At 72.7% G+C, this 56,988-nt stretch carries 50 protein-coding genes and 2 pseudogenes (2 of these 52 running past the window's edge); 22 read left to right on the top strand and 30 right to left on the bottom strand.

Going from position 1 to position 56,988, the window contains the following annotated elements; genetic code table 11:
* Positions 1-1,466: the 3' portion of an ABC transporter permease gene (locus ACNTMW_RS23820; protein WP_426635991.1), read on the top strand. Its footprint begins 121 nt before the window's first position; 1,466 of the gene's 1,587 nt are visible here — the last part of the coding sequence; its start codon lies off the left edge, out of view; it ends in the stop codon at positions 1,464-1,466.
* 64 nt (positions 1,467-1,530) lie between these two features.
* On the opposite strand, the gene ACNTMW_RS23815 is transcribed toward ACNTMW_RS23820, so the two are convergent.
* Positions 1,531-1,959, bottom strand: coding sequence for a GNAT family N-acetyltransferase (locus tag ACNTMW_RS23815; RefSeq protein ID WP_426635990.1), 429 nt, complete (start codon positions 1,957-1,959; stop codon positions 1,531-1,533).
* 175 nt (positions 1,960-2,134) lie between these two features.
* Here ACNTMW_RS23815 and ACNTMW_RS23810 point away from each other — a divergent pair, with 175 nt between their 5' ends.
* Entirely contained in the window at positions 2,135-2,272 is a 138-nt protein-coding gene (locus ACNTMW_RS23810; protein WP_426635989.1) for a hypothetical protein, read from the top strand.
* Between the two features lie 57 nt (positions 2,273-2,329).
* On the opposite strand, the gene ACNTMW_RS23805 is transcribed toward ACNTMW_RS23810, so the two are convergent.
* Together ACNTMW_RS23805 and ACNTMW_RS23800 are read right to left on the bottom strand one after the other, a co-directional pair.
* A complete protein-coding gene (locus tag ACNTMW_RS23805) occupies positions 2,330-2,935 on the bottom strand; it encodes a DUF4142 domain-containing protein (RefSeq protein WP_426635988.1) in 606 nt (201 codons plus the stop codon).
* Between the two features lie 50 nt (positions 2,936-2,985).
* A complete protein-coding gene (locus ACNTMW_RS23800; protein ID WP_426635987.1) occupies positions 2,986-3,414 on the bottom strand; it encodes a tetratricopeptide repeat protein in 429 nt (142 codons plus the stop codon).
* A 106-nt stretch (positions 3,415-3,520) separates the two neighbouring features.
* Between ACNTMW_RS23800 and ACNTMW_RS23795 the strand changes: the two genes are divergently transcribed.
* The 3 genes from ACNTMW_RS23795 (at position 3,521) to ACNTMW_RS23785 (ending at position 9,330) form a co-directional block, all read left to right on the top strand.
* The gene (locus tag ACNTMW_RS23795) at positions 3,521-4,843 is read left to right on the top strand and encodes a class I adenylate-forming enzyme family protein (RefSeq protein ID WP_426635986.1); all 1,323 of its coding nucleotides are present in this window, start codon (positions 3,521-3,523) and stop codon (positions 4,841-4,843) included.
* 87 nt (positions 4,844-4,930) lie between these two features.
* Complete coding sequence (locus tag ACNTMW_RS23790) at positions 4,931-6,256, top strand: flagellin N-terminal helical domain-containing protein (RefSeq protein ID WP_426635985.1); 1,326 nt, start codon at positions 4,931-4,933, stop codon at positions 6,254-6,256.
* A 137-nt stretch (positions 6,257-6,393) separates the two neighbouring features.
* Positions 6,394-9,330: a S8 family serine peptidase gene (locus ACNTMW_RS23785; RefSeq protein ID WP_426635984.1), complete on the top strand. Its 2,937-nt coding sequence runs from the start codon at positions 6,394-6,396 to the stop codon at positions 9,328-9,330.
* A gap of 58 nt (positions 9,331-9,388) precedes the next feature.
* Here ACNTMW_RS23785 and ACNTMW_RS23780 read toward each other — a convergent pair whose 3' ends face one another.
* A complete protein-coding gene (locus tag ACNTMW_RS23780; RefSeq protein ID WP_426635983.1) occupies positions 9,389-10,171 on the bottom strand; it encodes an IclR family transcriptional regulator in 783 nt (260 codons plus the stop codon).
* Between the two features lie 79 nt (positions 10,172-10,250).
* Here ACNTMW_RS23780 and ACNTMW_RS23775 point away from each other — a divergent pair, with 79 nt between their 5' ends.
* The 6 genes from ACNTMW_RS23775 (at position 10,251) to ACNTMW_RS23750 (ending at position 17,016) form a co-directional block, all read left to right on the top strand.
* On the top strand, positions 10,251-11,654 hold the full coding sequence (locus tag ACNTMW_RS23775) for a sugar ABC transporter substrate-binding protein (RefSeq protein ID WP_426635982.1): 1,404 nt from the start codon (positions 10,251-10,253) through the stop codon (positions 11,652-11,654).
* On the top strand, positions 11,654-12,577 hold the full coding sequence (locus ACNTMW_RS23770; protein WP_426635981.1) for a carbohydrate ABC transporter permease: 924 nt from the start codon (positions 11,654-11,656) through the stop codon (positions 12,575-12,577). The genes ACNTMW_RS23775 and ACNTMW_RS23770 overlap by 1 nt, the downstream gene beginning before the upstream one ends.
* Entirely contained in the window at positions 12,574-13,437 is an 864-nt protein-coding gene (locus ACNTMW_RS23765; protein WP_426635980.1) for a carbohydrate ABC transporter permease, read from the top strand. Before ACNTMW_RS23770 ends, ACNTMW_RS23765 begins: the two co-directional genes overlap by 4 nt.
* Before the next feature lie 133 nt (positions 13,438-13,570).
* The gene (locus ACNTMW_RS23760; RefSeq protein WP_426635979.1) at positions 13,571-14,482 is read left to right on the top strand and encodes a 5-dehydro-4-deoxyglucarate dehydratase; all 912 of its coding nucleotides are present in this window, start codon (positions 13,571-13,573) and stop codon (positions 14,480-14,482) included.
* A complete protein-coding gene (locus tag ACNTMW_RS23755) occupies positions 14,479-15,744 on the top strand; it encodes a glucarate dehydratase family protein (RefSeq protein ID WP_426635978.1) in 1,266 nt (421 codons plus the stop codon). Before ACNTMW_RS23760 ends, ACNTMW_RS23755 begins: the two co-directional genes overlap by 4 nt.
* Positions 15,745-15,849: 105 nt before the next feature.
* Positions 15,850-17,016: an alpha-amylase family protein gene (locus ACNTMW_RS23750; RefSeq protein ID WP_426635977.1), complete on the top strand. Its 1,167-nt coding sequence runs from the start codon at positions 15,850-15,852 to the stop codon at positions 17,014-17,016.
* Between the two features lie 26 nt (positions 17,017-17,042).
* Here ACNTMW_RS23750 and ACNTMW_RS23745 read toward each other — a convergent pair whose 3' ends face one another.
* From ACNTMW_RS23745 to ACNTMW_RS23735, 3 genes are all read right to left on the bottom strand, one after another.
* Positions 17,043-18,623 (bottom strand): serine/threonine-protein kinase, encoded by a 1,581-nt coding sequence (locus ACNTMW_RS23745; protein WP_426635976.1) that lies wholly within the window; start codon positions 18,621-18,623, stop codon positions 17,043-17,045.
* Positions 18,624-18,931: 308 nt separating this feature from the next.
* The gene (locus tag ACNTMW_RS23740; protein WP_426635975.1) at positions 18,932-20,536 is read right to left on the bottom strand and encodes a GGDEF domain-containing protein; all 1,605 of its coding nucleotides are present in this window, start codon (positions 20,534-20,536) and stop codon (positions 18,932-18,934) included.
* A 513-nt stretch (positions 20,537-21,049) separates the two neighbouring features.
* Positions 21,050-22,348, bottom strand: a complete 1,299-nt coding sequence (locus ACNTMW_RS23735; protein WP_426635974.1) for a DUF1479 domain-containing protein — start codon at positions 22,346-22,348, stop codon at positions 21,050-21,052.
* Positions 22,349-22,441: 93 nt separating this feature from the next.
* On the opposite strand from ACNTMW_RS23735, the gene ACNTMW_RS23730 reads away from it, so the two are divergent.
* Together ACNTMW_RS23730 and ACNTMW_RS23725 are read left to right on the top strand one after the other, a co-directional pair.
* Complete coding sequence (locus ACNTMW_RS23730) at positions 22,442-23,614, top strand: ROK family transcriptional regulator (protein ID WP_426635973.1); 1,173 nt, start codon at positions 22,442-22,444, stop codon at positions 23,612-23,614.
* A 53-nt stretch (positions 23,615-23,667) separates the two neighbouring features.
* On the top strand, positions 23,668-24,915 hold the full coding sequence (locus ACNTMW_RS23725; protein ID WP_426635972.1) for a sugar efflux transporter: 1,248 nt from the start codon (positions 23,668-23,670) through the stop codon (positions 24,913-24,915).
* A 227-nt stretch (positions 24,916-25,142) separates the two neighbouring features.
* Here ACNTMW_RS23725 and ACNTMW_RS23720 read toward each other — a convergent pair.
* From ACNTMW_RS23720 to ACNTMW_RS23710, 3 genes and pseudogenes are all read right to left on the bottom strand, one after another.
* Positions 25,143-25,451, bottom strand: a pseudogene (locus tag ACNTMW_RS23720) (helix-turn-helix transcriptional regulator); the annotation flags it as partial.
* 185 nt (positions 25,452-25,636) lie between these two features.
* Complete coding sequence (locus ACNTMW_RS23715; RefSeq protein WP_426635971.1) at positions 25,637-25,966, bottom strand: PCC domain-containing protein; 330 nt, start codon at positions 25,964-25,966, stop codon at positions 25,637-25,639.
* An 8-nt stretch (positions 25,967-25,974) separates the two neighbouring features.
* Positions 25,975-26,712 (bottom strand): helix-turn-helix domain-containing protein, encoded by a 738-nt coding sequence (locus tag ACNTMW_RS23710; protein ID WP_426635970.1) that lies wholly within the window; start codon positions 26,710-26,712, stop codon positions 25,975-25,977.
* A gap of 1,154 nt (positions 26,713-27,866) precedes the next feature.
* Between ACNTMW_RS23710 and ACNTMW_RS23705 the strand changes: the two genes are divergently transcribed.
* Together ACNTMW_RS23705 and helR are read left to right on the top strand one after the other, a co-directional pair.
* Positions 27,867-29,096 carry a glycosyltransferase gene (locus ACNTMW_RS23705; protein WP_426635969.1) on the top strand — a complete coding sequence of 410 codons (1,230 nt, stop codon included), beginning with the start codon at positions 27,867-27,869 and terminating at the stop codon, positions 29,094-29,096.
* 40 nt (positions 29,097-29,136) lie between these two features.
* Positions 29,137-31,281: an RNA polymerase recycling motor ATPase HelR gene (gene helR, locus ACNTMW_RS23700; protein ID WP_426636025.1), complete on the top strand. Its 2,145-nt coding sequence runs from the start codon at positions 29,137-29,139 to the stop codon at positions 31,279-31,281.
* A gap of 138 nt (positions 31,282-31,419) precedes the next feature.
* Here helR and ACNTMW_RS23695 read toward each other — a convergent pair whose 3' ends face one another.
* A complete protein-coding gene (locus tag ACNTMW_RS23695; RefSeq protein ID WP_426635968.1) occupies positions 31,420-31,626 on the bottom strand; it encodes a DUF3072 domain-containing protein in 207 nt (68 codons plus the stop codon).
* An 89-nt stretch (positions 31,627-31,715) separates the two neighbouring features.
* On the opposite strand from ACNTMW_RS23695, the gene ACNTMW_RS23690 reads away from it, so the two are divergent.
* Positions 31,716-31,910, top strand: a complete 195-nt coding sequence (locus tag ACNTMW_RS23690; RefSeq protein WP_426635967.1) for a DUF2795 domain-containing protein — start codon at positions 31,716-31,718, stop codon at positions 31,908-31,910.
* Between the two features lie 66 nt (positions 31,911-31,976).
* On the opposite strand, the gene ACNTMW_RS23685 is transcribed toward ACNTMW_RS23690, so the two are convergent.
* Together ACNTMW_RS23685 and ACNTMW_RS23680 are read right to left on the bottom strand one after the other, a co-directional pair.
* Positions 31,977-32,135, bottom strand: a complete 159-nt coding sequence (locus tag ACNTMW_RS23685; RefSeq protein WP_426635966.1) for a hypothetical protein — start codon at positions 32,133-32,135, stop codon at positions 31,977-31,979.
* Between the two features lie 66 nt (positions 32,136-32,201).
* Complete coding sequence (locus ACNTMW_RS23680) at positions 32,202-33,536, bottom strand: phenylacetate--CoA ligase family protein (protein WP_426635965.1); 1,335 nt, start codon at positions 33,534-33,536, stop codon at positions 32,202-32,204.
* An 81-nt stretch (positions 33,537-33,617) separates the two neighbouring features.
* Between ACNTMW_RS23680 and ACNTMW_RS23675 the strand changes: the two genes are divergently transcribed.
* Complete coding sequence (locus ACNTMW_RS23675) at positions 33,618-34,733, top strand: site-2 protease family protein (protein ID WP_426635964.1); 1,116 nt, start codon at positions 33,618-33,620, stop codon at positions 34,731-34,733.
* A 230-nt stretch (positions 34,734-34,963) separates the two neighbouring features.
* Here ACNTMW_RS23675 and ACNTMW_RS23670 read toward each other — a convergent pair whose 3' ends face one another.
* Both ACNTMW_RS23670 and ACNTMW_RS23665 read right to left on the bottom strand, forming a co-directional pair.
* On the bottom strand, positions 34,964-36,349 hold the full coding sequence (locus ACNTMW_RS23670) for a HAMP domain-containing sensor histidine kinase (protein WP_426636024.1): 1,386 nt from the start codon (positions 36,347-36,349) through the stop codon (positions 34,964-34,966).
* Positions 36,350-36,387: 38 nt separating this feature from the next.
* On the bottom strand, positions 36,388-37,074 hold the full coding sequence (locus ACNTMW_RS23665) for a response regulator transcription factor (RefSeq protein ID WP_426635963.1): 687 nt from the start codon (positions 37,072-37,074) through the stop codon (positions 36,388-36,390).
* 36 nt (positions 37,075-37,110) lie between these two features.
* Here ACNTMW_RS23665 and ACNTMW_RS23660 point away from each other — a divergent pair, with 36 nt between their 5' ends.
* On the top strand, positions 37,111-37,617 hold the full coding sequence (locus ACNTMW_RS23660; RefSeq protein WP_426635962.1) for a hypothetical protein: 507 nt from the start codon (positions 37,111-37,113) through the stop codon (positions 37,615-37,617).
* 77 nt (positions 37,618-37,694) lie between these two features.
* Entirely contained in the window at positions 37,695-38,513 is an 819-nt protein-coding gene (locus ACNTMW_RS23655) for a DUF1206 domain-containing protein (protein WP_426635961.1), read from the top strand.
* A gap of 165 nt (positions 38,514-38,678) precedes the next feature.
* On the opposite strand, the gene ACNTMW_RS23650 is transcribed toward ACNTMW_RS23655, so the two are convergent.
* Entirely contained in the window at positions 38,679-40,190 is a 1,512-nt protein-coding gene (locus ACNTMW_RS23650) for a chitinase (RefSeq protein ID WP_426635960.1), read from the bottom strand.
* Positions 40,191-40,424: 234 nt separating this feature from the next.
* On the opposite strand from ACNTMW_RS23650, the gene ACNTMW_RS23645 reads away from it, so the two are divergent.
* On the top strand, positions 40,425-41,924 hold the full coding sequence (locus ACNTMW_RS23645) for a carbohydrate binding domain-containing protein (RefSeq protein WP_426635959.1): 1,500 nt from the start codon (positions 40,425-40,427) through the stop codon (positions 41,922-41,924).
* 296 nt (positions 41,925-42,220) lie between these two features.
* Here the strand turns inward: ACNTMW_RS23645 and ACNTMW_RS23640 are convergent, their stop codons facing one another.
* Positions 42,221-42,904 (bottom strand): hypothetical protein, encoded by a 684-nt coding sequence (locus ACNTMW_RS23640; protein ID WP_426636023.1) that lies wholly within the window; start codon positions 42,902-42,904, stop codon positions 42,221-42,223.
* A gap of 191 nt (positions 42,905-43,095) precedes the next feature.
* Between ACNTMW_RS23640 and ACNTMW_RS23635 the strand changes: the two genes are divergently transcribed.
* The gene (locus tag ACNTMW_RS23635) at positions 43,096-43,614 is read left to right on the top strand and encodes a SigE family RNA polymerase sigma factor (protein ID WP_426635958.1); all 519 of its coding nucleotides are present in this window, start codon (positions 43,096-43,098) and stop codon (positions 43,612-43,614) included.
* Positions 43,611-44,342: a hypothetical protein gene (locus ACNTMW_RS23630; protein ID WP_426635957.1), complete on the top strand. Its 732-nt coding sequence runs from the start codon at positions 43,611-43,613 to the stop codon at positions 44,340-44,342. Before ACNTMW_RS23635 ends, ACNTMW_RS23630 begins: the two co-directional genes overlap by 4 nt.
* A gap of 102 nt (positions 44,343-44,444) precedes the next feature.
* On the opposite strand, the gene ACNTMW_RS23625 is transcribed toward ACNTMW_RS23630, so the two are convergent.
* The 13 genes and pseudogenes from ACNTMW_RS23625 to ACNTMW_RS23565 all read right to left on the bottom strand — a co-directional run.
* Positions 44,445-46,871, bottom strand: a complete 2,427-nt coding sequence (locus ACNTMW_RS23625) for a glycoside hydrolase family 9 protein (protein ID WP_426635956.1) — start codon at positions 46,869-46,871, stop codon at positions 44,445-44,447.
* Between the two features lie 161 nt (positions 46,872-47,032).
* Positions 47,033-47,428: a superantigen-like protein SSL4 gene (locus ACNTMW_RS23620; RefSeq protein WP_426635955.1), complete on the bottom strand. Its 396-nt coding sequence runs from the start codon at positions 47,426-47,428 to the stop codon at positions 47,033-47,035.
* A gap of 109 nt (positions 47,429-47,537) precedes the next feature.
* The gene (locus tag ACNTMW_RS23615; RefSeq protein WP_426635954.1) at positions 47,538-48,161 is read right to left on the bottom strand and encodes a maleylpyruvate isomerase N-terminal domain-containing protein; all 624 of its coding nucleotides are present in this window, start codon (positions 48,159-48,161) and stop codon (positions 47,538-47,540) included.
* A 52-nt stretch (positions 48,162-48,213) separates the two neighbouring features.
* Entirely contained in the window at positions 48,214-49,083 is an 870-nt protein-coding gene (locus ACNTMW_RS23610; RefSeq protein WP_426635953.1) for a sirohydrochlorin chelatase, read from the bottom strand.
* Complete coding sequence (locus ACNTMW_RS23605) at positions 49,080-49,682, bottom strand: precorrin-8X methylmutase (RefSeq protein WP_426636022.1); 603 nt, start codon at positions 49,680-49,682, stop codon at positions 49,080-49,082. The genes ACNTMW_RS23610 and ACNTMW_RS23605 overlap by 4 nt, the downstream gene beginning before the upstream one ends.
* Before the next feature lie 8 nt (positions 49,683-49,690).
* A complete protein-coding gene (locus ACNTMW_RS23600; protein WP_426635952.1) occupies positions 49,691-50,749 on the bottom strand; it encodes a HoxN/HupN/NixA family nickel/cobalt transporter in 1,059 nt (352 codons plus the stop codon).
* Positions 50,750-50,769: 20 nt separating this feature from the next.
* Positions 50,770-50,928 (bottom strand): annotated as a pseudogene (locus tag ACNTMW_RS23595) (4Fe-4S binding protein); the annotation flags it as partial.
* Complete coding sequence (gene cobJ, locus ACNTMW_RS23590; RefSeq protein WP_426635951.1) at positions 50,916-52,631, bottom strand: precorrin-3B C(17)-methyltransferase; 1,716 nt, start codon at positions 52,629-52,631, stop codon at positions 50,916-50,918. The pseudogene ACNTMW_RS23595 and the gene cobJ, both read right to left, overlap by 13 nt.
* Positions 52,628-53,815 carry a precorrin-6y C5,15-methyltransferase (decarboxylating) subunit CbiE gene (cbiE, locus tag ACNTMW_RS23585; protein WP_426635950.1) on the bottom strand — a complete coding sequence of 396 codons (1,188 nt, stop codon included), beginning with the start codon at positions 53,813-53,815 and terminating at the stop codon, positions 52,628-52,630. Before cbiE ends, cobJ begins: the two co-directional genes overlap by 4 nt.
* Positions 53,812-54,933 carry a cobalt-precorrin-5B (C(1))-methyltransferase gene (locus ACNTMW_RS23580; RefSeq protein WP_426636021.1) on the bottom strand — a complete coding sequence of 374 codons (1,122 nt, stop codon included), beginning with the start codon at positions 54,931-54,933 and terminating at the stop codon, positions 53,812-53,814. Before ACNTMW_RS23580 ends, cbiE begins: the two co-directional genes overlap by 4 nt.
* Before the next feature lie 34 nt (positions 54,934-54,967).
* Positions 54,968-55,768, bottom strand: coding sequence for a precorrin-4 C(11)-methyltransferase (cobM, locus tag ACNTMW_RS23575; protein WP_426635949.1), 801 nt, complete (start codon positions 55,766-55,768; stop codon positions 54,968-54,970).
* Positions 55,765-56,481 carry a precorrin-2 C(20)-methyltransferase gene (gene cobI / locus ACNTMW_RS23570; protein WP_426635948.1) on the bottom strand — a complete coding sequence of 239 codons (717 nt, stop codon included), beginning with the start codon at positions 56,479-56,481 and terminating at the stop codon, positions 55,765-55,767. The genes cobM and cobI overlap by 4 nt, the downstream gene beginning before the upstream one ends.
* A protein-coding gene (locus ACNTMW_RS23565; RefSeq protein WP_426635947.1) for a cobyrinic acid a,c-diamide synthase CobB crosses the window boundary here: on the bottom strand, positions 56,472-56,988 show its 3' end. The gene runs 821 nt beyond the window's last position; 517 of the gene's 1,338 nt are visible here — the last part of the coding sequence; the start codon falls outside the window, past its right edge; it ends in the stop codon at positions 56,472-56,474. Before ACNTMW_RS23565 ends, cobI begins: the two co-directional genes overlap by 10 nt.

Below are 56,988 nucleotides of genomic sequence, written 5' to 3'. Positions count from 1 at the left end.
ACCAGAAGCTCTACCCCGACGAACACACCATCCAGCAGGTCGGCGGGGCCGTCTCCAACCCGTCGCTGGTCGCCCTGAACGGGCCGCTGTTCCGGGCCTCCCTGGGCGGCCTCACCGCCTGGAAGATCGGCGTGACCGAGCTGGTCCTGGTCGCGCTGATGAACCTCCTCATGGTCGTGCGGCACACCCGCACCGAGGAGGAGACCGGCCGGTCGGAGCTGATCGGGGCCGGCGTGGTCGGCCGGTACGCCCCGCTCACCGCGGCACTGCTGGAGATCGGCCTCGCCGACCTGGCCATCGTCGTGCTGACCGCGCTCGGCCTGGTGGGTACCGGGCTGCCGGTCGCCGGAGCGGTGGCCATGGGCGTCGCGATCGGCGTCACGGGTCTGGTGTTCGCGGCGGTCGCGGCCGCGGCGGCCCAGCTCACCGAGAGCGCCCGGTCCGCCACCGCCCTCGCCGCCGCCGTCCTGGGCGCGTCGTACCTGCTGCGCGCCGTCGGCGACACCGGTCCGACGTGGCTGACCTGGCTGTCGCCGGTCGGATGGGCGCTGCGCGTGCGGCCCTTCGCCGGGGAGCGGTGGTGGGCGCTGGGGCTGGCCGTGGCCCTGGCGGCGGTGGCCACCGCGGCGGCGTACACCCTGGCCGGCCGCCGCGACCTGGGCGCCGGGCTGCTGCCGCAGCGGCCCGGCCCGGCGCAGGCCGCCCCCGGACTGCGCAGCACGTTGGCGCTGGCCTGGCGGCTGCACCGCGGCATCCTGATCGGCTGGGTGGTCGGCATGGCGCTGGTCGGGGCGGTCCTCGGCGGCGCCGCCGGCGGGATCGGCGACGCGGTCGGCACCAACCAGCAGATCACCGACCTGATGGCCCGGATGGGCGGACACAAGGGGCTCGTCGATGCGTACCTGGCGACGGCGTTCGGTCTCACCGGCCTGGTCGCGGCGGTCTACACGGTGCAGGCCACCCTGCGGTTACGCGCCGAGGAGACCGGTGGGCGGGTGGAGCCACTGCTCGCCACCCGGGTCGGCAGGATCCCGTGGGCGGCGAGTCACCTGGTGTTCGCGTTCGCGGGTACGGCCGTGCTGCTCGCCGTGGCGGGCGTCGGCGGTGGCCTGGCGTACGGGATCCAGAGCCACGACGTCGGCGGTCAGGTGTCGCGGCTGCTCGCCGCCGCGCTGGTGCAGTTGCCGGCGGCCTGGGTACTCGCCGGCGTCGGCGTGGCCCTGTTCGGCCTCGCACCCCGACTGGCGGCGCTGGCCTGGGCGGCCCTCGTCGCCTGCCTGCTGCTGCTGGAACTCGGTGCGCTGCTGAAGCTCGACCAGTGGCTGGTGGACGTCTCGCCGTTCGCGCACGTACCGAAGCTGCCCGGCAGCGCGTTCACGGCCACGCCGCTGCTCTGGCTGGCCGCGGTCGCCGCGACGCTGACCGCGGCCGGGCTGGTCGGCCTGCGCCGGCGCGACGTCGGCTGAGCACCGTCGTCGTGCCGGAAGGCGCCCCGCTACCGGAGATGACCGGTTGAGCGGGGCGCCCCGCTCAGCGGAGCGGGTACCGGTACAGGTTGGACTCGCGGCGCTGGAAACCGAGCCGCTGGTACAGCCGGTTGGCGGCGACCCGGGAGGCGCGGGAGGTCAGCTCCACCGACGACGCACCGGCGGACCGGGCGAGGTCGAGGGCGCGCTCCGTCAGCGCGGCGCCGACCCCCTGCCCGCGCGCACACGCGTCGACGACCACGTCCTCGATCCGGGCCCGCAGCCCCGTCACGGTCGGGACGGTGACCAGGGTGAGCGTGCCGACGATCGCACCGGCGGACCGTGCGATCAGGACGGTGTTGGCCTCGGCGGCGACCACCCGGTCCATTGTGGCCCGATCGACGGCGCCGGCCGACTCGGACAGCTGCGGGAGCAGCCGCGCGAACGCCGCGACGACGTCGTCGGTGACCTCCCGGAGGATCTCTATCCGCACCCCGGCACTCTAACGCCGATGGTGTGATCAACCTCCCGAGTCCGTTCACCGGTTCGTCGTGTCACGGCCACGACGGCCGGGTAACCCGACCCGTAGGCCGAGAGTCCGGCGGGCACCGCGACGCCGTGCCCGCCGGCCACGGACCGTACCGCACGGCAGGACCTGGAGGGGCGCCATGACCACGCTCGAGACCACGCTCGAGATCGACAGCACCGATCGGACCAGCACCGTCACCGCCGACAGCCTGACCCTGGTGATGGTGTGCCTGGTCGCGCTCCTCGGACTCGCCGGCATCATCACGATGACGGTCTGAACGACGACCGTCTGGACGACGACCGGCCGAGCGACGACGGCCCGTGGCCGGGTGGGGTCACGACGACGTGGCCGAGGGCGTCCGCGGCGGCGCCGCGCAGTTCAGGCCGCTGAGGTTCCTGTCGGCCAGTTGCAGGTGCTGGCGCAGCATCGGCAGCTGGGACTGGGCGAAGGCGCGGACCGCCGGGTTGCCGGTGTGCCCGGCCGCCATCATGAACGCAGTCACGTCGCTCTGGTGGTCGGCGAACATCACCGGGGCGTAGGAGCAGTCGAACGGCCCGCCGCGCACGCCCGACCAGATCGCGAGGATCTTCTGCTGCTCGGGGGCGACACCGGCCGGCGGGGCCACACCCAGGCGACGATCGAGGTTCTGCAGTTCCTGGTACTCCCGGCTGTGATCGCGGACCATCCGCTCACCGAACGCCCTGATCCGCTGGTCGGCGCCCCGGTCGGCGGCGAGCCGACCGCCGGCCACCTCGAACCGGGCGCCCTGGGCTGCCTCGGTGAGGAAGGTCCGGTCCTGGGCGGTGAGCGCGCCGGTGGGGGCCGGCCCGCTCGGCCCTGGGGCGGGAGTCTGGCTGATCGGCGCCGCCACCGCCGCGGTGGGTACCGCCAGGGCCGCGCAGCCGGCGGCCACGATGCCGGCGACGAGTGGTGCTCGCATGACAACCTCCGGTATGAGGTACGTGCCTACCGAAGGTGTCCGCTACCCACTCACGTCCGGGTACCACCCGGACCGGGTGAGGTTCCCGGTGGCGGGCGCCGGCCGCCGGCCGCCCCGCCGGCGCCCGCCCGGGCCTCCACCCGCCGCAGCGCGTCCGCGTAGTCGTCCAGCGGCCGCATCGCGACCGCCATCCGCAGGTGCGGCAGCGCCTGCCCGTGCTTGCCGAGCCGCTCCAGCGTGCGACCGAGGACGAAGTGCGCGTAGTGGTCGGTCGGGTCCCGGTCGACCAGCCAGCGCAACTGCTCCTCGGCCCGGCGTAGCTGCGCGGAGTGGTAGTACGCCCGCGCCAGCAGGAGCCGTACCGACGTGTTCTCCGGCTCGGCGGCCACGATCGGCCCGAGCGCGTTGGCCGCGCCGATCGGGTCGCCCGCGCCGAAGATCCTGACGGCCCGCTCGTACTCCTCGTAAAGGTCAACCACGCGCCCGCCCCCTTGCCGATCATGTGACGTGTCCCGGGTCAACACCCCACCTGTCCGTTCTGTTCCCCATCAGCCCGCCGGGTACCGTTCGACGGTGGTGGCGATCGTGACAGGGTCCGACAGCGAGGCGCAGCAGCGACGGGTGGCCGGGGCGCTGGTCGCGGCCGGGCTCTCCCCCGGTGACCGGGTGGCCCTGCTGCTCGCCCCGTCACCCGGCCTGCTCGCGACCGTCCTCGGCGCGCTGCGGTGCGGGATCGTCCCGGTGGTCGCCGATCCGGCGATGCCGGCCGACGAGCGCGCGCACGTCCTCGCCGACTGCCGGCCGGCGTTGGTGGTGGACGACGCGGCCGGGCTGGACCGGCTGCTGGCGGGGCCGCCGGCCGACCTCGCCCCGGTCCCGCTGGGCCGGCCGATGCACTACACCTCGGGTACCACCGGGCGGCGCAAGGGCGTCTGGTCAGGTGTCCTCGGCGAGGCGGATGCCCGAGCCCTGCTCGACGAGGAGGTCGCGCTCTGGGGGTTCGCCGAAGGCGACCGGCATCTGGTGCTCTCGCCGCTGTACCACTCGGCGCCGCTGCGCTTCGCCATGGGCACGCTGCTGCGCGGCGGCACGGTGATCCTGCCCGGCCGCTTCGACCCGACCCGGATGCTCGACGTCATCGCGCGGTACCGGCCGACGACGGCGTTCTGCGTACCGACGCAGCTGCGCCGGCTGCTGGCCGCCGCCGATGCCGGGCCCGGCCGGCCCGACCTGTCGTCGTTCCGGCTGCTGGCGCACGCCGGGGAGCCCTGCCCGTACCCGCTGAAACGACGGGTCGTCGAGGCGTTCCCGCCCGGTTCGGTGTACGAGTTCTACGGCTCCACCGAGGGCCAGTTCACCACCTGTTCGACGGCCGAGTGGACGGCCCGGCCGGACAGTGTGGGCCGGGCCCGGCCGGGCCGGTCGCTGCGGGTGGACGCCGACGGCGTGATCTGGTGCCGGGTACCGGGGTACGCCCGCTTCAGCTACTGGGGCGACGCGGCCAAGACGGCCGCCGCGTGGCACGGCGACGAGTTCACCGTCGGCGACGTCGGCCGGCTGGACGCCGATGGGTACCTGTACCTCGACGGGCGCCGCGACGACCTGGTCATCACCGGCGGCGTCAACGTGTACCCGCGCGAGGTCGAACTGGTCCTGGCCGAGCACCCCGGCGTGGCCGAGGTCGCCGTGTTCGGGGTGGCCGACGACCGCTGGGGGCAGCGGCTGGCCGCGGCCGTCGTCGGGTCCGTCGACGTCGCCGCCCTGGACCGGTACGCGCGGCAGCGGCTCGCCCCGGCCCGCCGTCCGAAGGAGTACCACCTCGTGCCGGACCTGCCCCGGACCAGCACCGGCAAGATCCGCCGCCTGGACCTGCCCGGCTTCCTGGGGCTGACCCCGCCCGTGGCCTGACCCGGCCGCCCGGCCGGCCCGATTCCTCTCAACTCACCCGCCTCGACGCCGATGGTCCGAACAGCCGGAGAGTGCCGAGGGGACAGCGTGATCGGGATCGTGATGAGCGGCGGCTCGGGCGCGGTCAACGCGCTCGGGCGATCGGCTGCCGCCGTCCGGGCCGTGCAGGCCGGCCTGGCCTCGGGACGGCGGATCAACTCCGCCGCGGACGACGCCGCCGGCCTGAGCGTCTCCACCGACCTGACCACGCGGGCGCGGGGGCTGACGGTCGCGGCGAAGGGCGTGCGGGAGGTCGTCGACTCCCTCACCGCCATCGACGGGGCGTTCGGCACGGTCACCGGCATCCTGCAGCGGCTGCGTGAGCTCGGCGTACAGGCCGGCAACGGGGCCCTCGGCCCGGACGGGCGGGCCGCCCTCGACGTCGAGGCGCGGCAGGGCCTGGCAAGCATCGACGCCGTACTGGCGTTGCGCGTCTCCGGCCGCCCGGTGTTCACCGGGCAGCCCGGAACCGCCGTGCCCTACCAGCCCGCCGTGGTGCCGGTCCCTCCGGTGCCGGCGCGGGCCGCGGTCCTGACCGGGTCGCCGTTCGGCGCGTTCGCGGTCGGCGCCCCGGGCGGTGGCACCGCTCCCCCGGCCGCAGCCGGGGACGACCTGACCGTGTCCACCGCCGGCAGCACCCTCACGCTGCACCTCGCACCGGACACGTACGCCACCGCGCAGGACGCGCTGTCCGGGGTACGGACGGCGTGGACGGCCGCGCTCGCCGGCGCCGACGCGACGACCGCCGCCGCGCTGGCCGGGGTGGCCTTCGCCCTGACCGGCAGCGGTGCGCTGACCGTGACCGCGGGGGACACCGGCGCGGCGAGCAGCGTGACCGTCACGGGCGGGGCCACGGCCTCGCTCGGCCTGGACAATCCGACGACCACCGGCGGGGCCGACGCCGTACCGGGCGTTCCCGGCCGGCCCGAGGTCCCCGCCCAGCGGGAGAAGCCGGTCCGGCTGTACGTCCAACAGGGAGCGGACGCCGGCGACGGGTTCGACGCGGTGATCCCGCTGCTCGACACGCGGGCGCTGGGGCTGGCCGGCTGGACACCCGGTCAGGCGGGCGTCGACGCCATCGACAGCGCGCTGGCACAGGTGATGTCGACGCGCACCACGCTCGGCGCGCAGGCGACCGCGCTGACCCGGTCGGCGCAGGTCGCGGACGTCACCGCGGACGGCCTGACCGCGGCGGCGGCCCGGATGAGCGACACCGACCTGGGCACCGCCACGGTGCAGCTGGCCCTCGCGCAGAACCGGTTCTCCACGGGAATCGCGGTGCTGTCCACCGCGCGCGCCGTTCACGCTGACCTGATCGAGCGGCTGGTGGGCGGTCCCGGCCGGCGCGGGTCCCTCCTCGACCTCGCGGTCTGACCGGCTGAAGGCGGTCGCGGTCTGACCGGCCGCGGGCGGACCCGCAACCGGCCCGCACCCGTCGTTCACCCGACCGGCTACGGCGATCGGCTGTCCTTGAGAGTCCATGGATGGTGCGTGACCGGGGAGGACCGCGGGTGAGGACCGACAGGCTTCGAAGCAGGATCGTGGTCGGTGGCCTTGCCGCCGTCCTGGCCGGCACGGCGACCGCCGCCGTGGCGATGTCCGGCCCGGACGTGTTGCCGCTGCGCCCCCTGCAGCAGGCGCAACCCCCTACCGACTCGTACCAGCACGTGCTGGTGGACCTACCGGCGGACACGCCGATCGTGGCGGCGGGCGACGCCACACCGTCGGGCGCCGGTGTCGACCTGGCCGTGCTGGCCCGGTACCAGGGCCGGGTGGACCGCCTCGAACGGGGCGAGAACGGCCGGGTGCTGGCCATCCTGACCGACGGCGGCAGCGTCGACGTGACGGCCGGCGCCGCCCAGGCGGCGAGCGCGACCAGGGACGTACCCGCACCGCTGCGCGCCCTGGCGTCCAACCCGGACGTGGTGGACCTCGAGCCGGTGAGCCCGACCACCTGGAAGGTGACCGGCAACCTGCCGGCCGACCGGGTGTCCGCGCTGTCCGGTCTGCCCGCCCGCTCCGACGTGCTGATGCAGGCCACCGCGGACGACACGTACCGCTCGTCGCTGTGGGCGCTGGAGAACCTCGGTGGCACGGTCGGCGGCTACCCCGCCGTGTTCGACGCGGACGTCGACGGGGTGGAGGCCAACCGTCGCGGCACGGGTACCGGCGTCGTCGTCGCCGTGGTCGACACCGGCGTCCAGAACAACCACCCGGACCTGCCGCCGCTGTGGCACAACCCGAACGAGATCTGCGGCAACGGCATCGACGACGACCACAACGGCTACGTCGACGACTGCGAGGGCTGGGACTTCGTCCACAACGACAACACCGTCTACGACCCGGCCGACAGCAACGACCACGGCACCCACGTGGCCGGCACGATCGCGGCCATCCCGAACAACGGCCAGGGCACCGCCGGCCTGGCACCGGGCGCCACGATCATGTCGGTGAAGGTCAGCGCCAACGGGTCGATGTGGATGTCCGACGTCGCGCGGGGCATCCGGTACGCCGCCGACAACGGCGCGAAGGTCGTCAACGCCAGCCTGGGCACCACCCCCGGTGCCGTCCCGCGGTCGGGCGTGCGCGACCTGGAGGACGCGATCGTGTACGCGGGTAGCAAGGGTGTCATCGTCGTGGCCGCGGCCGGCAACGACGCCACCAACACCGACACGGCCCCGCAGTGGCCGGCCGACCTGCCGCTGGACAACATCGTCTCGGTGGGCGCGTCGACCGCCGCCGACCAGGTCGCCGGCTTCTCCAACTACGGCGCGACCTCGGTCGATCTGTTCGCACCGGGCCACTACATCATCTCCACCGTCCCCGGCGGGTACGCCGCGATGCAGGGCACCTCGATGGCGTCGCCGCACGTGGCCGCCGCCGCGGCGCTGGTGATGTCGGCGGATCCGGGCCTGGCGCCGGCCGCGGTACGCCAGCGGCTGATGGACACGGCCGACCCGGTCCCCGCGTACCAGGGCAAGTCGATCACCGGTGCCCGGCTCAACGCCGACCGCGCGCTCGCCGCGAGCGGGATCACCGTCGACGCCGCCGCGTTCAACGACTTCACCGCGGATACGCCGCACACCGGCACGGTGACGGTGAAGGCGGCGCCGGGCGCGGTACCGGCGGGCACCGCCGTGACGCCGCGGGCCACCCTGCTCACCAACATCGGCGGCACCACGTACGCCGTGCTCGACCAGCCGGTGACGGTCAACGGCGCCGAGATCACCACCGATTCAGGCGGCCAGTTCCTGCTCGGTCCCGAGTCCGGCGTGGCCGGGGCGGATCCGACCCTGACCGGCGTCGGGATCCGGGCGTCCGTGGGCGCGACGCTGCCCGCTGGCGACTACGCCCTCGTCGTGGACCTCGTGGCGGTCGCCGACTCCGGGTACGCGTACGGCACGTCGAACGCGGTCGTCTTCACCGTCGGCGGGGCGACCGCCGCCCCGACACCCGCCGCCCCGACACCCGCGCCGGCGACCACCGCGCCGGGCGGCGGAACGCCCCGGCCGGGTACGACCACTCCGGTGACCACCTCGCCCCGGCCGGGTACGCCGACGCCGACGGCGCCCCGTACCACCCCGGGTCCGGGCGTGACGCCGGGGCCCGGCACGCAGCCGACGAGCGGTCCCCGGCCGACCACCGGCCCGACGCCGGCGCCCGGTACGAGCCCGCAGCCGGGAACCGGCACCAGCCCGCAGCCCGGTACGGGTACCAGCCCGCAGCCGGGAACGGGTACCAGCCCGCAGCCGGGTACCGGGCCGTCGCCGTCGACCGGTACCGTTCCGGCTCCGGGTACCACCCCGAAGCCGACCGCCGCGCCCCAGCCCGGGGCGACTCCGACGGCCCGGCCGACGGTCCCCGGTCCCGTGCCCACGGCGCCCGGCCCGACGCAGACCGCGGCACCGGCACCGGCACCGGCACCGTCGCCGGTCACCGGCAACGGCATCACCATCACGTCGGTGACGCCGGCCAATGGCCCGGCCGGTGGGGGCACCACGGTCATGATCATCGGATCCGGCTTCCCCGCCTCCCCGGTGGTCAAGATCGGCGGGGTGGGCGCGTACGTGTCGAGCCGCGGCACGTCGAGCCTGACCGTGATCACCCCCTCCGGTACGGCCGGCTCGGTCGTCGACGTGACGGTCGGCGACCCGTCCGGGCGGTCGGTCACGATGGCGCGGGCGTTCCGCTACGACGCCGCGCCCGGCGCGACCCCGGCGCCCGGTACGACCCCGACGCCCGGCGCCTCCACCCCCGCGGCCACCCCGACGGGCACGGCCGCGCCGACACCGACCGCCCCGACCGGGGCCAGCCGGCGTGACCCGCTCCGGCTCGGCTCACCGACCAGCCGCAACGGGCTGAAGGTGGCACCGGTGCTCAACCCGCCGGCGGGGCTGTGGACGGCCGCCCGCTGCCAGACGGTGCAGTGCCGGGGAGTGCAGATCTGATCGAACCCGATCGCGGCGGGGGCATCGTGGCGCCACGGTGCCCCCGCCGCATGTCCGGTCAGCGGATCCCGGCCCGCCGCAGCGCCTGCGCCAGCCGCCGGGTGTGCGTGACGACCGCGTCGGCAACCCGTTCGATCTCGGAGTCGGTGGCCGCCTCGACCGGCATCGAGCAACTGATCGCGTCGGTCGCGGGAATCCGGTAGTCGACGGCGGCGGCCACGCAGGACACCCCGATCGTGCCCTGTCCGCACTCGGCGGCCCAGCCACGTCCGCGGACCTCGTCGAGCGCCTGGTGCAGCGCGGCGCGGTCGGTGATGGTCCGCTCGGTGTACGCGACCAGCTCGGCGGGCAGCAGCGCGTCGACCTCGTCCGTGGTGAGCTGGGCCAGCAGCGCCTGGCCGAGTGCGGTCAGGTGCGCCGGCAGTCGGCGCCCGACCCGCGGGATGACCCGGACCGCGTCCCGCGACTCCCGGGAGGCGAGGTACAGCACGTGCGCGTCGTCGCGGCGGGCGTAGTGGATGGTGTAGCCGACCTCCTGGCGCAGGTCCTCCAGGGCCGCGTGGGCGTACGGCAACGCCGGGTCGCGGTCCAGGTAGGCGGTGCCCGCGAGCAGGGCGTGCGGGCCGATGCCGATCGCCGAGCCGCTGTCGTCCGCCTCCACCCACCGCAGGTCGCGCAGGGTGCGTACCAGCGCGTGCAGGCTCGAACGCGGATATCCCACCCGCGCCTGCAGTTGCGACAGCGTGAGTTTCTGCGGTGACGCGGCCAGTGCCTCCAGGATGCGCACGGTGCGCTCCGCGGACTTGACCAGATGACCGCGGTCGTCACCGGGCGATGTCATCCCCCACCCCGACTTTCAAATATTTCTATCTGTTGACCGGCATGATACCGGCCGCTACCTTGTCCGCTACAAGTCCTCCATGTTGAAGGAAGCCATCCACATATATGGACAGGAGGCACCCGTGTCGGTGACCAAGCTGGCCGGACGCGCGACGCGCCACCGGGCCGCGGTGGGGTGCGCGGCCCTGCTGATGGTGTTAGGCACCGCCGCCTGCGGCGGCGGGTCATCTCCCCGGGCGGTGCACCAGGATCCCAAGGCGCAGTTGGAGATCTGGGTGCGCAAGCCCGCCGGGAGCCCGACGGAGAAGGTGTTCAAGGACCTCGCGGCGACGTTCACCGCGAAGACCGGCATCCCGACGAACGTGACCGCGCTCTTCGACGACTTCGAAACCAAGCTCCAGCAGGCGGCGGCGACGAAGAAGCTGCCCGACCTCGTCATCAACGACACCGACCAGGTCGGCACGATGGTCAAGCAGGGCATCGTGCGGCCGGTCGACAAGTCCACGATCGCCGGTGGCGGCAACCTGACCGCGGTGAGCTGGTCCGCCGCGCAGGCCTCCGACAACAAGTACTACGGCGTCCCGTTCTCCGCGCAGTCGTTCGCCCTGCTCATCCGCTCCGACTGGCGGAAGAGGGTCGGCGCCGGACAGCCGAAGAACTGGGACGACCTGGTCTCCCTCGCGAAGGCTTTCACCGACTCCGACCCCGACGGCAACGGCAAGGCCGACACGTACGGCTTCAACGTGCCCGGAGCGACCAAGCGCGGGTACATGTCCTGGTTCTTCTCCAGCTTCCTGTGGTCGGGCGGCGGCGACTTCTTCACCGCCAGGAACGGCAGGTACACCCAGGCGGTCAACAGCCCCGCGGCGCTGTCGAGCACCACCTGGTTCAAGGGCCTGTTCTGCGACTCCAAGGTCGTCCAGCCGGGCGCGGTGACCATGGAGACCACCCCGGCGCACCAGGCGTTCGAGAGCGGCAAGGTCGGCATCTACTTCACCGGGCCGTACCTGCTGGGCCGCTTCGACCGCACCCTCGGCAGGGACAGGTACGAGGTGGTCGCGCTGCCGGCCGGCCCGTCCGGCAGGTCGGTCTCCCTGGCCGAGGGCGAGAACATCTACCTGATGGCGGGCTCGAGGAACCAGGCCGGCCAGCAGAAGTTCGCCGAGTACGCGATCTCGACGGAGGGCCAGACGATCGGCATGTCCGTCGACAACGCCGAGGGCGCGGTCGTGCGGCTGCCGGTCAACACGACGATCGACATGCCGTCCCTGCGCAAGGACCCGCGCTGGGACGTCTTCGCCAAGGCGTACAGCGACGGCGGCCGGTACTTCCCGCACCTGCCGAACTGGACCGCGTTCCGCCAGAGCTCGGCCGAGACGATCAACGGGATCGTGGCCAACTGCGGCTCCGACCCCAAGGCGGAACTGGACAAGCTGGCCAGCTCGTTCGGCGCGGAGCTGACCAGGCAGGGGGTGGCGGGCTGATGCGCGGCACCGGTGGTCAGTGGGCGGTCGCCGGCCGTCGCGGCAACCCGCTGACCCCGTGGCTGTTCCTCGCCCCGGCGCTGCTCATCTTCGCCACGTTCAAGTTCGTCCCGATGGTGCGCGCCATCGGGATGAGCTTCCACGAGGTCCGCCCGTACCTGGGTGACCGGTGGGTCGGTACGACCAACTACCAGGCGATCGCGGACGACCCGAACGTCACGGCCGCCGTCTGGCACACCGTGGTCCTGGCGGTCGGCCAGACGGCCGGCTCGATCATCCTCGGCCTGGTCCTCGCGCTGCTGCTGGAGGGGCAGGCCCGGCATCTGTGGTTCGTACGCACCGCGGTGTTCCTGCCGGCCGTCGTCGCGATGGCGGTGGTGGCCGAGGTGTGGCGGGTGCTGTACTACCCGGCGCCCGACGGCGTGATCAACACCCTGCTCGGGTGGGTCGGGCTCGGACCGTCGCAGTTCCTGAACGACGAGCACACCTCGCTGGCGTCGGTCATGGTCGTCGGCGTCTGGCGCGGCGCGCCGTACGACATGATGATCTTCCTGGCCGGGCTGGCCGGCATCGACCGCACCCTGTACGAGGCGTCCGACGTGGACGGTGCCGGGACGCTGCGCCGGCTGTGGCACATCACACTGCCGGCGCTGCGCCCGGTCTTCACGATCCTGTTCACCCTCGCCGCGATCCGGGGCCTGCGGGTGTTCACCGAGATCTTCCTTCTGACCAACGGAGCGCCCAGCGGCTCGACCGAGGTGCTGATGACGCTCATCTACAAGCTCGGGCTGGAGCGCAACGAACTGGGCGTCGCCGCGGCCGGGTCGGTCGTGCTGCTGGTCGCGACCGTCCTGCTGACGCTGCTGGTACAGGCGTCGCGCCGCCGCCGGGAAACCCCGCTGACGGTGGAGGAGGCGCGATGAGTCGCACGGAGACCGCGCTCGGCCTGCAGGCGCGCGGCGGGCCGGCGGCCGGGGTGGCGAAGATCGCGCTGTACACCCTCCTGGTCGTGGTGTTCGCCGGCCCGCTGGTGGCGCTGCTCGTCTCGTCGTTCACCACGGTCAGCGACCCGAGCCGGTTCACCATCTGGCCGGACCGGCCGACCCTGCGCAACTACGACGTCGCCATCGGACGGGGCGCCCTGCTCTTCCTGTTCAACTCGTTCGTGGTCGTCGGCGGTGGACTGCTGTTGCAGGTGTTCGTCACCGTGCTCGCCGGGTACGCCCTGGCGCGCAGGACGTTCCGCGGCGCGACACTGGTACTGCTGCTCATCCTGAGCACGATGATGCTGCCCGAGGAGATCCTGGCCATCCCGCTGTCACTGGTCCTGGGCGACCTGCCGGTGGTACACGTCAGCATCCTGAACACGCTCTGGGGCATGATCATCCCGGTCGGCGCGTGGGCGGTCTCGATCGTGGTGATGACCGAGTTCATGAAGGAGATCCCGGCCGAGCTGGAGGAGGCGGCCCGCATCGACGGCGCCGGCGAGTTCCGCGTGTTCTGGTCGGTCATCCTCCCGCTGTGCCAGCCGGCCCTGGGCGTCGTCGGCATCCTCGGCTTCAGCATGATCTGGGACCAGTACATCCTGCCGCTGCTGGTCGCCCAGGACTCCCACCAGTACACGTTGTCGCTCGCCCTGCGCACGCTGCGCAGCGACGACCAGGCCGGCCTCGGCGTCCTGCTCGCCGCGGCGGTGCTCGCCCTGCTGCCGTCGGTCATCGTCTTCCTGTCGTTCCAGCGCCAGTTCATGAAGGGCCTCACCTCCGGTGCGGTCAAGGGCTGAAGCGCCGCCTCCACCGCCGTCAACCCCGCTGGCAGCACCGCCGTCAACCCCGCTGGCAGCACCGCCGCCTACCCCGCTGGCAGCACTGACGTCAACGCCGCCGTCACCACAGCCGTCAACCCGAAGGAACCCGATGCGCATCACCGGTCTGCTGTCCTTTCCGCTGACCCCGTTCACCCCTGACGACTCCGTCGACCTCTCCGTGTTCGCCGAGCACGTGGAGCGCCAGATCGCGGCCGGCCCCTCCGGACTGTTCGTGGCGTGCGGCACCGGCGAGTACACGGCGCTGTCGCTGGCCGAGTACCGCGACGTGGTCGCCACGGCGGTCCGGGTCGCCGCCGGGCGGGTTCCGGTCTACGCCGGCGCCGGCGGCGGCCCGCAGCAGGCCCGCGAGTTCGCCGCGGCCGCGGCCGACCACGGCGCCGACGGGCTGCTGCTGCTCCCGCCGTACCTGGTCGCCTCCACCCCGGCCGGCCTGGTACGGCACGTGAAGTACGTCGCCGCGGCGACCCCGCTGCCCTTGGTGGTGTACCAGCGCACCAACGCCGTACTCGACCCGGCCGCCGCCGTGGCGCTGCTCGACGTGCCCACGGTCGCCGGTATCAAGGACGGCCGCGGCGACGTGGTCGAGATGCTGCGCCTGGTCACGGCGGTACGCACCAGCGGCCACCCGCGCGCCGGCGAGTTCGGGTTCCTCAACGGGCTGCCGACCGCGGAGCTGTCGGTCCAGGCGTACCAGTCGATCGGCGTGGACAGCTACTCGTCGGCCGTGCTGTGCTTCGCCCCGGACATCGCCACCGCGTTCTACCGTGCGGTGTCAGGCAACGACACCGCCACGGCCCGGGCCCTGCTGTCGGAGTTCTACCTGCCGTTCGTGGCGCTGCGCGACACGGTACCCGGCTACGCGGTGGCCCTGGTGAAGGCCGGCGCCCGGCTGTCCGGCCTGGACATGGGCCCGGTACGGCCACCGTTGGTGGACGCCACACCGGAGCACGTGAAGCAGCTGGCCGAGATCATCGAGCGGGGTCGGGAGGTACTGACGTGACCGCAGAGCGCGTCACCGAGGTCGTCGTCACGCCCGTCGCCTTCCCGGACCCTCCCCTGCTCAACGCCTCCGGCATCCACCAGCCGTGGGCGCTTCGCACGATCGTCGAGCTGCGCTGCGGCGACGAGCTGGTCGGCCTCGGCGAGACGTACGGCGACGCACCGCACCTGGAGCTGGTCCGCCGGGCCGGGGCGGCGGTCGTCGGCGTGGACCCGTTCGACCTGGCCGATCTGTCCCGGCGGGTCGCCACGGCCGTCGGCGACGTCGACGTGCCCGACCTGCACGGCCTCACCGGCGGCTCCTCCGTGGCGAAGACCCTGCTGCGGGTGTTCTCGCCGTTCGAGGTCGCCTGCCTCGACCTGCAGGGTCGGCTTACCGGCCGGCCGGTGTGGGCGCTGCTGGGCGGTCGGGCCCGCGAGTCGGTGCCGTTCTCGGCGTACCTGTTCTACAAGTGGGCCGCCCACCCGGGCGCGGAGCCCGACGAGTGGGGCGAGGCGGTGGACCCGGCCGGGATCGTCGCCCAGGCCCGCCGGATGATCGACCGGTACGGGTTCAGGTCGATCAAGCTCAAGGGCGGGGTGTTCGAGCCGGCGCAGGAGGTCGAGGCGATCCGGGCGCTGCGCGCGGAGTTCCCCGACCACCCGCTGCGGCTCGATCCCAACGCCGCCTGGAGCGTGGAGACCTCGATCACGGTGGCACGCGAAACCGACGGGCTGCTGGAGTACCTGGAGGACCCGACGCCGACGATCGAGGGGATGGCCGCGGTCGCCCGCGAGGCACCGATGCCGCTGGCCACCAACATGTGCGTGATCTCGTTCGCCGACGTCAAGCCCGGCTTCGAGCAGCGCGCCGTCGGCGTGGTGCTGTCCGACCACCACTACTGGGGCGGCCTGCGCGCCTCCCAGCGGCTGGCCGGCACCTGCCAGACCTGGGACGTCGGCCTGTCCATGCACTCCAACAGCCACCTCGGCATCAGCCTCGCGGCGATGGTCCACCTGGGCGTCGCCACGCCGAACCTCACGTACGCCGCCGACACCCACACGCCGTGGCAGCTCGGGGTGGACGTGCTCGAGCACCCGCTGTCCTTCGTGGACGGTGCGGTGACCCCGCCGGACGCACCCGGCCTCGGCGTCACCCTCGACCGCGACGCGCTGGCCCGGATGCACTCCGACTACCTGCGCTGCGGCATCCGGGCGCGCGACGACGTCGGGTACATGAAGCAGTTCCGGCCAGACTACGAGCTTCGGAGGCCCCGTTGGTGAGCGCGAGGAGTGAGCGAAGCGAGCCCCGCAGTCGCGAACGGAGTGGGACGTGGTGAGCGCGAGGAGTGAGCGAAGCGAGCCCCGCAGTCGCGAACGGAGTGGGACGTGGTAGATCAGGGACGGGTCGCGGGGCACGCGTACCCATGGGACGTGCTCGGCGACCCGGCGTTCGTCGACCGGATCGCCGAGGTCGGCGTGGACACCGTGACCCTCGCCGCCGCGTACCACTCGACCCGGGCGGCCACTCCCCTGCACCCGCGCCACCAGGTCGTCAGCGCCGACCACGCCGCGCTGTACCGGCCGGTGCGCGAAGCGGCGTGGACGGGGCGGCGCCTGGTGCCGACACCGGCGACCTGGGTCGACGACCCCGACCCGTTCGCCACCGCGGCGCGGGTCGTCCGGGACGCCGGCGTACGGGTGGCCGCCTGGATCGTGCTCACCCACAACACCCGGCTCGGCACGGCCCACCCCGACCTCGCCGTGGTCAACTGCTTCGGCGAGCCGTACCCGTACGCGCTGTGCCCGGCCCGCGAGGAGGTCCGCGAGTACGCGGCCACCCTCGCCGCGGAGGCGCTGCGCGACGTACCGGTCGACGAGGTGTCCCTGGAGGCGTGCGGCCAGCTCGGCCTGACCCACCTCAACCAGCACGAGAAGACCGACGGCGCGTGGACGGCGTACGCGCAGGGACTGCTGTCGGTGTGCTGCTGCGCCGCATGCCGGGACGGGTGGCGCGGCCAGGGCCTCGACCCGGACCGTACCGTCGAGCGGCTGCGCGCGGCGGTCCGCGCGGAGGCGCTCGGCGACCAGCCGGCCGGGGTCGACGGCGCCGACCGGCTCCTCGCCGCCCGGCACGCCGCCACCGACGCGCTGCGCGCCCGGGTCCTGGCCGAGGTCCGCGAGCGGGCGCCCGGGGTAACGGTCACGCTGCACGCCCACCCCGACCCGTGGGCGACCGGCGCCTCGCCGGGGTTGACGCCGACCGCGGCGGCCGATGTCGACGCGGTGCTCGTACCGTGCTGGCCGGTCACGCCGGACAGCGCCGACCTGGTGGCCCGCGCGGCGGCGACGGGTACGCCGGTCGACGCCTACGTCACCGCCCTGCCGCCGGCCGACCCGGACGCGCTGCCGGCGCACCTGGACCGGCTGCGCGCCGCGGGCGCGACCCGGCTGAGCCTGTACCACCTGGGCCTCGCCCCGCGCTGGCGCCAGGCGGACCTGCGGCGGATGGCGCGGGCCTGGCGGGACCCGGACCGCGGCGCCGTCACCGGCTGACTCCCGGGTCGACCCGGGCGACGCCGTCACCAGGAAAAGGCGTCGCCCCGGGTCGACCCGCCGGGCACCCCCGACCCGGACTGGTACCTCCAACTCACCACGACGACGTACCGGTGGCCACGCGGCGGCTGGGCGTCGAACGGCCCGCAGCTCATCTCGACCGCCGTCGGGGTGGGCGTGAGACCGGGGCAGGTGTTCGTCGCCACCTGCGCGTCGGTGTCGGCGTCCCGCAGCACCACGGTCAGGTCGACCTTCACGTTGGACTGCCCGCCCAGCATCGATCCCCGGACCCGTACCGCCGGGCCGGTGGTGTAGCAGGGCCGTACCAGCGCGCCCTGGTTCGCCGCGTACGCGAGGCCGGTCTGGCACCGCCACGAGCCGAACACCTGGGGCAGCGGTACCTTGACCGCGGCGCTGGCGGCTCCGGGCAGCGCCACCCGGCCGCGGGTGGGCGCGGCGGGTGACGGGGTCGGCGACGGCGTGGCCGTGGGCGCCGCGCTGGCAGGTCCGCTCGGCCGGGCGCTGGTGACGGGCGACGGGCCGGTCCGCGGCGCGGCGTTGCCGGACTCGACCCGCGGGTACCAGTCGATCAGGTACCTGCCGCCGAACCCAACCAGGGCGGCGGCCACGCACGCCACGGCGACCAGGCTGCCGGCGAGCGCCGGCCGCCGCCGGGCGGGCATCCGGCCGGTGTCGAGGGCGAGCCGGGGCAGCGCCGCCACGCCACCGGCCTGCAACGCCAGCGCGCGCAGGGCGACGCCCAGCGCCGCCGCGGACGGCCGCCGGGCGGGATCGCGCGCCAGGCACGACTCGATCAGCCGCCATGCCGGCTTCGGGATGCCCGCCCGCTTGCGCGGCGCCCCGCGCAGGTGCCGGACCAGGATCGTGGCCTGCATCTGGTCGGCGTACGGCGGCCGGCCGACGAGCAGTTCGTAGAACATCACGCCCAGCGCGTACACGTCGACGCCGGGGCCGGGCAGGCCACCCTCGATCAGCTCCGGCGCCATGTAGTTCGGAGTGCCGATCACCGCACCCGCGGTGGTCAGCCCCGGCTGGTCGAGGACCCGGGCGATGCCGAAGTCGGTCAGCCGGGCCCGCGGTGCGCCGTCGAGCCCGCGGTCGACCAGCACGTTGTCGGGCTTGAGGTCGCGGTGCACCACCGACCGGAGGTGCGCGGCGTGCAACCCGTCGGCGACCTGGGCCAGCAGCGACGCGGCCTCCGCGAGCGGCAGGGTACCCCGTTCGGCGAGGTACCCGCGCAGGCTCCCGCCGTGCACCAGGTCCATGACCAGCGCGAGCATCCCGTCGGGGGTGGCGATCAGGTCGCGTACCCGGACGATGTTGTCGTGGCGCAGGGCCAGCAGGATCGAGCGTTCCTGGAGGAACCGCGCGACCGCCTTCGGGTGCCCGACCTGCTCCTCGTGGAGCACCTTCACCGCGACCTCCCGGCCGCTGGCCCGGTCCCGTCCCCGCCAGACGGTCGCCGCGGCGCCGCTGCCGATCTCCTCCAGTAGCTCGTAGGAGCGGTCCTCGATCGTGCCGTCGGGCGTGAGTACCCGGACGCTGCACGCATGGGGCGTACCGGCGTCGGCGGTTTCGCTCGTCACGTGTCCTGAGTCCTCGCCTCGTCGCCAGATTCTCATCCAAAACGCTCAACGCGCGAGCCACCGGTATAGGTACGGGCGGATTGATCCAGACAATGACGGGGTACCGAACGGACATGCGTGTCGGAGGTGTGGAGATCCGTCCCCTCGGCGGCGGCCTGGGATGCCTGCTGATGATCCTATTCTCGATCATCGCTTCGGTCGTACTGACCGTGTTGGCCAACCTCTTGCTGCGATAACGCGCATTTCAGCATATTCGCCCAGGCTTCCACCGGGGTAAATGTGCGGACCGCCGGGACGAGTGTCGGCGGTTACGCGGCCAACTGGTCGCGGCCGCGGTGCTTGGCGACGTAGAGCTGCCGGTCGGCGGCGTCGAAGAGCTGCCGGGCACCCATGCCGTCGTGCAGGGAGGCCGCACCCACGCTGACCGTGACCCGCATACCGGAGGCGATCTCGTGCCACGGGTAGGTCGCGACGCTGCGGCGCACCCGCTCACCGATCCGGGCGGCGGTGGCCAGGTCGCCGTGTACGAAGACGGCGAACTCGTCGCCGCCGAAGCGTACCGGCACGTCGACCCGGCGGCAGTGCGCCTGGATCGTCCGCGCGATCTCGACCAGGACCCGGTCGCCGACGCCGTGCGAGTACGTGTCGTTGATGTCCTTGAACTTGTCCAGGTCGACGAGCAACAGCACCACCGGGCCCGACCGGCGGTCGCCGTCCCGGCTGAGGAGCGCCATCTGCTGGTCGAACCGGCGGCGGTTGCCCAGCCCGGTGAGCGGGTCCTGCAGTGCCGCCTCGTCGGCGCGGGTACGCTCGGCCTCCAGCTCGACCCGGCGCCGGGCCTGGCGCAGCATCGCGATCCGCTCCAACCGCAGGTGCCACAGGTGCGTGGCCTGGGCGCGCAGCGCGGTCAGGACGGGCCGGGCCGCGCCCGGGTGCTCGACGACCGCGAGCAGCGCCAGCTCGTGCTGCATGATCATCCGCTGGGTCTCCTGCCCGGCGTGCGCGGCCAGTTCCTCGGCCGCCACCAGTTCCCGGCGGGCACCGTCGTGGTCGCCCCGGGCGCGCAGCGCGATCCCGTACGCGAGGTGGGCCAGCCGGGCCTCGTGGAACTGGCCCTTCTCCCGCAGCGGAACGATCATGGGTTCGGCCAGCGCCACGGCCTCGTCGACCTCGCCGAGCTTGGCCAGGGCGATCGCGAGGACCGCGTTGGCCAGCGGAGCGTCGACCGAGGGGCCGAACCGGGCGTACCGCTCCACCCAGGGCCGGATCAGCCGGACGCTGAACTGGTAACGGGCGTTCGCCTCGTCGGTGCGGCCGAGGTGGTCCAGCCGCAGCGCCCACTCCACCAGGAACTCGGCGCGTTGCAGCTCGGCGGCCTCCACGTCGGGGTGGTCGGCCAGCCCGGCCTCCATCATCGCCGCCGCCGACCGGTCGGCCAATTCGTACAGTTCGGCCGCGCGGGCGGCGTCGCCGACCGAGGAGAACGCCGACAGGTACCGGACGTGGTTGCGCGGGGACTGCTCCAGCAGGATGAGCGCCCGCGCCACCGCGTGCAGCCCCTCGTCGACGCGACCCATGCGGATCAGGACCTCGGCCACGTCGGCGAGCGTCTTCGCCTCGGCGACGTGCGCGCCGGCGGCCCGGTGCGCCCGCAGCAGCGACTCGCCGGCGGCAAGCGCCTCCTGGAGGTTGCCGAGCCCGATGTGCGCGTACATCCGGGTCTGGATGGCGAGCCGCTGGGCTCCGACGTCACCGGCCACGCGGCCGATGAGCTCCACGATGTCGGCCGCGCGCAGCGCCTCCGGGTTGCGGCCCTTCATGGTCAGCTCGTGCATCCGCATCCCCAGGATGCGGAAGCCGCCCAGGGGGTCCGGGAGGACGGGTAGGCGAGGGTCGTGCCCTACTGCGCCCACGTGACCATCCCTCTCCGTACAGGTGACGACACTCTCCGTAAGTGCCCTTCACCTGCCGATGTCGGCATCCGCCGGGGCCGACTGAGGATTTTCCGGGCGGGATCGTCCAGTTCGCCACCCCCACCTGGGCGGCGCCGGTTCATTTCTGGCGTGGCTGCGTGCCGTCGGTGGATCCGGCTATGGTCGCCCGCATGCCTGAGCCCACCTACCTCGCGGCGGTCCGGGAGTCGTACGACACCGTCGCCGCCAGCTACCTCGAACGCGTCCCTCGCCCCGAGGCGATGGCCCCGTTGGCGCGGGCGATGCTGGCCGCGTTCGCCGAACTCGTACGGACCCCCGACCGCGGACCGGTCGCGGACCTGGGGTGCGGGCCGGGCTCACGGTCACCGCGCAGCTCGTGCAGGGACCCGACGAGAAGACGCGCCGGCAGTTCGCCAGCATCCTGGCCCGCAAGCCGGAGTAGCCATAGCTCGCACGTGGTCACCTGGCGGTGCCGACGAATGGTGGGGGCGCTCAGCCGAGGCCGAGGCCGCGCCGGCCGGTGTCGTTGAGGTCGTCGAGCTGGAAACGGTTGGTCCAACCGCGCTCGTAGTGCTCCTCCGGGAAGTCGCTCGGGCTCGATCCGGTGAGGAAGGCTTCCCGGACATCAGCCGCGTACCGCTCGTTGCGCGGACACCAGGGGGCCGCGGGGATGTACATGACGTTGCCCCAGCCCTTCTGGTTCTTCACCGGAGCGACGCTGTGGATCATGTCGCAGTGCCACCAGACCGAGTCGCCCGCCTTGACGTCCGGGATACCGGCCAGCGCCCGCATGAGCAGCGGGTGCCACGTCGAGTTGGCGGGAAAGACCTGGTTGACGGTAACGCCGCACATGTCGTCGTCGGGCACGTCGGACAGCAGCGGCCGCAGCATGAGGTAGGCCATGGCGGCGGGGATCGGGACGGTGTGCAGCACGCCCTGGTCGTGGTCCATGTCGGACAGCGCGGTCCAGCCCTGGAAGGTGCGGAAGGCAGAGCACATCGTCGTGCCGGGGTACTGCGGTCCGGCGGTGCGGTAGGCCGCGTCCCAGGGGTCGTACTGCTCGACGGTGCCGTCGAACAGGTGACGGAACGCCTTCTGGTACGCCTCGGTCATCCACAGGTCGAGGGTGCCGGGGTCGAGGTGGGTGCCCAGCCCGCTGGAGTCGGCGCCCTCCGGGCGGCGGCGGATGCGGTCCGGGTACAGCGAGTCACGGTTGGGGTCGAACCACCGCACGCCCTCGGACGCGTGCTTCCACTGGCTGTTGAGGAACGCCTGTACGCGCGCCATCCGGTCACTCTGGCGGGCCTGCATCTGGGCCGGCGACCAGTAGATCGGGTAGATCTCGGGCTTGGAGCCGACGCTGCCGAAGAAGTCGTCGCCGGGGCCGCGGTAGTTGGAGAAGAACCGATTGCTCTCGACGTAGTCGACGATGTCGCGGTCCCAGGACAGGGCCTGCTCCCGGTCGAAGTGGCCTCGCACGACGAGGCAGCCGCGCCGACGCAGCTTCACCAGATCCTCGGCCGAGACGGTGCCGGCGGCGATGTCGGCGTAGTCGATGACCGGCCAGATCGCCTCACCTCGATCCCGGGCGACGGCGATCTCGTCGACCTCGGTCTTGATCCGCTGCTCGACGACGGCGAAGACCTCCTCGACCGTACGGCCGGAGGCCGCGATCCGAGCACGCAGCGCGGCCTTGATCTCACGGATCGCGGCCGGCAGGTCGGCCGGGGGCTCTTCCCAGTGCGGCAGGGCGGGGAGTGTGTCGGCAACGGGAAGGGTAGAGGCTGACACGGCGGCGGCTCCTTCTAGTCAGGTCTCCTTACTTGGGGGTCAATGTAGGAGGCTCGCGCCCTTCTAGGCAAGAGTCCTGCCTAGAATTGCCGCATGGATCCCGCCAAGCCGTCGCTGGAGCTGCTGCGGTCGCTGACCGACGAGCACGTGCTGCGCGCCCTCATGACGCACCGGCGGCTGACCCGAGCCGAGCTGGCCGCCGAGACCGGGATCTCGAAGCCGACCGCGGGTGAGAGCGTGCGCCGGTTGACCGAGGCCGGCCTGCTGGTCGACACCGGAGAACGCACCCCGGGCGGCCGGGGACGTGGCCGGGTCGGCTCGTACTACGCGCTCGCCGACGACATCGGCGCCGCCCTCGCCGTCAGCATCGCGCCCGAAGGCATCGTGGCCGAGTGCGTCGACGCCTACGGCGACACGGTGGCACGCGCCGCGCGACAGATCAGCAGGCCGGCTCGCCCCGAGCAGGTCGCCGACGCGCTGCGCGCCGCCGCCCGGGAAGCCCGGGACAGCGCCGAACTGACCCCCCGCCTGGCGGTGGTGAGCGCCGCCGACCCGGTCGACCGCGCCACCGGCCGGGTGGTCCAGTTACCCGACGCACCGTTCCTGCTCGGCGAGCTCGATCCCGTCGAGGTCCTGGCGCCGTACGCCGACGGACCGGTCACCGTCGACAACGACGTGAACTGGGCGGCGCAGGCCGAACGCGACCACGCCCGTGCCGCGTTGGACGACTTCGCCTACGTCTTCCTCGGCGAGGGACTGGGCTGCGCACTCGTCAGCGACGGCGAGGTCAGGCGCGGACGTACCGGTCTCGCCGGTGAGCTCGCCCACCTGGTCACGGTCGGCCCACACGGCCAGGCGATGCGCCTCATCGAGGTGTTCGACGAACTCGACCTCCGGCAGCCCGGCTCGACGGCCATCGACGTCGACCGCCTCCTCACCACCGCCACCGGCCCGGAGCCCCGGGCAGCGGCCACCCGCGAAGCGCTGGGCCGGGCCGTCAGCGGGGTTCTCGCCGCCGTCGTCGCTCTCGCCGACCCGGAACGTGTCATCGTCGGTGGCTCGTGGGGCAACCACCCCGTGATCCTCGATGCCATCGCCGCGGCCACCGCACGCCTTCCGCGACCCGTTCCCGTCCGCGCCGCGGAGCTGACGGTCGAACCCTCCCTGACCGGCGCACGCATTGCGGCGATCAACCACCTGCGCTCGACGATCGTCGCCCTTCCCCACCAGCAGCGAGTCGACCAGCCCACCGCGGCGGCCGACTGATCCCTTTCGATGTCGACCTGTTACGGTCGAGCGATCGAGGGAAACAGTGGACGATGACGTCCGGCACGGGCACCACCGGCGGCTCCAGACTGCCGCAGCTGGTAGGCAGCGTCCTGCTGCTGGGGATCGCCGACTCCATGATCGGGCCCTACCTGGTGCTCTTCGGCGCCGACCAGGCGCATCTGTCGCCGTTGCAGGTAGGCGTCTTCATGTCGCTCATCGCCGTCAACGGTCTCGTCGTGAGCACCTGGCTCGGCCGCCGCTACGACCGGTCCGCGAGCCGGTGGCCGGCGTTCGTCGCGCTGGCCGCACCGGCGGTCGGCTACCTGGCGCTGACGACGACAACCAGCTATGCCCTGCTGCTGCTCGTCGCGGCGGGCTTCCTCGGCGCCGGCATGGCGGCCTTCCCCCAACTGTTCGCGCTGGCCCGTACCCACCTCGACCGGTCGACCGACAGCGCCGCCCGGCGGGGAACCCCCGCCCTGCGGTCGGTGTGGTCCCTGGCCTGGGCCATCGGTCCGATGATCGGCGCCGCGGTACTGGCCCGGCAGGGATACCGAGGGCTTCTGATCTTCACAGCCCTGGCGTTCACGCTCGTGGCCCTGCCGTTGCTGCTGCTCGGTGCCACACCGGCCCCGCCCCCACGGACGGCGGCGAGCAGGACCGGCACCCGGTTGACCCGGCCGGTGCTGCTGGCCGCGACCAGTTTCACGCTGTTCCACACCGCGATGCTCGCCGGGTCGGTGGCCCTGCCCCTCTACGTCACCCGGACGCTGGGTCGCCCCGACCGCGACGTCGGCCTGCTGTTCAGCGTGTGCGCACTGGTGGAGGTTCCAGTGGCGCTGAGCCTGGTACTGCTGCCGGCCCGGGCCCGCAAGCAACGGGTGATCCTGCTCGGCATGCTGACGTTCGTGGCCTACTTCCTGCTCGTCGCGGTCAGCTCGACCGTGCCGCTGCTGATCGGCACCCAGCTGGCCCGGGGCACAGCCATAGCCGTGACCGGCTCGCTCGGCATTACCTACATGCAGGATCTGATCCCGGGAGCCACCGGGCGGGCGACCACGCTGTTCGCCAACACCCTCACGATCGGTTCGCTGATCTCCGGCCTCGTCGCCGGCGCCACGGCCCAGGCGCTCGGCTACCGGGCGACCCTGGTGCTGTGCGGCGTCCTCGCCGCCGTCGGCTGTGTACTGCTGGTCAGCGCCCGACCGTCGGTCAGCACCGCCGGGGCGGAGCCGGCGTGTCGCGCCCGCCTCACCGCTGCGGATGATCAAGGGACCGACCAGCGGTCCATTAGGTAGACGCGGACGACGGCGAGTCCCGGTGTCCGGACCTACTTTGCGGATCTTGGACGGCGGATCGAGGCCGGCAAGCCGGGCCGTCGGAAACGTCTTGGTTGTCCGGTCCAGCAATGGATGGCAGACGTCGGGCGCTGACCTGGATCTCGCCATGTAGAGCTGGATGACTCGGTGGTGAAGCTAAGGATGCCGGATGTGCGGCCGTTCCCTCTGGGCGCCGCCTGTCGGCGCTACTCGTTGCGGCGGTATCGGCCAGGGGCGATGCCATGCTGGCGGTTGAAGGCGTTGGCGAAGGCGAACTCGGATGTGTAGCCGACTGTGGCGGCGATGGCGCTGAGCGGTACGTCGGATTCTTGGAGAAGCCGGGCGGCGGTGGTCATCCACCACCAGGTCAGGTAGGTCAGTGGCGGCTGGCCGAGCAGGGTGGTGAAACGGCGGGCGAACGGCGCCCGGGAGAGTCCGGCCTCGGCAGCGAGTGTCGCGACGGTCCACGGCCGCGCTGGGTTGCGGTGCATGGCCTGCAGTGCGGCGGTGGTGGGTCGATGTCTGCCACACGGCAACGTCCACCACAACGCCTACGCAGCCACCGACCAGGCGATGATCTGGTCGCCTTCACGGCGTCGCGCCGCGTCCTCCGCGTTGCCGCTCAAGAGCCAATCGGCGGCCCGGGCACACGAGCGAGGAACGCCTAGGTTCCTCCCGGGCTCCTTAGTTCCTGGACCTGCTACGCCACGGGCGTCACATAGGCCCGTACGAACCAGTCCTGGACCTTCGCCCAGTGCAGGTGTCCCGCCACCGTGACGCCCTCGCCGCCGAGGACCGCGTGGACGTGGACCTTCCCGTCGGTGACCTCTCCGGTCCCGGTCAACTCGAACGGCTGGTCGTGCTCCGTGAGGATGTCGTCCAGCGGATCGCCCTTCGGCATCACGGACACGCAGCACCCCTGCACGGCACCTATCAGGGTGATCGCCGCGGCCCGGACACCGCGCTCCTGAACGTGGCGGGCGATCGTCTCCAGAACCTCCTCGCCCTTACCGACCGACACGACGAACACGATGCCTCCTAGACAGTGAGAGGGTCGAGGCCGGCGAGCGCACCGCCAATGACGCGGAGGTTCTCCCGGCTGGTCTCTTGCGGAAGCGCGCGGGCGAGCGCGTCGGCGACCTCCCGCGCCGCCTCGGCCCGGGTCCGGGCAAGCATGACCACGGAACACCACCGTGCTCCGGAGTCGGCGGGGTTGGTCACTTCCTGGGCGAAGGCCTGAAGGTGGGCTTCCTCGGCGAGCGGCTGCCCGCTTGTGGCGACCCGCCGCGCGTCGTTCCACGGCATCCCGAGGACGCGGGAAACGACGGCCGTCAGGTAGAGGAGGCGCACATCCTCGTCGGCCTTCAGCACCCGGACGACGTCGTCGTCCAGGACCGGGGACCCGACTTTCGCCAGGATGCCAACCGCATTCACCCGGAGGATCGGGGAGCCCTGCCGCGCCCACTTTGCCAGGGCCGCGAGGCTGGGCGTGTCCTTCGAAACGAGGGCCGCGATGGTCCGGTCCACCGCATGCGAAGTCTGGACCGTCGCCAGGAGTCGGCTACGCTCCGCTCCCACGTCCGCGGCGATGTCGACCGCGACGTCCGGCACTGAGGCCGCGACGACTGTGGAGACTGCTCCGATCAGTAGCTCCCGCCTGTTCACGTCCTCACCTAACACCCGCTCGTATGCCCGGACGACCCCGGGCGTCGCCTGTCGCGTCCCCGTCTCGACGTTGCCGAGGTAGCTCCGGGAGTAGCCGGTCCGCCGCGCCATACCCGCAGGCTCAACCCGGCGACCTCGCGCGCCCGTCCCAGTGTCGGTCCAAGGTCATTCACTGGTCTACATGCTCCTTCAGCTTGGAGCGGGGTGGAGACAGTTGCCGGATTCCGCGTGCGTCAGGTGCGCGTGACGCTACGGAGGGAACGACCTTCGGCCGGGTGTAGGCGAGGAACGCGTTTCGGCCGGTCCCTAGACGGAAGCCAATGGAGCCGAGGAGGTCGGACGATGTGGGCGTGGTGGCGTAGGCGACGTCGACCAGCAGGAGAACCGCCTGCGGCTCCCCCGCCGACTCCGGTGCCCGCCTCTCGGCGGCCCTCGTGGATGGACTCGGAGACGGCCTTATACGACCCGGTGGACCGGGTCCGGCCCTACGTCGTTCGGGAGTGCGACGGATGAACATCCCTTACGACCTCGACAATCCGCCCGAGGAGCCACCGACCGGGTGCGATCCGCTCCTGTGGAAGGTCGCCTTCGCGCTTCGCGAGGAGCACACGGAAGGCCCGGACGGCTGGTGTGTGGCCGGAACCTGTCGTACTCAGGCCATCCTCTGGCCTGTCCTCGACGTAACCTCGCGGACGTCGGCCTTTTCGGTTCTGTGGGCGGGGGCGTCCAGCCTGCGCCGACGACGGTAGCCCGGACGACGATCATCCTTCGGAACCGTTACAACGAGCGGTAACCCGACGGCGCCTCGTTGGCGTGTTGAGCTGGTTGTCAAGGGGTGTCAGAGGCAGGCGGCGGTCACCGGTTGCCGTAGCGCGGGGGCAGCGGAACGCTGGCACGGAGGCCACCTCCAAAGTGGAGGCCTTGCCGCGTTCGGGCGAGTTCGCGTGACAGCCGCGGTCCAGCTGTTCCGACGCGTAGCAAGTCACCTATGACGCCGTTGGGTTAGTCGAGACCCGAGCCGAGCCACCCGTCCATCAGTACGGCGGCCGGCCTGCCCACCATGCCGCCGCAACGCCCGCTCACCTCCGGCCAGGTGATACCGGCATCGTGCGGTGAACGGAGAAAGACGACGAGCGAAAAAGAAAGAGGACCCACCGGCCCTCCCATTCTTAACGTATATCGCACATGGGGTCTTGCGGCAAGACCCGGGTCGTGCCGCAGAATCGTCGGCCTTGGCCAGAATCTGCGGACACGGGAGTCGCGAAATGCGTGTGTTGTTGTCGACGTATGACTCGCGCGGGGGCGTCGAACCGCTGGTGGCACTCGCGGTGCGGTTGCGGGAGCGGGGCGCGGAGGTACTGGTGTGCGCGCCGCCGGACTGCGCGGAGCGGCTGGCCGAGGTCGGCGTGCCGCTGGTGCCGGTCGGCCCGCCGGTGCGCCCGCTGGTGCACGGGGCGGCGCCGCCGTCAGCGGCGGACGTGCCCCGGCGTGCGGCCGAGCTGATCGCCGCACAGTTCGACACGCTGGCCCCGGCCGCCGAGGGATGCGATGCGCTGGTGGTGACCGGTCTGATGCCGGCCGCGGCCGGCGCGCGGTCGGTGGCCGAGAGGCTGGGCATCCACTCCGTGTACGCGAGCTACTGTCCGATCTTCCTGCCGTCGCCGCACCACCCGCCGCAGCCGCTGCCGGGCCGGCCGTTCCCGCCGGGCGTGACCGACCACCGGGTGCTCGACGAGTTGAGCGTGCGAAGCTACAACGCGCTGTTCGGCGAGGCGCTCAATGCCCACCGGGCGTCGGTCGGCCTGCCGCCGGTGGACGACGTCCGCGCCCACGTGTTCGGCGAGCAACCGTGGCTGGCGGCGGACCCGACCCTGGCCCCCTGGCAGCAGCCGGCAGGCCTCGACGTCGCGCAGACCGGCGCGTGGATCCTGCCCGACGAACGCCCGCTCCCGGCCGACCTGGAGGCGTTCCTGGACGCCGGCGCACCACCGGTGTACGTGGGTTTCGGCAGCATGCGCGCCCCGAAGGATATCGCCCGGGTGGCCATCGAGGCGGTCCGCGCCCAGGACCGCCGCGCACTCGTCGCCCATGGCTGGGCCGAGCTGGCCCCGGTCGACGACCGGGACGACTGCTTCGTCGTCGGCGAAGTCAACCAGCAGGCGCTGTTCGGCCGGGTTGCCGCCGTCGTACACCACGGCGGCGCGGGTACCACGACGACGACCGCCCGGGCCGGCGCGCCGCAGGTGGTGGTACCCCAGTGGGCGGACCAGCCGTACTGGGCCGGCCGGGTGGCCGAACTGGGCATCGGCGCGGCACACGACGGTCCGGCTCCGACCGTCGAGTCCCTGTCGGCCGCGCTCGGAACGGCCCTGGCCCCCGAGACCCGCGCCCGAGCGGCCGCCGTGGCCGGCACGATCCGCACCGACGGGGCGGCGGTGGCCGCGGAGATGCTGCTCGACGCGATCGGCCGACACAGGCCGCCGGTGCCCGCGTGAACCACCCGGATCCCCGATCGGAGCTGATGCCGTGAACCCCCTGACCACCAGCGCCTTCGACCTACCCGACCACCTCGCCGCCAAGGCCGACCCGGCGCTGATCGCCGGCGACGAGCGGCACTTCGCGGCCATCGCGGCGAGCCTCGCCCAGTCGATCGCCGACCTGTCCGACCGCCTCGATGCCGAGCGCAGGGCGTCCGGCGGTAAAGGCCGGCGGGCGCTGGACCGGGACCAGGAGATCCACCGGCTGACCGCGCGCCTGCGCGTACTGCGCCGCTTCGGTCTGGACCTGTGCCTGGGACGCATGGTCAGCGCGGACAACCCCGAGCCCGTGTACCTGGGACGGCTGGGCCTCACGGACGGCGCGGGTCGTCGGCTGCTGCTCGACTGGCGCTCCCCGGCGGCCGAGCCGTTCTTCGCGGCGACCCACGCCAACCCGATGGGTCTGGCGAGCCGTCGCAGGTACCGCTGGACCCGAGGCCGGATCACCGACTACTGGGACGAGGTGTTCACCCCGGACGGGCTCGACGGGCACGCCGCGCTCGACGACCAGTCCGCCTTCATCGCCAGCCTCGGCGGCAGCCGGTCGGCCACGATGCGGGACGTACTCGGCACCATCCAGGCCGACCAGGACGCCATCATCCGCGCCGGATCGCACGGCGCACTCGTCGTCGACGGCGGACCGGGTACGGGGAAGACCGTCGTGGCGCTGCACCGCACCGCGTACCTCCTCTACTCCGACCCTCGACTCGGTCACCGCCGCGGCGGCGTGCTGTTCGTCGGTCCGCACCAGCCCTATCTGGCCTATGTCGCCGACGTCCTCCCCAACCTCGGGGAGGAGGACGTGCAGACCTGCACCCTGCGGGATCTCGTCGTCGAGGGAGCCGCGGCGGCGACCGAGACCGACCCGGACACCGCCCGCCTGAAGTCGTCCGCGGATCTGGTGAAGGCGATCGACGCGGCCGTCAGGTTCTACGAGGAACCGCCCACCGAGCCGATGACGGTCACGACCGGCGAGTCCGACATCTGGCTCGCCGCCGACGACTGGGCCGAGGCGTTCGACGCGGCAGAACCCGGAACCCCGCACAACGAGGCGCGCGACCAGATCTGGGAGGGGTTGCTCACGATCCTGATGAACAAGTACGACGGTGACGAACCGGCCGACCTGCTCCGCGGGTCGCTTGCGCGGAACAGGCACCTGCGCACGGCCTTCAACCGCGCGTGGCCGCTGCTCGAAGCGGCCGACCTCGTCGCTGACCTGTGGTCGGTACCCGCCTACCTGCACAGGTGCGCGCCGTGGCTGCGCCGCGACGACGTGGCGAAGCTGCAGCGCGCCGACCCTCGGGCCTGGACGGTGTCCGACCTGCCGCTGTTGGACGCGGCACGGCAGCGGCTCGGCGACCCGGAGGCGTCACGGCGCCGGCGCCGGCACACCGCCGTCGTCGCCGCCGAACAGGCGCGCATGGCCACGGTCGTCGACGACCTGATTGCGTCCAACGCCTACGACGACGGCGAAGGCCTGATGACGATGCTGCACCATCGGGACCTGCGGGACGCCCTGGTCGACGAGACCGCCCTGCCCAGCGCCGACCCCGACGTGCTCGCCGGCCCGTTCGCGCACATCGTCGTGGACGAGGCTCAGGAACTGACCGACGCGGAGTGGCAGATGTTGCTGCTGCGCTGCCCGTCCCGGAGCTTCACCATCGTCGGCGACCGGGCCCAGGCCAGGCACGGGTTCACGGAGTCGTGGCAGGAACGACTCACCCGGATCGGGCTCGACCGGATCCGCCTGGCCTCCCTGAGCATCAACTACCGCACGCCGAAGGAGGTCATGGCGGAAGCCGAGCCGGTCATCCGGGCCGTACTCCCGGACGCCAACGTGCCGACCTCCATCCGCGGCAACGGCATCCCCGTCGTACACGGACGCACCTCGGATCTGGGCGCGATCCTCGACACCTGGCTCGCCGCGCACGCCGAAGGGATCGCCTGCGTGATCGGCGATCCCACGTTCCGGGCCACGTCCCGCGTCCGGTCACTGACCCCGGAACTGTCGAAGGGGCTCGAGTTCGACCTGGTCGTCCTGATCGACCCCGAGGCGTTCGGCTCGGGCATGGAGGGGGCGGTCGACCGCTATGTCGCGATGACCCGAGCGACCGGGCAACTCGTCATCCTCACGAGCTCCTGAGTGCGGCACGCCGCGTGACCGGGTATCCGGCACGGGAGCGGGGCACGCGGCGTACCGGTGTCCCCGGCTGGGGAGCCGGCCACGGTGGGTCCACGGGCGGCCGGCCCCCGCGAGGGACGCGCCGGGGCCTTCCTGCGTTCACCCCCCGCGCCCGGTCTTCTCCTGCAGCTCGTCGATCTTCTTCGACGCCTCCGCCTTCGTCAGGTCCTCGGGCACGTCCTCGCCCGCCTCGGTGGCGAGCGTCGACAGGTAGGACCGCTGGGCGCCCGTGGGCGGCTCGTCGCCGGTCTTCCAGTCGTCCGGGTCCTTGATCGCCGACTGCGGGGTCTCACGCGCGTCGCTCATGCCTCCACCTTCCGGATCGTCGAACAGGTGTACTGATACCCCTCGGCGGTGTCAGGTATGCACGGCACCGGCCCGGGTAGGGGTCCGGCATGACGACAGTGAACCCGATCCAGTTGCAGAAGTTCCTCAAGGGCATCGACTACCCGGCCGACAAGAACACGCTGATCCAGCACGCCCGCGACAACGGCGCCGACGACAACGTCATACGCACCCTCGAACAGCTCCCCCGTGACCGTTTCAACTCCCCCAACGACGTCAGTGAGGCCATCGGGGACATGCGTTGATCCTGACCGAGAGACGGCGCTGGCCCACCGTTTCCGGCGGGCCAGCGCGGTCTCTCGGTCGACGGATTAGCGCCGCTGGTCGGCGGTCTCGTCCTCCTGGTCGACATCCCCTTCCGCCTGGTCGTGGTCGCCCGCGTGCTCGACCTGCGGCGACGTGGCGTCCTCGGCGGGGATGTCGCCCGCCTCCGGTACCTGCAGGCACGGCACCTGGTTCTCGGTCATCATCGCGCCTTACCCTCCCGGTGGCCGCCGCAATCCTCCCGGTAGCCGCCGCAACCCTGCCGCTCAGCGCTACCGCAATCCTGGAACCGGCGACTCGCCGCCCTCCCACCGGACCAGCCGGCGTGCCTTACCGACCTCCGTACGCGGCACCTCGCCCGGCCCGACGAGGGTCACCTCGCAGGACAGGCCGAGCCGCTCGCGCAGCGCGGCACCGAGGCGGGCGGTGACCGCCTCGACCGCCACGCCGCCGCTGTCGGCCAGCTCCGCGCAGACGACCAGCCGCGGCTGGGTGGCGCGGGCGTCGACCACGAGCAGGTACTGCGGCGCCACCGCCGGATCGGCCAGCACGACCTGCTCGACCTCACTCGGATACACGTTGACCCCGCGGATGACCAGCATGTCGTCGACCCGCCCGGTCAGTTTGCTCATGCGTACCGTCGTCCGCGCGCCCGGACCGGGCGTGCGGTCCAGCCGGGCCAGGTCGCCGGTGCGGTAGCGCAGCAGCGGCAGCGCCTCCTTGGTGAACGTGGTGAACGCCAGCTCGCCGAGCTGCCCGTCGGGTACCGGCTCACCGGTGACCGGGTCGAGCGCCTCCACGTAGAAGTGGTCCTCCTGCACGTGCAGCCACCCGTCGGAGTCCAGCGTCTCGCAGGCCACCCCGGGCCCGATGATCTCGGACAGCCCGTAGATGTCGAGCGCGCGGATGCCGAGCAGGCGCTCGATCTGTACCCGCATGGCGTCGGTCCACGGCTCGGCACCGTGCACCCCGACGCGCAGGCCGATCTCGTCCGGGTCGACGCCGGCCGCCGCGAACGCCTCGCCGAGGTAGACGGCGTACGACGGGGTGCAGGTCAGCACGTCGGGGCGCAGGTCCTGGATGAGGCGCAACTGGCGCTGGGTCATCCCGGCGGACGCCGGCACCACGGTCGCGCCCAGCGCACCGGCCCCGTGATGCACCCCGAGTCCGCCGGTGAACAGGCCGTACCCGTACGCGTTGTGGATCACCGACGTGCGGCTGGCACCCGCGCCGGCCAGGGACCGGGCCATGACGTTGGCCCACAGCGCCACGTCGGCGGCGGTGTACGCGACCAGCGTCGACCGGCCGCCGGTGCCGGACGAACCGTGGATGCACGCCACCTCGTCGGCCGGCACCGCGAGCATGCCCAGCGGGTAGTGCTCCCACAGGTCGACCTTGGTCGTGTGCGGCAGGCGCGGCAGGTCGGCGAGGGACAGCCCGGCGCCGGAGTCCACCCCCGCCGCGCGCAGCCGCCGCCCGAGCAGGCCGTCGGCGGCCAGCAGCCGGTCCACCAGCGCCCGTAGCCGGTCGGTTTGCAGGGCCGAGCGCTCGTCGACGGACATGGCTTCGGCCTGATCGAAGACGGTCGTTGAGCCAGTGTGGTCCATGGACCACACCCTAGGGGCGGGTCGTTCGGCACTGGAATCGATCACCCGGACGGAGGACCGTCGAAGACGGGAGGGGTGGCGATGACGCAGACGGTACGGCTGGGGCGGGTGGCCGGCATCCCGATCGGGGTGCACTGGTCGGTCCTGGTCATCATGGCGCTGCTGGTCCAGGGGCTCACCACCACGGTCCTACCCGCCAGCGCGCCCGGCCAGCCGCAGCGCACGTACTGGCTGACCGGCTTCGCCGCGTCAGTCCTCTTCCTGCTGTCGCTGCTGGCCCACGAACTGGCCCACGCTCTCGTCGCGCGGCACTTCGGCATCCGGGTGCAGCGGGTCACCCTGTGGCTGCTCGGTGGCGTCGCCGAGTTGACCGACGAGGCCCCGCACGCCCGCGCCGACCTGTTCGTGGCCGCCGCCGGGCCGCTGACCAGCGTGCTCGCCAGTGGGCTGTTCGCCGCGTCGGCCGTCGGCACGGCCCTGGCCGGCGGGCCTGCGGTACTCACTGCCGCGCTGATCTGGCTGGCACTGATCAACGGCGTCCTCGCGGTGTTCAACCTGCTGCCCGGCGCGCCGCTGGACGGCGGACGGGTGCTGCGCGCGGTCCTGTGGCGGCTGGGCGGCGACCGGGACCGGGCCAGCCTCGCCGCGGCCCGTGCCGGGCGTGGGCTCGGGCTGGTCCTGGTCCTGGCCGGCGTGGCCCAGGTGCTGTTCACCGGGCAACTCCGGGGCCTGTGGCTGGCTCTCGTCGGCTGGTTCCTGATGTCGGCCGCCACCGCGGAGGAGGCCGGTGCGCGGTACCGCTCGCTGCTGGGGAAGGTACCGGTGCGGGAGGTCATGAACCCCTATCCGCTTTCGGGCAATCCGGAGCAGAGCGTGGGCGACTTCACCCGTACCGTCGCCTCTCGGGCACATCACCGGGCGTTCCCGCTGCGCGACTGGTACGGGCGGCCGGCGGGCGTGGTGCGACTGGCCGACGTCGCGCGGGTGCCGCCCGACGCCCGGGAGAGCACTCCGCTGTCCGAGGTCGCGGCCGAGCCCGAGGCGGTACCGGTGGTGCCGGCCTCCCGCCCGGCCGCCGAGATCGCGCCGGCGGTGGCCCGCGGCGGCCTGGTGCTGGTGGTCGAGGACGGCCTGCTGGTGGGGATGGTGAGCGAGGCGGACATGGCCCGCGCCACCGAACTGGCTCGCCACGGGTAGCCGGACCGGGCGGACGTCACCGCTGGCCTCTCCGGTGTCATCGCCGACCTCCCGGGAAGTGTGCGTGCGGCGGAGCCGAACCGGGCCTTTGTCGGCTCCGCCGCGCGCGGGACGCGCCAGGCGCCGGGTGTGGGAACCAGTTAACGGGGGGTTTGCCCCGGCGCGTCCACGTGGGAACTGCACAGACCGTATCCGGTTGTCCGGGGCGGGCGAGACGGCTTAAACGAGACCTAAGGAAGATTTGCCGACCCGTGAAGCTGCCGGTCGCCGCCGCCCTTCTCGGCCCGCTTGCGCCGCCGTTCGGCCGGGTCGCGGGACAACCGCCCGACGAACCCGAACCGGGTCGGCGTCGGTGGCGTCCACTCAGCGTCGGCGAGCAGCACCACGATGCTGGCGCCGCCCAGCCGGCCCCGGGCGATGTTCACCGTCCCGTTCGCCCCGTACGCCACCCGCTTGACGATGTCGAGGCCGAGCCCGGTGGAGCCGTGGCTGGTCTCCCCGCGGCGCAGCGCCCGGTCCGGGTCGGCGATACCCGGCCCGCCGTCCTCGACCCGGATCGCCACGTACCCGTCCCGCCGCGACACCGCCACCTCCAGCGGCGCGCCCTGCGGGGTGTACCGGAAGACGTTGCCCAGCAGCGCGTCCAGCGCGGCGGCCAGCTCGGTGCGCGGCACCGGTACCGGCGCCTTGTCCTCGACGCCGATCGCCTCGCACCGCCGCCCCTGGTCGCCGGCGACGGCGGACCAGAACCGCAGCCGCTCCCGGACCACCTCGCTGGCGTCGCAGCGGATGGCCTCGCCGGGTTCCGGCCCGGCGGACAGGCTCGGCTTGCGGGCGGCCCGGATGATCTCGTCGACCTCCAGTTCGAGGTTGCCGATGGCGTGCCGGATCCGCTGCGCGGCGATGTCGTCGTCGAGGGTCTCGGCGTCCAGCCGCAGCGCGGTCAGCGGGGTCCGCAGCCGGTGCGACAGGTCGGCCACCAGTTCCCGCTCGTTGGCCAGCAGCACCTTCACCCGTTCGGCCATGGCGTTGAAGGCCAGCCCCGCCTCGACCAGCTCGCGCGGGCCGGTCGGTTCGACCCGCACGTCGAGCTCGCCGTCGCCCAGCGCGCTCGCGGCCGCGGCGAGCCCGCGCGCCGACCCGACCACCTTCGCGGCCAGCCGGTCACCGACGAACACCGATGCGATGACCAGGCCGATCGCGACGGCGGACAGGGCGTACCAGGCACCGTGCACGCCCCGCGTCAGCTCACTGTCGGGTACGAACACCTCGACCACGGCGGTCCGGTTGGCACCCACGTCGACCGGCTCGAGGTAGGACAGCCCACCGGGTACGTCCACGACGAGGGACTTGAGCTGGCTGGCCGCCGAGGCGACCTCCTCGGCACGGGCGTGGCGCTGGCCGACGCTGCCGCCGTTGAGTCCGTGCACGGCGACCCGGCCAGCCGCCGGACCACCGGCGGCGGCGATCGCGCGGTCGACCGTGATCGGGTCGGTGGTGGTCATCAGGACCGCCACGACCACCGCGGTCTGCCGCTCCGCGTCGGCGAGCGCGCGCTCCCGCGCCAGCTGCGCGACGACCAGCCCGAGGGGGATGAGAAACGCCAGCGCCACCATGGCCGTCACGGCCACGCACACGTACGCCAGTGCCCGCCTCAGTCCGGTACCGCGAACTTGAAGCCGACCCCCCGCACGGTGTGTAGGAACCTCGGTTTCGCCGCGCTCTCGCCCAGCTTGCGACGCAACCAGTACAGGTGGACGTCGATCGTCTGGTCCTCGCCCACCGACGGTTGCCGCCATACTTCCTCCAGCAGCTCTCGCCGCGATACGACCCGACCCGGCCGGGCGGCCAGGTACGCCAACAGGTCGAACTCCTTGCGCGTCAATGTCAACGGCTGCTCGTCAAGGTACGCCTGACGCTGCCCGAGATCGACCCGGAGCGCCCCGGCGTCGATGACGACCGGCTCGTCGCGGCTGGCCCGACCGGCCCGGCGGAGCACCGAGGTCAGCCGGGCGTCCAGGTGGGCACTCGTGAACGGCTTGACCATGTAGTCGTCGGCGCCGGCCTTGAGCAGCCGGACGATCTCCGCCTCGTCGTCGCGTGCGGTCGCGATGATGATCGGCACGTCGGCGATGCCGCGCAGCATCCGCAGCGCGTCAGCCCCGTCGAGGTCGGGCAGACCCAGGTCGAGAACGATGAGGTCAGGCGTGTCCGCCGCAACTCTTCGCAGCGCGTCCAACGCCGTTCCCACCGCCTGGACCGTGTGTCCGCGATCGGTGAGCGAACGCATGAGCGCCGCGCGGATGATGTGGTCGTCCTCGACCAGTAGGACCGTGGCCATGGTGAGCACCGTAGCGGGTAGGGCAAGATGGGTCGCGTGCACCGACGGCTCGCGTACCTACTTGCATGGTCCGTAGCGGCAGCGATCACTGTCAGTGTTGCGTGGCTCGGCATCCGGTCGGTACTGGCCGCCGCCGCGCCGACCCGCACGGTACCCCTGGCGACCGCCCAACTGCGGCGGGTGGCCCCGGTGACCCCGCCCGACCGGTCCGCACCCCAGGTCAGCGGCTCGACATCGACGTCCGGCAGCGCCCGGCCGTCGGCCGACTCGTCCGCGTCCCCCTCGTCGGCCGGCTGGCAGGCCACCGGCGGCGGCGGGTTCCGGCGCTCCTTCCACACCGCCGGCGGAGATGCGACGTTCTTCACAACGAAGGACGCGGTGCAGGTCGAGTCGAGCAACCCCAACGCCGGCTACACGGTGAACGTGACCCGGTACGCGACCGACTCGGTCATGGTCTCCTTCTTCGGCAACCGCAAGACGTCGCGGGTCTGGGTGCGCTGGTGGAACGGCCCGTACGGAGAGGTCACCGAGAGCGTCGACTGACCCGCCACGCGGCCGGGCCGGACGATCACGGGCGTCGACGGGTTTGAATCCGCCACTGGCGGTGCACATACCCTGATATGACCACGACGCACTCGGCCACCGGGGCGGCGCGGCGGACCGCCGACAGCCGTCCGGCACGGCTGCTCACCCGGTTCGGTTTCCTCGCGTACGGCGTGCTGCACGGCCTGGTGGGCTGGTTGGCGCTGCAGATCGCCTGGGGCGGATCCGGCCGGGAGGGTGACCAGTCCGGCGCGTTCGCGACGCTCGCCGCGCAGCCGCTGGGCCGGGCACTGCTCGTCGCCCTCACGGTCGGCCTCGCCGCGCTGGCGGTCTGGCAGGCGGCCGCCGCCGTGGGCCACACCGACGAACAGGGCCGGCGTCGCACGGCGGAGCGGGTGTTCTCCGGCTCCCGCGTGATCGTGTACGCGGCGCTGGCGTGGAGCGCCGTGCGGATCGTCGCCGGGGCCGGCACGTCGAGCGCGCAGAAGCAGGAGACCGCGACGGCGACGCTGCTGTCGTCGCCCGGCGGCCACTGGCTGGTCGGCCTGGCCGGCGTGGTGGTGATCGGCTTCGGCGCCGGGATGGCGGGATACGGGCTGCTGGCGGAGTTCGAGCGCAAGCTGGAGCGGGCCCGGATGGGCCGCACCGCCGAGCGCACCGCGCGCCTGCTCGGCACCGTCGGGTACGCCGCCAAGGGGATGGCCTTCGGGATCGCGGGCGTGCTGCTGATCCTCGCCGCGGTCCACCATGACCCGTCGCGGTCGCGGGGGCTCGACGCCGCTCTGCGTACCCTCGCCGCCCAGCCGTTCGGCCCGTGGCTGCTGTCGGCGGTGGCGCTCGGCTTCCTGGCCTTCGCCGGCTACTGCGGCGTGCAGGCCCGCTACCGCAAGGTCTGACCCACAGTATCGGCCATAATCGTCACAACTTCCCGGAAGTCGTGGTCTCAGGCGGTATCCGAGGCCACGGTTTCCCGGAAGTTGTGCCGATCATGGACAGCGCCGGTGGGGTGCGCCTGGCCGGATGCGCACCCCACCGGCTTTTTCTGTTGGGGAAGAAGGTCTCTACGGGAGGGTGTTCAGGTGGCCCTTCACGCTCCGTGACCAGGTACCTCCGGCGGACTTGTCCCAGTTGATCGACCAGGTCATCGCGCCTCGGATCCCGGGCCAGGGAGTACTCGGCCGGAACCGGCCGCAGTTCGTCCCCTTGGCGAGGCAGTCTAGAGCGTTGTTGACCACCGATGGGTCCACGTACCCGCTCCCGGCGGCACTGGGCGAGGCAGGCAGCCCGATCGCCACCTGGTCGGGGCGCAGTCCCGCCTGGATCGCGGTGCAGGCCTGCGCGGTGATGAAGTCCACGGTGCCCTGGGAGTACACGTTGCCGTCGCAGCCGTTCATCGATCCCGAGTTGTAGTACTGGGTGTGCACGACCGTCAGGATGTCCTTGATCTTCAGCGCCAGGTTCAGGTACGTCGACTGCGGGTTCAACATGAAGATCGTCTCCGGCGCCATGGTGATGATGAGGCCGGCCCCCGCCTTGCTCCGCAGCGTCCGCAGCGCCGACGCCATCTGGTCGGGGTTGATGCCGTTCTCCAGGTCGATGTCGACGCCGTCGAAGCCGTACGTCTGCATCAGGCCGTAGACGCTGGTGGCGAAGTTGTTCGCCGCGGTCGGGTCACCGACCGAGACGGTGCCGTTCTGGCCGCCGACCGAGATGACGACCTTCTTGCCGCGCGAGTGCAGGGTCGCGATGTCGGCCTTGACGTCGGCATTGGTGTACCCGCCGAGCGCCGACGACAGTCCGGAGTCGACATTGAAGACGACCTTGCCGGGGCCGCTCGGGTCGGTGTCGGCGAAGGCCACCGCGATCAGGTCGTAGTCGCCCGAGACGTCGCGCAGCCGCTGGACGGCCGCGCCGTTGTTGAAGTTCTGCCAGTACCCGGTGAGCTCGTGCGCGGGCAGTGCGCCACCCGGGGGCGGGGTCGTCGGGCTCGGTGTCGGTGTGGTGGTCTTCGTCGGGCTCGGCGTCGGCGAGGCGGTCTTCGTGGGCGCCGGGGTGGTCGCCGTGGGGCCGGGGTTGCCGCCTGGGCCGGGCATGGTGACGTCGTCGGCGTAGTAGGTGCCCTGGCCGTACCAGCCGTGCAGGTAGACGGTGACGGCGCGGGTGCTGGCGCCGGTGGTGAACGTGACCGACAACTGCTGGTAACCGCCGTTGGTGCCGGGGGTCCAGGTGCTGGGGTCGGTGCCGCCGGTACCGGTCGCGCCGAGGTAGACGTAGGCGCCGTTCACCCAGGCCGACAGGGTGTAGGTGGTGTTCGGTGCGACCGTGACCGTCTGGGTGCACTGCGCGTTGTCGCTGTTCGTCGTGGCTCCGGCGAGAGCCAGGCTGCCCGAGTGGGCGTGGCCGGTGACGGCCGAGGCGGTCGCCGGGCACGACCAGCCGGACAGGCCGGACTCGAAGCCCGGGTTGGTGATCGTGTTGGTGTCCGCCGCGGCCGGCCCCACGATCAGGGCGACCGCGCCGGCGACGGTGGCCGCGACCGCACCGACGGCCAGCACACGTTGGTATCCGCGCATGAACGCACTCCTTCGGACGCGGCACACGGCCGCTTGCGTGGGCACCGATGCAACTCGACGGGCGGTTTAATGTCAAGCTTTCTTAACTATTCCTTCAGGTATTGCCGAAGGTCGATACGGAGCGCTACCGTGCCGGATTAGTTAGGAAACTTTTTCGTACTGCCCGGAAGCCCCCGGGGTCGGGTGGGACAGCCCCCCGACCCCGGGCGTGCGCCGACCACGAGGAGTAAGACCATGCCCAGACCCGGACGCCTGGCACTCGTGGCCGGCACGGCGGTGGCGGCGGTCGCCGCGGTGGCGGCCGCGGCCACCGCCGCCCACGCGGACACCAACACGATCACCAACCCGGGCTTCGAGTCCGGCCTGTCCGGCTGGTCGTGCCCGGCGACCGCCTCGGCCGTCACCGGCCACGCCCACTCGGGCAGCCTGGCTCTCGCCGGAGCCACGACGAACAGCGACAACGCGCAGTGCACCCAGACGGTCACGGTCGCACCGAACACCACCTACACCCTGTCGGCCTGGATGAACGGCGCCTACGTCTACCTCGGCGCGACCGGTACCGGCGGCACCGACCCCAGCACCTGGACCCCCGGCACCAACGGCGGTTACCAGCAGTTGTCGGTCACGTTCACCACCGGCGCCAGCACCCGCGCCGTCACCGTCTACCTGCACGGCTGGTACGGCCAGGGCACCTACTACGCCGACGACGTCACCATGCCGGGACCGGGTGGCGCGCCGTCGCCGTCGGCCACTCCGACCCGGTCACCGTCGGCCGGTCCGACCACGCCGGCACCCACGACTCCCCCACCGACGACACCTCCGCCGGCGGGCAACGGCACGTTCAAGGCGCCCATCTACTTCATGCCGCTGGACAACCAGCCGCAGAACATCACCGAGGCGATGAACGCCTCCGGCGCCCGGTACTTCAACCTCGCGTTCGTGCTCGACTCCGGCGGCTGCACCCCGGCGTGGAACGGTGACCCGGCGCACCGGGTCACGTCGGACACCACCGTGACCGCCGTGGTCAACGCGGTCCGGGCGGCCGGCGGCGACGTGGCGGTGTCGTTCGGCGGCTACAACGGCGTCGAGCTCGGTGCCACCTGCGGCGGCGCGGCCGGCCTGGCCAACGCGTACCAGCAGGTGATCGACAAGTACCGGCTGACCCGCATCGACCTCGACTACGAGGGTGACGACCTGGACGCCAACATGGCGGTACGGTTCGGCGCGATCCGCATCCTCCAGCAGAACAACCCGAACCTGAAGGTGTCGCTGACGATCCCGGCGACCACGGTCGGGTTCCCGGACACCGGCAAGGACGAGATCCGGCAGGCCATCGCGGCCGGTGCCCGGCTCGACCTGATCAACCTGATGGCGTTCGACTACGGCGGGCCGGCGGCGTCCATGGCCGACAGTGTCCGCAGCGTCACCGACCAGGCCGCCGCGCAGCTGCGGGCGCTGTACGGGTGGGACGACGCGACCGCGTACGCGCACCTGGGACTGCAACTGATGAACGGGCACACCGACCAGCCGAGCGAACTGTTCACTCAGGACACATTCCGGGCCCTGCTGGCGTACGCACGCGCCAAGCACGTCGGCTGGTTCTCGTACTGGTCACTCAACCGTGACCGGGCCTGCGACCCGGGCGTGCCGCACAACTGGGCCGAGGGGTACTGCAGCAGCGTGTCGCAGCAGCCGTACGAGTTCTCGAAGATCGTGGCCCAGTACACCGGCTGATCCGTGCCCCGATCCCGTGTTCGTGGAGACTTCGTGAGGCTGGGACACCACCAAGTCTCCACGAACGCGGGGGTGCCGGATGGTCGACACCGTGCCGACCGCACCGATCTCGGCGATGGGCGCGGTCGCGATGAAGGTGGCCTGGAGCCTGGTCGGCGCGATCGCCGGAACGGTCGTCCTGAGGTCGTGGTGATTCAGGCCACGCGGCCCCAGCCACGTCACGGCCGCCCTGGACCGTTGCGCCGCGTCGGCCGTGGTCGAGGGTCTGGTGCGACGTACCCGTCGATACCGGCAAACTAGATGGTCTCCGGTACGGCGGGAGACGGGTAACCAATCTCGGCGAGATCGTCGGCCAGGTCCTCCACGGTCAACTCGGGGTTCAGGCGCTGCACCAACCCGTCGGTGAGCAGGTTCAACGCGAAGATCTCGCGGACGGCATCGCGGTCCACGGCTGTCTCGTAGTAGTCCTCCGCGAAGCGTTGGTACGCGGCAGGTGCGCCGTCCACCAGCACCTCGAACAACCGGTTGGCGCCGTCCGGATCATCGCCGTCGGGAAAGTCGATCTCGCCGGCATGCCACCGGTCGTCGCCGCTTCGGCGCCACAGGCACACCGTCGCTTCCAGCGCGCCCTCGAAGCTGAAGGCCGGCTCGTTCACACAGGGTGAGAAGACGTCGGGCACGGAGTCCACCAGGCCAGGCCACAACTCATCGTCGTTGCCGGCCCGGCTCATCGGCGACTCATGATCGAAGCCCCGGATGAACGCACCGGCCGGCGAGAACACGATCGACCACGCGTCACCGGAGCCGTTACGCATCGACGCCATCTCCTCGTCCGGCGCCCAGCGCGAGTCGAACGAGTAGTACCTCGACTCCCACTCCGGACTCATGATCGCATCGAGCATCGCCAACGCGCGACACCGGTCACGAAGCACTGCGATGTCCGGCAGCACACGGGCCACATCATGAACGGTCACCGGCACATCCAACCCGCTCTCGGTGTAGCGCCACCGGCGGGTCCCGGCTGCGACGGGCGACGGCGAGCGGAGAACAACGAGAAGCGTCACGAATTCCGGCACGATGACAACCTCAGGCGTCCAAAGTGGCGTCTGGGTCCACGAAACCCCGTTGATGAGACCTCGCCAGAGATCTCCGGCAGCAAAGGCACAGGTGCATGGATGATCAGGACGCCACTTTCCACGTGTTCGTGCGGACGCGGACGCCGGCGCTGCTGCGATCGGCCTACCTGCTGACCGGCGACCGGCACCTCGCCGAGGACCTGGTGCAGTCGGCGCTGGTCAGGACGCACCAGGCGTGGCGCCGGCTGCACGACAGCGGCAACGCCGAGGCGTACACCAGGACCATCATGTACCGCCTGCAGATCTCCTGGTGGCGTCGCCGGCGGCTGCGTGAATCGATGCCGGGTGACCTCCCGGAGGTGCCGCGCGCCGACCACTCCGGCAGCACGGCGATGCGGCTGACGCTCCGCCAGGCGCTGCTGAAGCTGTCTGCCAAGCAACGGGCAGTCCTGGTACTGCGCTTCTTCGAGGACCGATCCGAGGCCGAGACGGCCGAGATGCTCGGCGTGACCGTCGGCACCGTCAAGTCCCAGACCGCCAGGGCGCTCGCCCGCCTGCGCGTCGTGGCACCGGAACTCGGCGAGCTTCACGTCACGGAAGGGGCCAACCGATGAACGCCATGATCCCCCACCTGCGGACGGCGCTGGTGGATCTCGCCGAGGAGTCCCCGGCCATCGATCTCTATGAGCCGGTGATCCGCGCGTCCCGCCGCCGCCGCCGGCGGCGCCTGGTGCTCACCTCGGTGGCCACCGCGGCCATCGTCGGCGTGACCGCCGCCGCCGCGCCGGCGCTGATCCCCGGCCCGGACGGCGCGCGCCGGGCCACCTCCGTCGGCGGGGGTGGCCAGAGCCGCGCCCCGCACACCGTGACGATCGATGCCGGCCGGGTACGCGCCGTCGACTCGCCGGGCGGCCGTCGGGACGACGTCGACTTCCACGACGCCGCGAGAACGGTCGACGGGGACCCTGCGACGGTCTGGCGGACCGACAACTACTACACCGCGGATTTCGGCCAGCTCAAGGACGGTATGGGGGTGTTGCTCGACCTCGGTTCGCCGCAGCGGGTCGACTCGGTCGAGGTGCGGTTCGACCATGCCGGCGCGACCGCCGAGCTCCGGGCGGGCGAGGCGGATCCGGGTGACAGTGCGGCCGGTGACGCGCAGGTGCTCCAGTCGTACCGCCGGATCGGCGCGCCGCAGGTCGACGCCCCGTCGACCACGACGTTCCCCGGCTCGACGGAACCGGTCCGGTACCTTCTGGTCTGGATCACCCGCCTCCCCAGACTGCCCGAGAAGGGCACGTTCCAGATCGGGATCAGCGAGATCACGGTACGGACGCGCTGACCGCCCGACAGCCCATGATCATGGACTTCGTGAGGCCATGGGGGTCGCACAGTCTCCATGATCATGGGCGCGGGAGCGGGCCCGTCGGGCGGGACGGCGGGCTCAGCCGACGGCGCAGGGCGTGCCGTTGAGCGAGAACGCGGTCGGCCGCGGGTTGCTGCCGGTGAACGTGCCGTTGAACCCGATGTCGGTGGCGGCACCGGGTGCGAGCGCACCGTTCCAGGACAGGCTGGTCGCGGTGACGTCCGCGCCGGACTGGGTCCACGTCGCCGACCAGCCCTGGCCGATCTTCTGGTTACCCGGGAAGCGGAACGTCAGCGTCCAGGAGCTGATCCCCGCCGTGCCGGTGTTCGCGATCCGGATCGAGCCGCTGAACCCGCCGTTCCACTCGCTGGTGGCGTAGGTGACCTGGCACGCCCGGGCCGGGCCCGGCGTCGCGGTCGGGGTGGCCGTCGGGCCCGGCGTGGGCGTGGCCGTCGGCCCGGGCGTCGGTGTCGCGGTCGGGCCCGGCGTCGGCGTGGCCGTCGGGCCGGGCGTCGGCGTGGACCCGCCGCTCGGCTCGCTCCCCCAGATCCGCACCCCGTTGTCGTACAGCGGCACGTTGCGGTTCGGGCCGGTGCCCGCCTGGTACGACGGGTCGTTGGTCGGGTCCCAGGTGCCGCCCTCGGCCACCCCGATCTTGAGCTGTACCTCCATCTTGTGCTGCGACTGTCCGGCCGGCGCGATGGTGTACCCGGTGCAGTTGACCTCGACGTAGTACAGGTCCCCGGACACCTGGGTGGCGGCCGTCGGCTTCGGGCAGCCCTGGGTGTACGGGCTGTCGACCAGGATCGTCGAGTTGCCCTCGCGGCGGAAGTAGTACCGGAACGTGGCCTTCGTCAGCGCCCGTGCCGGGAACGCCGACTTGTTGTAGACGACCGCCTTCACCGTGGTGAACCGGGTCTCGTTGCTCATCGGCGTGGTCTCGACGGTGATCTCGTCCATGTCCGGCTTCTCCGGCTGCGGGAAGCCGGCCAGCGGCGTGCCGCCGTACTCGCCGTACAGCCGGGCCAGCGCCGACGTGAAGCCGGCGTTGTAGTCGGTGGCGACCTCGTTCATCACGTAGTCCGAGCGCGAGTCGGTGTACGCGTCGTTGGCCGACGACGGGCCGCCGACCAGGGCGCCGTACAGGACGTGGCGGGTCTGGGTCGGTACCGTCATGCTGTCGAACCAGGAGCCGTGCGCGGTACGGTGGTGCGGGTACTTCGGTGAGTTCGCGCCGAAGCCGATCACGTAGCTGGCGTTGCGCGGGTTCGCGCCGAGCGCGTAGTTGACCTGCCGGACCGCGAAGTCGTGGTACCGCGCCTTGCGGGTCGCGTCGGCGGTGCGGTCGCCGTAGACCAGCGCGGCGAACGCGGTGTTCTCGGCGTACCGCAGCGCGCCCCAGGTGTCGAGCACGGCCATGCCGCCCGGCGAGGTGGGCACCTTCTGGCCGTCCACGCCGACCGTCCAGTAGTCGAGCCAGCGGTTGGCGTCGTCGATGTACTTCTGCTTGCCGGTCAGGTTGGCCAGCAGCACGTACGCGCCGAACTGCTTGTTGTCCCAGGCGATCGTCCACTTGTACGACCGGGTGGTCGACTGCGGTTCGGTGCCGAGTTTGTCGTACTCGGACTCCGCCTTGGTCAGGTAGCTCGCGTCGCCGGTGGCCCGGTACAGCCAGATGGCGCCCCAGACGAGTTCGTCGGTGTAGCCGCTCCAGGACTTGTAGAAGTTCGTCGCGTCGGTGATGCACTCGTGGTACGCGCGACGCACCGTGTCGGCGAACGTGTAGAGCTGCTTGGCGTGGGTCAGCAGCCGGTCCGCGTAGGCGGCGTCGGTCGGGCGGAACACCATCGACGACGCGGCCATCGCGGCCGCCGTCTCACCGGCGAGGTCCGCGCCGCCACAGCTCGCGTCGATCTTGTACGCCGGCCGCGCCATCGGCAGCACCTCGGCCGGCCCCCACCACTTGTGGTCGTCGTCGCCCTTGCCGACCTGCCCGTACAGCACATTGGGAGCGGGGTGCGCCTTGATGAAGTAGTCGTTGGACACCCGCAGGTTGTTCAGCAGGTACGGCAGTTGGCCGGACGTGGCGTAGGAGTCCCGGTACTCGACCGCGCCCCAGGCCAGCATCGTGGTCGTGAACGCCATCGGGAAGCCGAACTTCACGTGGTCACCGGCGTCGTACCAGCCGCCGGTGAGGTCGAGGCCGACGTCGGCACCGTCGGAGAGCGCGGAGTCCCCGCGCCAACTGACCCGGTTCGTGGCCGGCTTACGGCCGGAGACCTGCGCCTCGTAGAAGAACAGCGACTTCTGCAGGGCTTCGCCGTAGTTGTAGGCGGGCGCGGCGGCACTGCCCACCTGCATGGTGGCGGCGGTCCGGGTGGCGTCGACCGGCGAACCGGCGGCCGCGGTGGCGAACAGGGCAGCGGCCGTGGCGACGGACGCCGCGAGCGCGAGGGCGGGCCGGTACCACGTCCGGCGCGAGGGGGTGGAGGGCGGCAGGGACATGCGTTCGTACCTTCCGAGCGGTAGTGCCCGAATTGGGAGCGCTCCCAATGGCCCTCAATATTTAACACTGTCGTTGCGTACGTGTGAAGCACCCGGGGAGGCGTCGACGCCTCCCGCGGGCGGCGCGGCGGGCCGGCAGGTGGGCGGGACGAACCGGTGGCCTACCCCGACGAGGTCGGCGCATCCGGCGTGTCCGGAGCGGCCGGCGTATCCGGCGCCGTCGGTGCCGGGTTACCCGGATCGGGAGCGGTCGGCGCGTCGGTCGATGGTTCGTCCCCATCGGACGGCACCGGGTTCGCGCTCGGATCCTGTGACTGCGGAGGCGGCAGTGGCAGCAGCGGCTCGGATGTCGGCACCGGAGGCGTGGTCGGCGGGCGCGCGCTGGCGCTGCGCGTCGCGGGCGTGTCCGGTGTGCCGTGGTCGCGCAGTGACCGCACCATCATGGCGCTGACGGCCACCATGGCGGCCAGGGCCACGATGCCGACCACCGAGTTCCGGGGGTTCATGGCCGCCCGGACGGCCGCGATCCGGGAACGGTGCGGGGAGGTCGGCAGCATGGCGGGTCCCCTCGGCTACGGCCCGGGCGGCCCCCGCCGCCGGCGCACACCGTCCGGGACTTGCCCACACCGGCGCCGCTAAACCCGGGGTCCGCCCGGGCATCCGCCCTCAGACCATGAGCGGGAACAGCTCCGCCCCGCTCCGACCGGTCGCCACCTCGATGAAGTCGACCGGCGGGGCCATCTGCGCGAGCACGTCCGTCGTGTGCGCCACACCGTCGGCAGGCACGTCGGGCGGCAGGCCGAGCGCGCGCTGGAGGTCGAGCAGGTGCACGGTCGCTTCCACGATGCCGACGCTGATGACCTCGTCGAGGCGGAGCGCGGCGAGCCCGAAGTAGTCGACCACGACCGGCCCGAGCTGCCGAGCCGTCGCGATCGCCGATGGCCCGACGCTGGCGAACGTCTCGATCATCTGCGCCGTACTGTAGGTGGCCGCGTCCTCCCGGGCCCCGGCGGCGACCCGGTCGCGGTTGCGCCTGGCGATCCCGTCCGGGCGGTTGAAGTCCCGCAGCAGCGCGGCGGCCGTGGGATACGTGGGCTCGACGTCACGTACCGTCCCGACCAGGTGCGACAGCCCGAACGGCCAGGACCCGGCATGCGCGTACAGGCTCCGCACGTCCCAGTCGCCGAGCCGGGTCGGCCGTTGCCACTGTTCGTCCGTCAGGGACGTGCCCTGATCCCGCCATACCGACCAGAGCGCACCGAGTGTCGTGAGTCGGTCATCGATCGTCATCGCCGAAGTCTACTGAGTACGGACACCACCCGACTGACGTGCCTGACCTGCCTCAGTGCCCATGCGGATGGTGGTGGGAGTGGGCATGGTCGTGCGGGTGGTCGTGCGGCTTCTGTGGCGCCCCCACCCGGTGCTCGTGCCCCGGCAGGGCGATCCGGTACAGGCAGGCGTCACAGTTGGCCCGGGCCTCCCCGCGCAGCGCCTCCTCGTACCGCTCCACGACCAGCGAGGCCAGCCCGTCACAGTCGCCGATCACCTCGGCGACGTCGACCGGGACGCCGCTGCCGGCCGACCACGCGGCGGCCTGGTCGGCGACCCGGCGCGGCAGTACCCCGGTGAACAGGAAGTACGGCAGCACCGCGATCCGCTTCGCGCCCAGCATCCGGCACCGGTCCAGCCCGGCCCGCACCCCCGGCTCGGCCAGCGACACGAACGCGTACTCCACTCCGGTGACCGGCGTGGTCTCGGCCAGCAGCCGGGCGGCCCGGGCGACCTCGGCGTTGGCGTCCGGGTCGGTGGAGCCACGGCCGACGAGCAGCACCATTGTCTCCGGGTCCGGGGAGACCTCCGCCAGCCGCTCGCGGAGCAGGGCGAGGATCGTCGGGTGCGGACCGAGCGGCCGACCGTACACGAAGGACAGTCCGCCGTGGCGCTGCCGCTCGCGGGCCAGCGAGGCCGGGATGTCGCCCTTGGCGTGCCCGGCCGCGACGAGCATCAGCGGCACGGCGGCGACCCGCCGCGCATCACCGGCGGCGAGCAGCACGTCGACCGCCGCACCGATCGGCGGGTCGGACAGCTCGATGAACCCGCCGGCCACGGCCGCGTCGAGGAGCCCGTCGACCCGCTTGACGAACTGGCGGAACTGCTCGGCGCCGGCCTCGTCGGCGGTGCCGTGGCCGGCTATCAACAGTGGGGTGCTCATGCGAGGGGGTCTCCGTACAGCAGGGCGTTGACCGCCGCGGCGGCCACGGCCGAGCCGCCCCGCGCGCTGACGTTGGACAGTTGGGGCAGTCCGGAGGCGCGCAGCGCGGCCTTGGACTCGGCCGCGCCGACGTAGCCGACGGGCAGCCCGACGACGAGCGCCGGGCGCAGCTCGCCGGCCTCGGCGAGTCGGATCAGCTCGTACAGCGCGGTCGGCGCGTTGCCGACCGCCCAGACGGCACCGTCGGGTGCCGCTGCTGCCGCGAGCCGCACGGCCGCCGCCGATCGGGTCAGGCCGGTCTGCGCGGCCAGGTCGCGCGCCGCGGGGCTGCTCACCTGGCAGACCGACGGGTACCGGGTGACGCCCGCGGCGACCATCGTGACGTCCACGACCAGCGGGGCACCGGCACCCAGCGCGGCCGCGCCGGCCGCCAGGGCCGCCTCGTCGGCCACGAGATCGTCCACCCAGGACGGATCCGCGGTGGTGTGGACGATCCGCTCGGCCACGTCGCGGGTACGGGCCGGCAGGTGCGCGGTGTCCACGACCGAACGCAGGATCCGGTACGACTCCGACTCGATCGGGTGTACCGCCCGGTTCACGATCGCGCTCACGACGTGTACCGCTGGTCGAAGCGGCCCAGCTTCCAGGCCACCACCGCGCCGCCCCAGGCCAGCACGAACGCGCCGACGATGAGGTAGCCGAGCAGCTCGAAGTGGTCGGCGATGCCGGCGTACGCGCCGATCGGCCCACCCACGCCGGTGAACTCGTCGACCAGGCCGGCGAGGTACACCGATGCGACGAACCCGGCGACGACGACGGTCATGCCGGTGGTGGCGAGGTTGTAGTACAGCCGGCGGGCCGGGTGCCGGTAGGCCCACGAGTACGCGCGGGTCATCAGCAGCGAGTCGGCGGTGTCCATCGCGGACATCCCGGCGGCGAACAGCAGCGGCAGCGTGAGGATCGCCAGGGCCGGCACCGTACCCTGAGCGGCGGTGGACGCCTGCAGCGACAGCAGTGTCACCTCGCTGGCGGTCTCCAGGCCGAGGCCGAACAGCAGCCCGACCGGGAACATGTGCCAGCTCGACCGGATCAGCCCGCGGACCCGCCCGCCGAGCATCCGGTTCATCAGGCCCCGGTTGACCAGCTCCCGGTCGATCGCGGCCTGGTCCACCTCGCCGTGGCGCAGCCGCCGCCACAACCCGGCCAGGCCGGCCAGGACGGTGGCGTTGAGCACGCCGACCAGCAGCAGGAACCCGACCGCGACGACGGTCGCGACGAGGCCACCGGCGTGCTGGAACGGCTCGACGTGCACGCTGCGCGCGGCGAACGCGACGACCAACGCCAGCACGACCACGACGGCCGAGTGCCCCATCGCGAAGAAGAAGCCGACGCCGACCGGGCGACGCCCGCGCAGCAGCATCAGCCGGGTGGTGTCGTCGATCGCCGCGATGTGGTCGGCGTCGAAGGCGTGCCGGATGCCGAGCACGTACGCGAGCGTCCCGGCTCCGGCGAACGCGCTCGCCGCCGCCAGGCTGGTGCTGTAGTACAGGTACAGCGACCAGCCGGCGACGTTGAGCAGCACGACGGTCGCCACGATGCCCGACAGGCGCAGCCGTTCCGCCCTGGTCCAGGTACTGGCAGGTGCCACTGCTTCGCGCAGGCTCACTCTTCCTCCTCGATCAGGTCGATGGCGTCGACGGGACAGACCTCGACGCACTCGCCGCACTCGGTGCACAGGTCGTCCCGCACGTACAGGCGACCCCCGTCGGGGCGGATCGCGTGGGTGGGGCAGGTCAGCAGGCAGGCCCCGCAGCCGGCGCAGGCGCCGATCGTCACGGCAGCCATCGGTACTCCCGCGGCGTGACCATCCGGCCGGCGCGGTTCTCCGTGCGGCTCGATCCGACCAGCACGACCGTGAACATGTCCACCCGCGACGGGTCGGCGGCCAGGTCAGCGAGCGTGGTGACGGTGACCCGCTGGTCGGGGCGGCTGGCCTGCCGGACCAGGCCGACCGGCGTGGTGTCCGGCCGGTGCTCGCGCAGGATCGCCAGTGCCTCGTCGAACTGTGCCTGCCGCTTGCGGCTGCGCGGGTTGTACAGGCAGACGACGAGGTCGGCCGCGGCGCAGGCGCGCAGCCGGTCGGCGATGACCGGCCACGGCGTGTGCAGGTCCGAGCACGACAGGTACGCGTGGTCGTGGCCGAGCGGCGCGCCGAGCAGCGCGGCGGCGGCGAGGGCGGCGGTGACCCCGGGTACCGCCTCGACGTCGACGTCGTCGCCGGCCACCTGCAGCGCCGGGGAGGCCATCGCGTAGATCCCGGCGTCCCCGGAGCCGATCAGCGCGACGGCGTGCCCGGCCGTGGCCAGGGCGACGGCGGTACGCGCCCGCTCCTCCTCCGCGCCGAGGCCGCTGGCCTCGATCCGGATACCGGGGGTGAGCAGGTGGCGGACCTGGTCGACATACTGGTCGAGGCCGACCACGATGCCGGCCCGCCGGAGGACCGCGGTGGCCCGTGGGGTGCGCAGGTCCTCAGCGCCCGGGCCGAGACCGACGACGCTCAGCCGCCCGCGCGGGGTCAGCCGGGCGACCGCGACGGTCGCCATGGCGCCGGCCCGCTTCGGCGCGATCAGCTCGGCGTCCCGGCCGGCCTCCCGGGCCGCCGTGAGCGCGGCGGCCTCGGCGACGCTGGGCGTACCGACGGCGGCGTCGACGACCGCGGACGGGTTGGGCACGTCGACGGACCTGAGCGTCGCGGCCGGGTAGGTGACGACCGGCCAGCCGTGCCGCCGCGCCACCTCGAGGATGCCCGGCTCGTCGGCCTTGAGGTCGACGGTGGCGACACACCGCACGGAACCGGCGACGACCCCGGCCTCGGCGAGGGACTTCGCGATCAGCTCGTCGATCTCGTCGGCGGGTGCGTTGCGGCTCGCCCCGACGCCGACGACCAGCGACGGCGGCCGGTAGATCAGGTCGCCTTCGGCGGCTGCCCGGTCGCTGACCACCAGCGATCTCGGACGGTTGGACCGGTCACCGGCGGTCGGACTGTCCACGATCGCGGGGAGCGGCCAGGTCTGGTCGGACTCCACCCGCAGCGGGGCGCCGTCGAGGAGCGCGGCGGTCACGCGGGCGACGGGCGCGGCGTCGGCGAGGCGGAACCCGAGGTCCCGGCCGTACGTGTCCAGCGGCGTCAGCCCGCTCGCGTCGGTGGCCGTGGTGACGACCGGCTGCGCACCGAGTACCGCCGCCACCCGCTCGGCGAGCTCGTTGGCGCCGCCGTCGTGGCCGCCGAGCAGGGCGACGGCGAACCGGCCGGCCTCGTCGACACAGACCACCCCGGGATCGGTGTGCTTGTCGCGCAGCAGCGGCGCCGCCAGCCGGGTCACCGCGCCCGTGGCGAGGAAGCACACCAGCGCCCGCGACCGGGGCCACGCCGCGTGGAGCTGCTCGGCGACCGTACCGTCGTAGGTGGTCGTCTCCCCCGGCCAGGCGGCGGCCAGCCGCGCCGCGAGTTCCCGGCCGGCCGCCGTCGCGGTCACCAGTGCGATCATGACCGCTCCCCCCACACCACGTACACCGGGTTCGTCGCCTCCAGTCGGTGCACCCCGCCGGGCAGCGGGGCGATCCGGTTCGCCTGCATCTGGGTACCGCCGGCGCGGTACCCCGCGCCGGTCAGCGCGGACAGCGCCGGTCCGACCCGCTCCACGGCCGCGTACGCGGCGACCACGCGGGCGGGCCGGCGCTCCAGGCACCCGGCGAGGACCGCCGCCCCTCCCCCGCCGACGAAGACCGCGTCCGGCGCGGGCAGGCCGGCCAGTACCGCCGGCGCGGACCCGTGCACCACGCTGACGTCCACGGTGAACGCTGCCGCGTTGCGCCGCACCCGGTCGCAGGCGTCCGGGTCGCGTTCGACCGCGACGACGGCGGCACCCAGCCGGGCGCACTCGACCGCCACCGAGCCGCTACCGGCGCCGACGTCCCAGACCAGGTCGCCCAGGCGCGGGCCGAGCCGGGCCAGGACGAGCGCCCGTACCTCCGCCTTCGTGATCATCGAGTCGCGGTGGTCGAAGGCCTCCTCGGGCAGCGCCCAGCCCGCCGGCCCGGGCTGCGCGCCGGCCACCCAGCGCGGCGACGGCCCGGCGTCGCCGCCGGGTGCGCCGCCCACGGGCACGCCGTCGGCGAGGACCAGGACCACGTTCGGGTCCGCCCAGTCGCCGTCGGGTCCGGTGATCCGCTCGTCGGGGGTACCGAGCCGGGAGGCCACCACGATCCGGCGGGACGTGTCGGCCAGCTCCTTCGCCAGCTCGTGCGGCCCGGCGCCCGGCGCGGTGAGCACCGCGACCTTGCGGTGGGCACGGCAGACGTTGACCGCGCGGCGCAGGTCGCGCCCGTGCGCGGAGACCACGACGGCGTCGTCCCAGGGCAGCCCGAGGCGGGCGAACGCGTGCGCCACCGAGGACGGCGCCGCTACGACGTCCGGTCGCAGGCCGGCGCGGCGCAGGGTCGCGACGATGCCGAAGAAGCCGGGGTCGCCGCTGGCCAGGACGACCGCGTGACCGTCGTGGGTGGACAGCCTCTCCACCGCGGCGGCCACACTGCCCATGACCAACCGCTCGGCGGCGGTGTCGACCTGTGCCAGGTGCCGGGCGGCGCCGACCACCAGGGTCGCGTCGGCGAGCAGTGCCCGTACGGCGGGCGGCAGCGGCCCGCCGTCGCAGCCGACCACCGTGATCATGAGACCCACCCCGGTTCGGTGGCGGCGACGACGACCTTCCCGGTGAAGTCGACCATCGCCACCTCGGCGGGCAGGCCGCAGAACGCGACGAGCACGTCCCGTACCCGGGCGCACAGCGCGTCGCCGGCGGTCCGCAGCAGGCCGGCGGCGGCCCACAGCTCGTACGCGTGCCGGGCGGTGTTCGCCGCGGCCACCTCGGCCATCAGCGCGCCGGAGCCGCCGGCCGCCGCCGTCAGCCGGCCCAGCAGGCCGGTGTCGACGGCGGAGCGGGTGTAGTGCGTCATCAGCACCCCGGAGGCGAGCTTGGTGAGCTTGCCGGCCATGCCGACGAAGACGACGCGGGTGATGCCCCGCTCGACCGCCGTCCGCAGGGCCGCCCCGGTGAAGTCACCCACCTCGATGAAGCACACCTCGGGCAGTTCGGGTAGCAGCGCCATGGCGCCGGACTCGGTGCGCCCGCCGGTACACAGCACGATCGTGTCCTCGCCCTGCGCCGCCGCGACTCCGACGGCCTGAACCACGCTGGCCCGCCACGACGCGGTCGAGAACGGGCGCACGATCCCGGTGGTACCGAGGATGGAGATGCCACCGAGCACGCCCAGCCGCCGGTTGGTCGTCTTGCGCGCCATCTTCTCGCCGCCGGGCACGCTGATCACCACCCGGACGCCACGGTCGCCGACGACCTCACGCACCGCCTGCGTGATCATCGCGCGGGGTACCGGGTTGATCGCCGGCCCGCCGACCGACAGGCCGAGACCGGGCTTGGTCACCACGCCGACGCCCTCGCCGCCGTCCAGCTCGACGCCGTCGCCGTCACGCCACGACACCGTCGCGGTCAGGTGGGCGCCGTGCGTGACGTCCGGGTCGTCGCCGGCGTCCTTGACGACCACGGCGGTCGCCGATCCGGCCGCCACAGCGGACTCCTCGACCGCGAACGTCACCCGGCGGCCGCTGGGCAGCGCCACCTCGACCCAGGGCGGTGGCGCGCCGGTCAGCAGCAGCGACGCGGCCGCCTTCGCAGCCGCCGAGGCGCAGGTACCGGTCGTCCAGCCGGTACGCAACGCCTTCGGGCGGACCTTCGCGGTCCGCGGCAGGTCGGGCTCGCGCAGCGCGGGGATGCCGTCCGCCGCCGGATCGCCCAGCGCGGGGACGTCATCCACCGCTGGCCCGCAGCGCCTGACGTGCCGTCCGGTCGGCCCGCCGGTGCCCGTGGAAGTGCCCCGGGTGGTACAGGTGGCTGCGGGTGCCGTGCGCATCGAGCGCCGGGCCGACCAGGAACAGCGTGTGCTTCCACAGCTTGTGCGCGCGTACGGTCTCGGCCAGGGTACCGACGGTGCAGCGCAGCATCAGCTCGTCCGGCCAGGTCACCCGGTAGGCGACCACCACCGGGGTCTCGGGGGCGTACCCGCCGGCCTGCAGCTCCTCGGCGAGCTGCTTGGCGCGGGCGGCCGACAGGAACAGCGCCATGGTCGTACCGTGCCGGGCGAACTCCCGGACGCTCTCGCCGGCCGGCATCGGGGTCTTGCCGCCTTCGAGCCGGGTCAGGATGACCGACTGCGCCACCTCGGGGACGGTCAGCTCCCGCCGCACCGCCGCGGCGGCCGCCGAGAACGACGACACCCCGGGGATCACCTCGACCTCCAGGCCCAGCTCGGCGCAGCGGTCGAGCTGCTCCTGCATGGCGCCCCACAGCGCGGGGTCGCCGGAGTGCAGGCGTACCACGTGCAGATCCTCGGCCGCCGCCCGCTGGTAGATGTCCACCGTAGACTCCAGCGTCAGCTCGGCGGAGTCGACGATCTCGGCGCCGTCGCGGGCGTAGCCCAGGACGTCCGGGGAGACCAGGCTGGCCGCCCACACCACGACGTCAGCGCGCTCCAGCGCGCGGGCGCCGCGGACGGTGATCAGGTCGGCCGCGCCCGGACCGGCGCCGACAAACGTTGCCCTACCCGTCACAGCTTTCCTCCTCGGCTGGTGCGGCGCGCCGGCAGCAGCACGGTCGCCAGGTACGGGCCGGCACCGTCGACGTCGGACAGTGGCCGGACCCGCTCGTCGGGCAGGCCCAGGTGCTCGCCGTACACGGCGTCCCGGCCGGCCTCCTTCGCGATCTCGGCGATCTCGGGCAGGTGCCGACCGCCCTTGTAGACCACGACGGTGCCGTCGCCGGCCACCGCCTCCCGCAGCGGCTCGACCCCGCGGGCCAGCGGCAGCAGGGTCAGCGGCTCGGTGCCCTCGACCAGCGGGGTCCCCGACACGGCCGCCACCGCCTGCATCGCGGTGATCCCGGGGACCGTCTCGACCACCGTTTGCGGCAGCAGCTCCCGTACGGTCTGCGCGAGGTAGGCGAAGGTCGAGTACACGTTGGGGTCGCCGATCGTCGCGAACGCCGCCGTCCCGCCGGTCTCGCGCAGCCACTCCGCCACCCGCTCACCGGCGGCGTCCCAGTGCCGTTCCCGCCGCGCGGTGTCGCTGCGTTCATTGAGCGCGAACACGAGCCGCTCGATGCGCTCGTGCGAGGCGTGCGCGCGGACGGTCGCCTCCGCGCGGCCCGTGTCGTCGGCGGCGAGGACGGGTACGAAGACGCGGCCCGCCGTGGCGAGCACGCGCACCGCCTTGAGCGTGACAAGCTCCGGGTCGCCGGGGCCGACCCCGACCCCGATCAGGCGCATGCTTCCACCAGCCGTCGGGCGAATTCCGGGGCCGCGGCCCAGTGCAGGTGCAGGTACGACGCGTGGACGTTGCCGGTGACGAACCCCTCCGGCGGCGCGTCGCGCCAGGCCCAGGCGGGGGTGCCGTCGGCGGTCGGGGTGACGGCGGTGCGGTGGAACTCGTGCCCGGTGACGCGGGTACCGACCGGCGCGAGCCAGCTCGGCGACACCGCGACCGCGTCGCGATATCCCAGGGTGAGGCGAGGCGTCATCGCCGCGTCGGCGTCGACGACCCCGCACATCGGCGCACCGTCCAGGGTCCGGCACAGCCACAGCAGGCCGGCGCACTCGGCCGCGACCGGCGCGCCGGACGCCGCCAGGGCGGCCACGGACGCGCGCAGCGGCTCGTTGGCCGACAGTTCGGCCGCGTACACCTCGGGAAAGCCGCCACCGACGACGAGTCCCCGCGCGCCGTCGGGCAGGGCGGTGTCGTGCAGCGGGTCGAACAGGGCCACCTCGGCGCCCGCC

Origin of the sequence: Planosporangium spinosum (assembly GCF_049999945.1) — a bacterium.
GTDB classification, from domain to species: domain Bacteria; phylum Actinomycetota; class Actinomycetes; order Mycobacteriales; family Micromonosporaceae; genus Planosporangium; species Planosporangium spinosum.
The sequence above is the reverse complement of the archived record's forward strand: the minus strand, read 5'-3'. Positions and strand labels throughout refer to the sequence as shown.

Coding starts and splice junctions, on each gene's coding strand:
- ACNTMW_RS23615 (WP_426635954.1), bottom strand. CDS start 48,161: ATGACGATCGATGACCGACTCACGACACTCGGTGCGCTCTGGTCGGTA.
- ACNTMW_RS23760 (WP_426635979.1), top strand. CDS start 13,571: ATGCGCATCACCGGTCTGCTGTCCTTTCCGCTGACCCCGTTCACCCCT.
- ACNTMW_RS23710 (WP_426635970.1), bottom strand. CDS start 26,712: ATGGCGCGGCGGACCGGCTACTCCCGGAGCTACCTCGGCAACGTCGAG.
- cbiE (WP_426635950.1), bottom strand. CDS start 53,815: ATGATCACGGTGGTCGGCTGCGACGGCGGGCCGCTGCCGCCCGCCGTA.
- ACNTMW_RS23665 (WP_426635963.1), bottom strand. CDS start 37,074: ATGGCCACGGTCCTACTGGTCGAGGACGACCACATCATCCGCGCGGCG.
- ACNTMW_RS23730 (WP_426635973.1), top strand. CDS start 22,442: ATGGATCCCGCCAAGCCGTCGCTGGAGCTGCTGCGGTCGCTGACCGAC.
- ACNTMW_RS23780 (WP_426635983.1), bottom strand. CDS start 10,171: ATGACATCGCCCGGTGACGACCGCGGTCATCTGGTCAAGTCCGCGGAG.
- ACNTMW_RS23610 (WP_426635953.1), bottom strand. CDS start 49,083: ATGAGCACCCCACTGTTGATAGCCGGCCACGGCACCGCCGACGAGGCC.
- ACNTMW_RS23805 (WP_426635988.1), bottom strand. CDS start 2,935: ATGCGAGCACCACTCGTCGCCGGCATCGTGGCCGCCGGCTGCGCGGCC.
- cobJ (WP_426635951.1), bottom strand. CDS start 52,631: ATGATCGCACTGGTGACCGCGACGGCGGCCGGCCGGGAACTCGCGGCG.
- ACNTMW_RS23650 (WP_426635960.1), bottom strand. CDS start 40,190: ATGCGCGGATACCAACGTGTGCTGGCCGTCGGTGCGGTCGCGGCCACC.
- cobI (WP_426635948.1), bottom strand. CDS start 56,481: ATGCGCCTGATCGGGGTCGGGGTCGGCCCCGGCGACCCGGAGCTTGTC.
- ACNTMW_RS23645 (WP_426635959.1), top strand. CDS start 40,425: ATGCCCAGACCCGGACGCCTGGCACTCGTGGCCGGCACGGCGGTGGCG.
- ACNTMW_RS23670 (WP_426636024.1), bottom strand. CDS start 36,349: ATGGTGGCGCTGGCGTTTCTCATCCCCCTCGGGCTGGTCGTCGCGCAG.
- ACNTMW_RS23705 (WP_426635969.1), top strand. CDS start 27,867: ATGCGTGTGTTGTTGTCGACGTATGACTCGCGCGGGGGCGTCGAACCG.
- ACNTMW_RS23765 (WP_426635980.1), top strand. CDS start 12,574: ATGAGTCGCACGGAGACCGCGCTCGGCCTGCAGGCGCGCGGCGGGCCG.
- ACNTMW_RS23810 (WP_426635989.1), top strand. CDS start 2,135: ATGACCACGCTCGAGACCACGCTCGAGATCGACAGCACCGATCGGACC.
- ACNTMW_RS23675 (WP_426635964.1), top strand. CDS start 33,618: ATGACGCAGACGGTACGGCTGGGGCGGGTGGCCGGCATCCCGATCGGG.
- ACNTMW_RS23685 (WP_426635966.1), bottom strand. CDS start 32,135: ATGATGACCGAGAACCAGGTGCCGTGCCTGCAGGTACCGGAGGCGGGC.
- ACNTMW_RS23625 (WP_426635956.1), bottom strand. CDS start 46,871: ATGTCCCTGCCGCCCTCCACCCCCTCGCGCCGGACGTGGTACCGGCCC.
- ACNTMW_RS23725 (WP_426635972.1), top strand. CDS start 23,668: ATGACGTCCGGCACGGGCACCACCGGCGGCTCCAGACTGCCGCAGCTG.
- ACNTMW_RS23620 (WP_426635955.1), bottom strand. CDS start 47,428: ATGCTGCCGACCTCCCCGCACCGTTCCCGGATCGCGGCCGTCCGGGCG.
- ACNTMW_RS23775 (WP_426635982.1), top strand. CDS start 10,251: ATGTTGAAGGAAGCCATCCACATATATGGACAGGAGGCACCCGTGTCG.
- ACNTMW_RS23690 (WP_426635967.1), top strand. CDS start 31,716: ATGACGACAGTGAACCCGATCCAGTTGCAGAAGTTCCTCAAGGGCATC.
- ACNTMW_RS23695 (WP_426635968.1), bottom strand. CDS start 31,626: ATGAGCGACGCGCGTGAGACCCCGCAGTCGGCGATCAAGGACCCGGAC.
- ACNTMW_RS23630 (WP_426635957.1), top strand. CDS start 43,611: ATGAACGCCATGATCCCCCACCTGCGGACGGCGCTGGTGGATCTCGCC.
- ACNTMW_RS23770 (WP_426635981.1), top strand. CDS start 11,654: ATGCGCGGCACCGGTGGTCAGTGGGCGGTCGCCGGCCGTCGCGGCAAC.
- ACNTMW_RS23635 (WP_426635958.1), top strand. CDS start 43,096: ATGGATGATCAGGACGCCACTTTCCACGTGTTCGTGCGGACGCGGACG.
- ACNTMW_RS23655 (WP_426635961.1), top strand. CDS start 37,695: ATGACCACGACGCACTCGGCCACCGGGGCGGCGCGGCGGACCGCCGAC.
- ACNTMW_RS23680 (WP_426635965.1), bottom strand. CDS start 33,536: ATGGACCACACTGGCTCAACGACCGTCTTCGATCAGGCCGAAGCCATG.